This window comes from Massilia sp. YIM B02763 (genome assembly GCF_030412015.1).
Classification (GTDB): domain Bacteria; phylum Pseudomonadota; class Gammaproteobacteria; order Burkholderiales; family Burkholderiaceae_D; genus Telluria.
The window spans coordinates 56,100-112,815 of record NZ_JASNRD010000018.1; the positions used below are offsets into that span (position 1 = coordinate 56,100).

The window sequence follows — 56,716 nt, forward strand, 5'->3', positions numbered from 1 at the left end:
CGCTGCGGCAGGCGCCCATCGCCAGGGCGGCATCAATGGGCCATCAGCGCCTTCACGTGGGCCGCGCAGCCGCCGGCCAGCCCGGCGCCGCTGTAGCCGCCTTCCAGCACCGAAACGATGCGGCCGCCGCAGGCCGCGTCGGCGACCGCCATCACGCGTTCGGTAATCCAGCGGAAGTCCTCGTCTTCCAGCGCCATCTGCGCCAGCGGATCGAGACGGTGCGCATCGAAGCCGGCCGACACCAGGATCAGTTCGGGGCCGAACGCATGCAGCGCGGGCAGCAGCGCCTCCTCCACGCGCGCGCGGAACAGGGCCGATGCGCAGCCGGGCGGCAAGGGCACGTTGACGATGTTGCCGCCGCTGCCCCGTTCCGTCGCCGCGCCGGTGCCCGGATACAGCGGCGACTGGTGGGTCGAGCCGAAGAACAGTTCGGGGCGGTGATGGAAGGCCGCCTGCGTGCCGTTGCCATGATGGACATCGAAGTCGACGACGGCGACGCGCGCCAGGCCGTGCCCTTCCAGCGCGTGCAGGGCGGCGACGGCGACCTGGTTGAAGATGCAGAACCCCATCGCCCGCCCAGGCTCCGCATGGTGGCCGCAGGGACGCGTGGCGCAGAAGACATTGCGCGCCTCGCCGGCCAGCACGGCGTCCACGCCAGCGCAGGCGGCGCCCACGCACGCCATCACGGCCTCCCACGAACCGGGCGACATCATCGTGTCCCCGCCATCCAGCATGACGAGGCCGGCTTGCGGCGCCAGTGCGGCGATCTCGTCGACATAGGCGGCGTCGTGCACGCGCAGCAGCTGTTCGCGCGTGCCCGGCGGCGCCTGGCGCCACTGCAGCTGCTCGAATCCGGGCCCGCGCAGCGCCGCCAGCACGGCATGCAGGCGCTGCGGCGACTCGGGGTGGGAAGGACCCGGCCGGTGCTCGAAGCACGCCGGGTGGGACAGTACCAGCGTTCCCATGGCGATCGCTTCAGTCCACCGCGCCGGCCGCGATCGGGTGGTTGGACATGCGCTCGATCGCCTGGCACAGCGCGGAATGATCCAGTTGCGCGAGCCCGTGCGCGGCGCAGGAATTCATCAGCTCCTGGACGACGGCCGTATTCGGCAGCGATACGCCCAGGCTCTTCGCGCCCTGCAGCGCCAGGTTCAGGTCCTTCTGGTGCAGCGCAATGCGAAAGCCCGGTGCGAACGTGCGCTTGACCATGCGCTCGCCATGCACCTCGAGGATGCGCGACGCGGCGAAGCCGCCCATCAGCGCCTCGCGCACCCTGGCCGGGTCGGCGCCCGCCTTCGACGCGAACAGCAACGCCTCCGACACCGCCTGGATCGTCAGCGCGACGATGATCTGGTTCGCCACCTTGGCCGTCTGGCCGTCGCCGTTGCCGCCCACCAGCGTGATGTTCTTGCCCATCATCCGGAACAGCGGCAGCACCCGCTCGAACGCTTCCTGCGATCCGCCCGCCATGATCGTCAGCGTGGCCGCCTTGGCGCCCACTTCGCCGCCCGACACGGGCGCATCGAGATAGTCGCAGTCGCGCTTGTTGATCCGCTTGGCGAATTCCTTGGTCGCCAGCGGAGAAATCGAACTCATGTCGACGACGATCTTGCCGGGGCTGAGCGCCGCGGCGACACCGTTCTCGCCGAACAGCACCTCCTCCACCTGCGGCGTGTCCGGCACCATGACGATGACGATGTCGGCGCGCTTGGCGACCTCGCCCGCATTCGTGCACACGGTGGCGCCGCCCTCCACCAGCGCCAGCGGCGGGTTCTTCACGTCGTGCAGGTACAGCTTGCAGCCGCCCGCCTGCAGGTGGCCGGCCATGGGGCCGCCCATGATGCCCAGGCCGATGAATCCTACTTTGGTCATGATGGTCTCCTTTTCTTGTCGAGAATTACTGCGCCAGGATTAATGCGCAACGCTCGCTTCGCCATGACTGGTCAGGGCGCCGTGCCGGGCCAGCCAGTCCAGGCCGTCGTAGGTCGTGGTGCGCGGCTTGTATTCGCAACCGATCCAGCCCGTGTAGCCGAGGCGGTCCAGGCGGTCGAACAGGTAGCGGTAATTGATCTCCCCGGTGCCGGGTTCGTTGCGGCCCGGGTTGTCGGCCAGCTGGATGTGGCGGATCATCGGCAGGTTGGCGGACATGGTGGCGGCCAGTTCTCCCTCCATGCGCTGCATGTGGTAGATGTCGTACTGCAGGAACAGGTTGTCCGATCCCGTCTCGGCGATCAGGTCCAGCGCCTGGCGCGTGCCGTGCAGGAAGAAGCCGGGGATGTCGAAGGTGTTGATCGGCTCGACCAGCAGCGCGATGCCCTCGTCCTTCAGACGGCGCGCCGCGAACGCCAGGTTCGCCACCAGCACGTCGTGGGCCCGGGCCCGCTCGACGCCCGGCGGCACGATGCCGGCCAGGCAGTTCAGCTGCTTTACGCCCAGCGCCTTGGCATAGGCGATCGCGCTCGCCACGCCCTGCTCGAACTCGCCGCGCCGGCCCGGGTGGCAAGCGATGCCGCGCTCGCCGCCGGCCCAGTCGCCGGCCGGCAGGTTGTGCAGCACCAGCTCCAGGCCGTGCGCATCGAGCCGCTCGGCGATCTGCGCGGCCGGGTAGGCGTAGGGGAACAGGAACTCGACACCCCCGAAGCCCGCTTGCGCGGCCTTCTCGAAACGGTCGAGGAAATCGAATTCGGTAAACAGCATCGTCAGGTTGGCGGCCAGTTTCATGTCGTCGTCCTCATTCCACGGTCAGCACGTCGTTGAATTCGTTGAGCGCGTCGATCTCCGTGCCCATCGCGATGTTCGTCACCCGCTCGAGGATGACCTCGACCACCACGGGCACCTGATACTGGCGCATCAGTTCGCGGGCACGCTCGAAGGCGGGCACGATGTCGTCGGGCCGGAACACGCGGATCGCCTTGCAACCCAGTCCTTCGACGACGGCCACGTGGTCGACGCCGTATCCCTCCAGCTCGGGCGCGTTGACGTTCTCGAACGACAGCTGCACGCAATAATCCATCTCGAAGCCGCGCTGCGCCTGGCGGATCAGGCCAAGGTAGGCGTTATTCACCAGCACGTGGATATAGGGCAGCTTGAACTGCGCGGCCACGGCGAGCTCCTCGATCAGGAACTGGAAATCGTAGTCGCCGGAGATGGCGACGATGTCCGCATCCGGGTCGGCCACGCGCACGCCCAGCGCGGCGGGAATCGTCCAGCCCAGCGGGCCCGCCTGGCCGCAGTTGATCCAGTGGCGCGGATGGTGCACGCGCAGGAACTGCGCGGCCGCGATCTGGGACAGGCCGATCGACGCCACGTAGCGCACGTCGCGCCCGAAGTAGGCGTTCATCTCGTGGTACACGCGCAAGGGGTGCACGGGCACGCTCTCGTAGTCGCTCCTGCGCAGCAGCGTGCGCTTGCGCTCCTGGCAGGCGTGCAGCCAGTCGGAACGGTCGGCCAGGCGCCCGTCCGCCTTCCATTCGCGCGCCACTTCCAGCAGCAGGGCCAGCGCCGCCTTCGCATCGGACACGATGCCGAAGTCCGGGCCGAACACGCGACCGATCTGCGTGGGCTCGATGTCGATGTGGACGAATTTCCGGTCCTTCGTGAACACGTCGACGCTGCCCGTGTGGCGGTTGGCCCAGCGGTTGCCGATGCCCAGCACGAAGTCGGACGCCAGCAGCGTCGCATTGCCGTAGCGGTGGCTCGTCTGCAGGCCCGCCATGCCGGCCATCTGCGGATGGTCGTCGGGGATGGTTCCCCATCCCATCAGCGTCGGGATCACGGGCACGCCGGTGAGCTCCGCGAATTCGACCAGCAGCGCGGACGCGTCGGCATTGATGATGCCGCCGCCCGCCGTCAGCACGGGCCGGGCCGACTCGTTCATCATCCGCAGCGCCTTCTCGATTTGGGCGCGCGTCGCCGCCGGTTTATAGGCCGGCAGCGGAGCATAGGTCTCGGCGTCGAACTCGATCTGCGCCAGCTGCACGTCCAGCGGCAGGTCGATCAGCACGGGGCCGGGCCGGCTCGAGCGCATCAGGTAGAACGCCTGCTGAAACACCTGCGGCACCAGCGCCGGCTCGCGCACGGTGACGGCCCACTTGGTCACGGGCCGCGCGATCGACTCGATGTCGACGGCCTGGAAGTCTTCCTTGTACAGGCGGGCGCGCGGCGCCTGGCCCGTGATGCACAGGATCGGCACCGAGTCGGCCTGCGCCGCGTACAGGCCCGTGATCATGTCGGTGCCGGCCGGGCCCGACGTGCCGATGCACACGCCGATATTCCCGGCGGCGGCGCGCGTGAATCCTTCCGCCATGTGCGAGGCGCCCTCGACGTGGCGGGCCAGGATGTGGCGGATGCTGTCGCGCTTGCGCAACGCGGCGTACAGCGGATTGATCGCCGCGCCCGGCACGCCGAACGCCACGTGCACGCCTTCCTTTTCCATCACCAGCACTGCTGCTTCTGCTGCGGTCATCTTGGCCATCATTCCTCCGGCGGGATGGTTGTGCGAATCGATGAGCCCATGCTAGGACGGGGCGGCGCGTTTGATAAGGCCACAAAAAATCCGTGTATTCGATACCTGGGGTATGGAATACTGGGCACTCATCGGGACGGTTCCACTGAGACAGGCGCCTATGGACAAGATCAAGGAGATGACCGCCTTCGTCGACGCCGTCGACCAAGGCAGCCTGGCGCGCGCGGCGCTGGCCCAGCACGTCACGCCCGTGATGCTGGGACGCCGCATCGACGCGCTGGAGCGCAGGCTGGGCGTGAAGCTGCTGCACCGGACCACGCGCCACCTCACGCTGACGGAAGCGGGAACGCTATTCCTGGAACATTGCCGCAAGCTGCTGTCGGACCTGGACCTGGCCGAGACCATCGTCTCCGAAGGACGCGGCGAGGCGAGCGGCCACCTGATCGTGTCGGCACCGGCCGCATTCGGGCGGCTGCACGTGGCGCCGCATGCGCCGCCCTTCCTGGCCGCGCATCCGAAGGTGCGCATCTCGTTCAACCTCACCGACCAGGTCGTGGACCTCGTGCGCGAAGGCTACGAGCTCGGCATCCGCATCGGCGGCGCGCTCGATCCGAGTTCCGTCGCGGTACGCCTCGCGTCGAACCGCCGCGTCGTGTGCGGCACGCCCGCCTACTTCGCGCGCTGCGGCGTCCCGCGCACGCTGGACGACCTGGCGCAGCACAACTGCCTCGCCTTCAACCTGCAGGGCGGACAGCAGCGCGGCTGGTATTTTCAAAAGGACGGCAAGCCCGTCACCATCAAGGTCGGCGGCAACCTCGATTGCAACGACGGCGAACTGCTGCACCGCTGGGTAAGCGAGGGACTGGGCCTGGCATGGCGCTCGACCTGGGAGATCCAGGCCCAGCTGGCGGCAGGGGAATTGATGACGGTGCTGGACGACTACGCGCTGCCCGACTACGACATCATGGCCGTCTACATGCAGCAGCGGCACCTGCCGGCGCGCGTGCGCGCCTTCATCGATACCTTGAAGGCGACCTATGCGCAGCCGGGGTACTGGACTCGAAGCACCCCTTAGTCCGTAGGATGGGCGCGGCCGGCGCAGGCACCACGTGCCCACCGAACGTCAAATCACCCGCTCGGCGCGCAGCGCCGCGATCTGCAGCGGCGTATAGCCCAGCTGCGACAGCACCTCGTCCGTGTGTTCTCCCAGCAGCGGCGAGCGGCGCACCTCGGTCGGGCTGTCGGACAGCTTGATCGGATTGCCCACCGTGAGATAGCTGCCCCGTTCCGGATGCTCGACCTCGACGATGGTGCCGGTGGCGCGCAGCGACGGTTCCTCGGCGATCTCCTTCATCGACAGGATCGGGCCGCAAGGGATGTCGTACTGGTTCAGCACATCCATCACGTCGAACTTGGTGTGCTGCTTCGTCCACTCCTCGACCGTGGCGAAGATCTCCATCAGGCGCGGCAGGCGCGCGCGCGGCGTGGCGAAGTCCGGGTGCGCAATCCACTCCTCGCGCCCGATCACCTTGCAGATCGCCGGCCACACGGCCGCCTGCGCGATGAAATAGATGTAGGCGTTGGGATCGTCTTCCCAGCCCCGGCACTTGAGGATCCAGCCCGGCTGGCCGCCGCCGGACGCGTTGCCGGCGCGCGGCACGGACGTGCCGAAGCTGCCTTCCGGGTATTGTGGATATTCCTCCATCACGCCCGTGCGTTCGAGGCGCTGCTGGTCGCGCAGCTTGACGCGGCACAGGTTCAGCACGGCATCCTGCATCGCCGTCAGCACGCGCTGGCCGCGGCCCGTGCTCGTGCGCTGGTACAGCGCGGTAACGATGCCCAGGGCGAGATGCAGGCCGCTGCCGCTGTCGCCGATCTGGGCGCCCGTCACCACGGGCGGGCCGTCGTCGAAGCCGGTGGTGGAGGCGGAGCCGCCCGTGCACTGGGCGACGTTCTCGTACACCTTGCAGTGTTCGTAGGGGCCGGGGCCGAAACCCTTCACGGAGGCGACGATCATGCGCGGGTTCAGCTGCTGGATGCGCTCCCAGGTAAAGCCCATGCGGTCCAGCGCGCCCGGCGCGAAGTTCTCGACCAGCACGTCGCAGTCGCGGATCAGCGTCTCCAGCACCTCCTTGCCGGCCGGGTGCTTGGCGTCGAGCGTGATCGAGCGCTTGTTGTGGTTGAGCATCGTGAAGTACAGGCTGTCCACGCCGGGAATGTCGCGCAGTTGGGCGCGCGTGGCGTCGCCCTCGCCGGCGCGCTCGACCTTGATGACGTCGGCGCCGAACCAGGCCAGCAGCTGGGTACACGTGGGGCCCGACTGGACGTGGGTGAAATCGAGAACGCGAACGCCTTCCAGTGCCTTGCTCATGCCCGTCTCCTCGGATGTTTTATGCGTACTCGGCAGCGGGGCGCGCCGGTGCCGGGCCATCTTATCGAAACAATCACGAATCACCACTTGACCGCGATCAAGATTTACAAAATGCGGATCAGATCAGAACAGGGTTTCCAGCGCGCCGGACGCGCTGCCGTCGTAGCCGGGCAAGCCGTCCAGCACGGTGCGGAAGGCGGCGCTCTCCAGCGCCGCGCGCACGGCGGCCAGCAGCGGCGTGGCCAGGGCCGTCTTGTCGCAGGCGAGGAAGTAGCGTTCGCGGCAGACGGGGATGAAGTCGAGGTCGAAGCGCCGCGCCGCCGTCTCCACGCCGAAGCTGACGTCGGCCATGCCACTCGCCACGTAGGCCGCCACCGCCGCATGCGTGAATTCGGCGCTGTCGAAGCCGGCGATGCGCGATGGGTCGAGCGCGCGGTCGGCCAGCAGCAGTTCCAGCAGCACGCGGGTGCCGGAACCATGCTGGCGGTTGACGAAGCGCAGGTCGGGACGCACGAGGTCGTCCAGCCCCGCTACCCCCTTCGGATTGCCCCTTCCGACGAACAGGCCCTGCTGGCGGCAGGCCAAGTGCAGGAAGGCGTGGCGCGCCGGGTCCAGCCACTGGCGATGCGCGGCGACGGCAGCCGGTTCGAACTGGCCGACGGGCAGGTGGAAGCCGGCCAGGTCGCACTCGCCCCTGGCCAGCGCCGCCACGGCTTCCGTGCTGCTGCGGTACTTGATGTCGACCGTGACGCCGCCCTCGCCCAGCTGCGTGACGAGGGCCGCCACCGCGAAGCCGTGCGAGGCGGTCAGGCGCAGCACCTGGGCATCGGCGGCCAGCACACGCGCCAGTTCCTGCTGCAGTTCGGACGCCAGGCTGTCCAGCAGGGGACTCAGGCGGGCGCTGATGCGGCGGTCGGCCCAGATCAGTTTTTCCGCCAGCGGCGACAGCAGCGTGCCCTGGCCGCGCACCTTGTGCACCAGGCGCGCGCCGAACTGCTCGCCGAACTGCTCCAGCAAACCCCAGGCGTGGCGGTAGGACATGCCGCAGGCCGCCGCGGCCTTGCTGATGCTGCCGGTCTCGCTCACGGCCGTCAGCAAGGCCAGGAGCGCAGGCAGGGCGACGGGCGTGCCGCGGGCATCGCGCAGGATCCAGTCGGGGCGGATATCGACCTTCAGCATATGCAAATCATTTCCTATTGATTCAACATTTTGCGGGTGCTAGGCTGGATTTATAACACCAAACCGGGCCGGCATATGTTCGACCGAACATGAGCGGGCTTCAAAGGAGACACGATGAACGCACAGCCTGCCCCCGCCGCCGGCGGTTTCACCATCGATATCACCAGTCACCTCGCCGCCATCCTCGACGAGCACGACACGCGCCAGGACCAGCTGCTGCCCGTGCTGCACGCGCTGCAGGACCGCATCGGCTTCGTTCCGCCCGATGCCGTGCCGGCCATCGCCGAACACTTCAACCTGTCGCGCGCCGAAGTCCACGGCGTGATCACGTTCTACCACCACTTCAGGAGCAGCGCGCCGGCGCGCCGCACGGTGCAGCTGTGCCGCGCCGAAGCCTGCCAGAGCATGGGCGCCGACCGCCTGCTGGCGCATGCGCAGCAGGCGCTCGGTTGCGGCCTGCACGAACACAGCGCCGACGGCGCCTTCGCGCTGGAGCCCGTGTACTGCCTGGGCCTGTGCGCCAGCTCGCCCGCCATGAGCATCAACGGCGTGCCCTTCGCCCGCGTGACGCCGGCGCGCTTCGACCGGCTGGTCGCGGACGCCGGCACCCAATCCACCACCCAAGCCGCCACGGAGGCCGCATGAGCACGCGCATCTACGTTCCCTGCGATTCCGCCGCGCTGGCGGTCGGTGCCGACGACGTCGCCGCCACCGTCGCGGCCGAGGCGGCGCGGCGCGGCGTCGACGTCGAGATCGTCCGCAACGGCACGCGCGGCCTGCTGTGGCTGGAACCGCTGGTCGAGATCGACACGCCGGCCGGCCGCATCGGCTTCGGTCCCCTCGATGCCGCCGACGTGCCCGCCCTGTTCGACGCCGGCTTCCACACGGGCGTGGGCGACCATCCGCTGTGCCTCGGCCTCGTCGAAGACATCCCCTACCTGGCGCGCCAGCAGCGCCTGACGTTTTCCCGCATCGGCATCACCGACCCGCTGTCGCTGGACGACTACGAAGCCCACGGCGGCTTTCGCGGCCTGCGCAACGCCTTGCTGATGGCGCCGTCCGAGATCGTGGCCGCCGTCACCAGCTCCGGCCTGCGCGGACGCGGCGGCGCCGCCTTCCCCACGGGGATCAAGTGGAACACGGTGCTCAAGGCTCCGGGCACGGAAAAATACATCGTCTGCAATGCCGACGAGGGCGATTCCGGCACCTTCGCCGACCGCATCGTGATGGAGAGCGATCCGTACATGCTGGTCGAGGGCATGACGATCGCCGGCATCGCCGTGGGCGCCACGCGCGGCTACATCTACGTGCGCAGCGAATACCCGCATGCGATGGCGCGCCTGGAAGCGGCCATCGACAAGGCACGCCAGGCGGGTTTCCTGGGCCGCAGCCTGCTCAGCACGGGCCGCACCTTCGAGCTCGAGGTGCGCAAGGGCGCCGGCGCCTACATCTGCGGCGAGGAGACGGCGCTGCTGGAAAGCCTGGAGGGAAAACGCGGCATCGTGCGCGCCAAGCCGCCGCTGCCCGCGCTGGCCGGCCTGTTCGGCAAGCCCACCGTGATCAACAACGTGCTGTCGCTGGCCGCCGTGCCCCTGATCCTCGACAAGGGCGCCCAGTACTACCAGGACTACGGCATGGGCCGCTCGCGCGGCACGCTGCCCGTGCAGCTGGCCGGGAACATCAAGCACGGCGGCCTGATCGAGCTGGCGTTCGGTGTCACGCTGCGCGAGATCCTGTACCACTTCGGCGGCGGCAGCGCCTCGGGCCGTCCCATCAAGGCCGTGCAGGTGGGCGGTCCGCTCGGCGCCTACCTGCCGGAATCGCAGTGGGACACGCCGCTCGACTACGAAGCGTTCGCCGCGCTGTGGGCGGTGCTGGGCCACGGCGGCATCGTCGTGCACGACGACAGCGCGGATCTGGCGCAGCTGGCGCGCTACGCGATGGAATTCTGCGCCGCCGAATCCTGCGGCAAGTGCACGCCTTGCCGCATCGGTTCCACGCGCGGCGTGGAAGTCATCGACAAGATCCGCGCCGGCCACCAGCGCGCGCAACAGGTCGTGCTGCTGCGCGACTTGTGCGACACGATGCTGAACGGTTCGCTGTGCGCGATGGGCGGCATGACACCGTACCCGGTCCTGTCCGCGCTGAACCACTTCCCCCAAGACTTCGGCCAGCCTGGCGCAGACCAGCAAGCCGCCTGAGGAGACGACGATGATCGAAACCATACTGACCCGCGACCTGGGCACGCCGCCGCCCGCGTTCGTGGAAGCCGCCACCGAATTCGTCACGCTCACCATCGACGACCGCCAGGTGACCGTCCCGCTGGGTACATCCGTGATGCGCGCCGCCGCCCTCTCGGACATCAACATCCCGAAGCTGTGCGCCACCGACAGCCTGGAACCGTTCGGCTCCTGCCGCCTGTGCCTCGTCGAGATCGAGGGCCGGCGCGGCTATCCCGCCTCCTGCACGACGCCGGCCGAACAAGGCATGGTCGTGCGCACGCAATCGCCCAAGCTGCAGCAGCTGCGCAAGGGGGTGATGGAGCTGTACATCTCCGACCACCCGCTCGACTGCCTGACCTGCCCGGCGAACGGCAATTGCGAGTTGCAGGACATGGCCGGCGTGACGGGCCTGCGCGAAGTACGCTACGGCTACGAGGGCGAGAACCACCTGAAGCTCGCGAAGGACGAATCGAACCCCTACTTCACCTTCGATTCCTCGAAGTGCATCGTGTGCAACCGCTGCGTGCGCGCCTGCGAGGAAACGCAGGGCACGTTCGCACTGACGATTTCCGGGCGCGGCTTCGACTCGCGCGTCTCGGCCGGCCAGAACCAACCGTTCATGGAATCGGAATGCGTGTCCTGCGGCGCCTGCGTGCAGGCCTGCCCGACCGCCACGCTGCAGGAAAAGACCGTCATCATGCTGGGCCAGGCCGAGCACAAGGTGACGACCACCTGCGCCTATTGCGGCGTCGGTTGCTCGCTGACGGCGGAAATGAAGGGCAGCGAAGTGGTGCGCATGGTGCCCGCCAAGGACGGCAAGGCCAATGAAGGCCATGCCTGCGTGAAGGGCCGCTTCGCCTGGGGCTATGCCACGCACAAGGACCGCATCCTGAAGCCCATGATCCGCGCGAAGATCACGGACCCGTGGAAGGAGGTCAGCTGGGACGAGGCGCTCGACTACGCCGCCTCCGAGTTCAAGCGCATCCAGGCGAAGTACGGCCGCGACGCCATCGGCGGCATCGTCTCCTCGCGCTGCACCAACGAGGAAGGCTACCTGGTGCAGAAACTCGTGCGCGCCGCGTTCGGCAACAACAACGTCGACACCTGCGCCCGCGTGTGCCACTCGCCCACCGGCTACGGCCTGAAGCAGACGCTGGGCGAATCGGCCGGCACGCAGAGCTTCAAGTCGATCGAGCACTGCGACGTGGTGATGGTCATCGGCGCCAACCCCACCGACGGCCACCCCGTGTTCGGTTCGCGCATGAAGAAACGATTGCGCCAGGGCGCGAAGCTGATCGTCGTCGACCCGCGCCGCATCGACCTGATCAAGTCGCCGCACGTGCGCGCCGACGTCCACCTGCAGCTGCGGCCCGGCACCAACGTGGCGCTGCTGTCCGCGCTGGCCCACGTGATCGTCACGGAAGGCTTGCTGGCGGAACGCTTCATCGCCGAACGCTGCGAGGAACGGGCGTTTGCTCAATGGCGCGATTTCGTCGCGCGGCCGGAACAATCGCCGGAAGCGACCGAGGACGTCACCGGCGTGCCGGCGCGGCTGGTGCGCGAAGCGGCGCGCCTGTACGCGACGGGTGGCAATGCCGCGATCTTCTACGGCCTGGGCGTCACGGAACATGCGCAGGGTTCCACTGCGGTGATGGCCATCGCCAACCTGGCGATGGCGACGGGGAACGTGGGACGCGAAGGCGTGGGCGTGAACCCGCTGCGCGGCCAGAACAACGTGCAGGGCTCGTGCGATATCGGCTCCTTTCCGCACGAGCTGCCGGGCTACCGCCACGTGTCCGACGGCACCGTGCGCGGCCTGTTCGAGCAGGCCTGGGGCGTGCCCCTGCAGGCGGAACCGGGCCTGCGCATCCCGAACATGTTCGAGGCCGCGCTGGACGGCAGCTTCCTGGGCCTGTACTGCCAGGGCGAAGACATCGTGCAGTCCGACCCGAACACGCAGCACGTGACGGCCGCCCTGCAGGCGATGGAATGCGTGGTGGTGCAGGACATCTTCCTGAACGAGACGGCCAAGTTCGCCCATGTGCTGCTGCCCGGCTCCTCGTTCCTGGAAAAGGACGGCACCTTCACCAATGCCGAGCGGCGCATCTCGCGCGTGCGCAAGGTGATGCCGCCGCGCGCCGGCTATGCCGACTGGGAAGTGACGGTGGCGCTGTCGAACCGCCTGGGCTACCCGATGCACTACACGCATCCGTCCCAGATCATGGACGAGATCGCCCTTCTGACGCCCACCTTCGCTGGCGTCAGCTACCGGCGGCTCGATGAACTGGGCAGCATCCAGTGGCCCTGCAACGACGCCGCACCGGAAGGCACGCCGACGATGCACATCGACGCATTCGTGCGCGGCAAGGGCCGCTTCATCATCACCCAGTACGTGGGCACGTCGGAAAAGGTGACGCGCAAGTATCCGTTGATCCTGACCACGGGCCGCATCCTGTCGCAGTACAACGTGGGGGCGCAGACGCGGCGCACGGAGAACGTGCGCTGGCATGCGGAGGACCGCCTCGAGATCCATCCGCACGATGCGCAGGAGCGCGGCATCAAGGAAGACGACTGGGTCGGCATCGAAAGCCGCGCCGGCGCCACGGTGCTGCGCGCGCTCGTCACGGAACGGATGCAGCCGGGCGTCGTCTACACGACCTTCCACTTCCCGGAATCGGGCGCCAACGTGATCACGACGGAGAATTCGGACTGGGCCACCAACTGCCCCGAGTACAAGGTGACGGCGGTGCAGGTGATGCCGGTGCAGCAGCCGTCCGAATGGCAGCAGCAGTACCGGCGCTTCAACGACACCCAGCTGCAGCTGGCCGATGCCAACGTCACGGCGTGAAAGGACGACGATGAATATCGACCACCTGGTCACGATGGCCAACCAGATCGGCACCTTCTTCGCGTCCTTCCCGGACCGCGAGGAAGCGCATGCGGGCATCGCCACCCACCTGGAACGCTACTGGGCGCCGCGCATGCGCGTGAAGCTGTACGAGCATGTGGACAGCACGCGCGGGCTCGGGCTCGATCCGATCGTGCTGTCGGCGATCGCGGTGCAGCGCGGGCTGCACGAACTGCCGGTCGCGGAGAATACCTCGGTGCCGAAAGACGAGGATACGGGAGGGGATGCCGGATGAAAAAATGGTGGGCATGTGATGCCCACCATGTATGACGTGAAACCTCGGCTGCTTACGCGGCGACGCCCGCCTCGTGCGCCTGCTGGTCCGCGTGGTACGAGGAACGCACCATCGCGCCCACGGCCGCGTGCACGAAGCCCATCTCGTAGGCCTTTTCCTCGAACATCTTGAACGTGTCCGGGTGCACGTAGCGGCGCACTGGCAGGTGCGAGTTCGACGGGGCCAGGTACTGGCCGATGGTCAGCATGTCGATGTCGTGCGCGCGCATGTCGCGCATGACCTCCAGGATTTCCTCGTCGGTCTCGCCCAGGCCGACCATCAGGCCGGACTTGGTGACGGCGTTCGGGTACTTGGCCTTGAAGTCGCGCAGCAGCACCAGCGAGTGCTGGTAGTCGGCGCCCGGGCGTGCTTCCTTGTACAGGCGCGGTACGGTTTCCAGGTTGTGGTTCATCACGTCCGGCAAGCCGTCGGCGAAGATGTTCAGCGCCTTTTCCAGGCGGCCGCGGAAGTCCGGCACCAGCACTTCGATCTTGGTGTTCGGCGACAGCGCGCGGGTCTTCTGGATGCACTCGACGAAGTGGCCGGCGCCGCCGTCGCGCAGGTCGTCGCGGTCCACCGAGGTGATCACGACGTAGGACAGGCGCAGGTCGGCGATGGTCTTGGCCAGGTTGCCCGGCTCGTTGACGTCGAGCGGGTCCGGGCGGCCGTGGCCGACGTCGCAGAACGGGCAGCGGCGGGTGCACTTGTCGCCCATGATCATGAAGGTCGCGGTGCCCTTGCCGAAGCATTCGCCGATGTTCGGGCAGCTGGCTTCCTCGCACACGGTCACCAGGTTGTTGGCGCGCAGGATGTCCTTGATCTCGTAGAAGCGCGACGAGGCGGTGGCGGCCTTCACGCGGATCCAGTCCGGCTTCTTGAGACGCTCATGCTGCTCGATCGGCACGATCTTGATCGGGATGCGCGACGTCTTGCTCGCGCCCTTCTGCTTTTCGCTGGCGTTGTAGGCTGCTGCTGCGGCGGTGCCGGTATCGATTTCGGAAGTCATATGGCTCTCTGCCCCGGTGGGCTTCAGTTGGGCTATCAGTTTGCGTCGATCGTTGCGGGCTGCGCCTCGGACGGCGCCGTCGAAAGATGGTGGACCAGCGCGCGCGCCAGCGCCTGCTGCACGTCGGCCAGCGGCGCTTCGACGCCCATGGTGCGCATGTCCACCGTGGCCAGCCCGGAATAGCCGCACGGGTTGATCCACGTGAAAGGAGACAGGTCCATCGCGACGTTCAGCGACACGCCGTGGTAGGTGCAGCCGTTGCCGCGCACCTTCAGGCCCAGCGCGGCGATCTTGGCGCCCGCATGGCCGCGGGACTGCGGTCCCTTGGCGATATAGATGCCGGGTGCGCCTTCGACACGTTCACCTTCCAGATTATACGCCGCCAGCACGTCGATGACCGCCTGCTCGATCTTGTTCACGAACTGGCGCGCGTACAGCTTGCCGCCCGGCTTGTTGCGGCGCAGGTCCATCAGCAGGTAAATCACGACCTGGCCGGGGCCGTGGTACGTGACTTCGCCGCCGCGGTCGGTCTGCACGACGGGCACGGCATGGGCCGGCACGCCGGGACCGGACAGCAGATGGCCGCGGTCGGCGCCCAGGCCCAGCGTGAACACGGGCGGATGCTCGACGATCCACAGTTCGTCGGGCGTGTCGGGGGTGCGCGCATCGGTAAAGAGGCGCATCTCGGCGAAGACGGGTTCGTAGTCGGCGCGGCCAAGCTCGCGGATGACCGGAGCGGCGGGACGGTTCGCTTGCATGAGGTATGGTCGGGGGCTGGTGTGCCCCGTCATTATAAGCCAGCCTGATGGCCTGCGCTGCAAGGCCCCGGCGGGCGGGGGCTTGCAGGCCCTGGATACAACGTTTACAGGACGATCTTGACCATCGGGTGGCCCGACAGTTCGCGGTAAATGTTGTCGAGCTGCTCACGGCTGGTGGCGCGCACCGTCAGCGTCAGGCCGATGTAGTTGCCGTTCGACGAAGGGCGCATCTCGACCTTGCCCGCGTGGAAAGTCGGGTCGTGGGCGACCACCACGTCGACGATGGTGGCGGCGAACTCGTCGTGCGTCGCGCCCATCACCTTGATGGGGAAGTCGCTGGGGTATTCGATGAGGGATTCTTTCCGGTCCATGGCCGCTCCTGTGTCAAAAATGCATTATTAGCCCGGCCCACATGGGCGAGGCCGACATTATCCTGCAAACGACGTAGGGTGGACAGCTTCGCCGTCCACGCGTTCCACGGCAGAAAGACCGTTGCGGCAATGCACCGCCGCTCGAACGCGTGGACAGCAGAGCTGTCCACCCTACGCATTTCTCCACGTATATGGGAACGCTTTCCCCGGTTTCAACGTTCCTGCTGGTGCCGGCCGCGGTTGTCCGTGTGCGCACGGCCGCCGTCGCCGCGGGGCGGCGGCGCGGGTGCCACGGCCTGTGCAGGCGGCGGGCTCGGACGTGCCGCCGGGGCGGGTGCCGGCGCGGGCGCCGGCACGGGCGGCGCGGCACGCGCAGGGCCGCCGAAGTCGCCGCGGTGCGGACGGTCGGGGCGCGGTTCCGGCCGCGATTCAGGACGCGGTTCTGGCCGGAATTCGGGACGCGATTCGGGCCGCGATTCGGGCCGCTCGAACCGCGGCACCGGCTGCGCGGCCTGCGGCGGGGCTGAAACGGCGGCCACGGGAACCGACGGCGGCGCCGTCTGGATCGAGGCCGGACGGTTGGGGCGCGGCTCGCCCATGCGGTCGCCACGGTCGCCGCGGTTGAACCGGTCCGGCCGGCCGTCGCCATCCGTGTCGCGGCGCCAGCCCGGACGGTTCTGCCACTGTTCCGGCACGCCCTGCTGCGGCGTCGGGCCGATGCCGTTCAGCGGCTGCGGACCGCCGGGCGGCAAGGGCTGCGGCGACTGGCGCGGCGGCGGGCTGGTGATCGTCAGCGGCTGCGGCGACTGGTGCGGCGTCGGGCTGACGATGCCCTGCGGCCGGACCGGTGTTGCCGGCGCCACCAGGCCCGGCGCGGGCGCGGCGCCGCCGACCTGGGCGACCTGGCCCGGCCGCGGGCGGCCGACGAAGCCGTCGCGGCCATCGACGCCATCGCGGTCGTTGCTGCTGGTCTCGATGACGCCACGGCCGCGGTGCGGCCGGCCGTCGACCTGCACATCCGGGCGTGGATCGGGACGGACATCGGGACGCATGCCCGGACGGATATCAGGACGGAAATCAGGACGGAAATCGGGACGCCCGTCGGGGCGCGACGGCCGCGGCGGCCGGTTCGGCGGCGCCGGCGGCGCGCCGGCCGGGGCGTTGTGCACCAGTATCGGCGGCACGGTGGCGATGGGTGCGCGCGGTACGTTGACGCGGCCCGGACGGCCGAACTGCTCGCGCGGCACGACGGTCAAGCCGGGCGGGCGGTAGTCGCGCGGACGGCGCGGATCGGGGCGCACGTGCGCATTCCACCATGCCGTGCGCGCGGCCGAGGCGCGCCAGCTCGGCACGAAGCGGTCGTGCGGCGTGAGCGGGTACCAGCCCGAGGCCGGATGGCGGTTGCGGTCGCGGAACGCGACGTTCCAGCCGGCGCCGCCGACCCAGCCGACCAGCGCGGGCGCCCACACGGGGCGCTCGTGGCGCGGTCCGCGGCGTCCCGGCGCCCAGGCCCAGCGGTTGCGCACCTGCACCCAGCGGCCGTAGTGGAACGGCGCATAGCCCCAGGGCGCATTGTCGACCCAGGTCCAGCCCCAGGGGTCGAGCCAGGTCCAGCTGCCGTCGCGGTACGGCACCCAGGTCGAGGCCACGGTCGGGGTCCACAGGGGGCCGTAGTCCTCGCTGGTGCTCCAGCTGCCGTAGCGGTCCAGGTCTTCGTAGCCCGTCATCTCGGGAGTGACGTAGCGTGCGGACGCCGCGTTGTCCTGCAGCCGGTCGCGCGCCGCGGCCCAGTCGTCGAAGCCGTCGCGCACGGCGGCCAGCGTGCGCACGTCGATGTCGCCCAGCTCGGCGCGGCGGCCGGCGCGCACCGTCAGCTGCGAACCGCCCGCCTCGACCTGGGCGGCGCCGTCGAACACGGTCACGAAGCTGGTGTCGCGCACGCGCTCGGCGTCCACGCGCAGGCGGCCGGGCTGGTCCAGGCGGATGCGCGCCTGCGGGGTCTCGAGTTCGAAGCCCTGCACGACGTCCGCATTGACCACGCGGATGCTGGCGCTGCCGTGGTGCAGGCGCAGGCGCATGGTGTAGTCGTCGAGCTGCAGCACCTCGAGCGAAGAGTCGCCGTCCAGGCGGATCGAGGTCGAGCCCACCTGCACCTCGGTGCGCCCGTTGGCCGCCGTGGCCAGCATGCTGCCCGTGGTGACGGGCCAGTTGATCTGGGCGGCGGACAATTCGGCGCCGACCTCGCTGCCGACGCTCACCTGGCCCTGGATGACGGCAAGGCGGCCGACCCGCGCCGGCGGCTCGGCATTGGAGGATGCGTCGATCGTCTCGGCGTAGTCGTCGTCGGAAGCGGTCGACACGGTCGACTGGGCAGTGGCAGGCGCGACGGCCAGGGCCGACAAGGTGGCGAGGGCCAGCAGCGTCGCCGCTTTCCTCATGGGGTGGTGGGGCATCGTTCTCTCCAGTCTCCGCACTGCATGATCGTGGGTGTCGTAGGACGCAGGCCGTCTACCTGATTACAACGCACGAGCGTGCGTACAGACTACACGCGTTACAAAACGTTGCGAAATACGGAACAGCGGCTACGTGACGCCGGATGCGTCAGGCCGCATGCCCGCGCTTGACGAAGAACAGCAGGCTGCCCATCACCATCAGCACGGCGCCGAAGAAACGGTTCTGGATTATCACGGCACGCGCGTCGCGGAACCAGCGCTGCATCGACGAGGCCAGGAAGGCATAGCCGTGCATGACGGTGGTGTCGATGGTGACCATGGTCGCGCCCAGGATCGCGAGCTGCGGCAGCACCGGCGCGTCCTTCGAGATGAATTGCGGCAGCACGGCGACCATGAAGATGATGCCCTTCGGATTGGTGGCGTTGGTGAGGAAGCCGGTCATCACGCGCCGGCCGAACGACGGGTGCGCGGCCATGCCCGAGGTCGACACGCTGGGGCCTTCCGCCTTGGCGCGCCACTGGCCGATGCCGAGCCAGATCAGGTACAGGGCGCCCACGGTCTTGACGACCGTGAAGGCCAGTTCCGACGCCATCAGCAGGGAGCCGACGCCGGCGCCGGCGATCACCAGCACGAGGATCAGGCCCAGTTGCAATCCCAGCACGGTGGCGCTGGCCTTCTTCAATCCGTAGGCCAGGCCGTGCGACATCGACAGCACGGCGCCCGAACCGGGAGAAATGGCGATCAGGATGCCGGCGATGACGAAGCCGATCCAGGTAGCGAAAGTCATGCTGGCAGGGGAATAAGGAATTCGGGGAAAGGGAAATGCGGGCATGGCACGCAGCACCCGGCGACGCCGGTGGCTGCGGCCAGCCGCAGGCACTGCTTACTTCTTCTTCGGATTGACGGCGCCCTTCAGGGTCGCGCCGGCAGCGAAGCGCGGCGTCTTCGACGCAGCGATCTTGATCACTTCGCCGGTTGCCGGGTTGCGGCCCTTGCGAGCAGCGCGCTTGGTGACCGAGAACGTGCCGAAGCCGGTGATGCCGACCGTGTCGCCTTTTTTCAGGCGCTCGGTGATGATGTCGATGATGGTGTTCACTGCATCGTTCGCAGCGGCGCCCGACATCTCGGTACGCTTCGCAAATTCAGCGATCAGTTCGCCTTTTTTCATAAATCCTCCGGGTTGAAAGAGCCGGAAGATTAGCATAATTAATTGCCATATGTAATCCAAATACAAGGCCCGGCGCGCCGTAGGCCCTGTACTGGCGGGGTTTGTGCGATCTGGCCGCCGTCGAACCCCGGATCCGCGCGGTGTCAGGCCGCCGACGGCACCGTTTCCGCACCGCCCAGGCGCAGGCGCAGGGCGGCGTTGATCAGGGTCTGGTAGCCGGTGCCCGTGCGTTCGGCGCGCGAACGGAACTCGTCCAGCACTTCGTCGTCGAGGTAGATCGTGATACGGGTCTTGCGCTTGGGCGGACGCGCACGGCGGCGCGGCGCGGTCGGCAGGTCGAACTTGGCGAGGTCGGCGATGTTGCTGGACATGGGCATCTCTCCTTCAGGTCTGGGAAAGGCTGCTGCACCGCAGCCGATGTTGGCAATATACGTATGCGCGCGCGCTCGTGCCCGCGAAAAGCGACGGGATGCAGTTTTCCGGGGTTGAAACGCAAATAAGAGGAATGAGCAGCCCCGGGCGCGCCCGAAGCGTGTGCAGCGGCGGGCGCCGCCTCGGTTAAGATGTGGTCAACTTGATATTTGTTTAGGAGTGGTACATGGCTGCAGGAAGCTTGCTCGCGCTGATCGACGATATCGCCAGCGTCCTCGACGACGTCGCCCTGATGAGCAAGGTGGCGGCCAAGAAGACGGCCGGCGTGCTCGGCGATGACCTGGCGCTGAACGCCCAGCAGGTGACAGGCGTGAACGCCGACCGCGAATTGCCCGTCGTCTGGTCGGTCGCCAAGGGCTCGCTGCGCAACAAGGCGATCCTGGTGCCGGCGGCGCTGGCCATTTCCGCTTTCCTGCCGCAGGCGATCACGCCCCTCCTGATGATCGGCGGCGCCTTCCTGTGCTTCGAGGGCTTCGAGAAGCTGGCGCACAAATTCCTGCACAGCGACGCGGAAGATGCGGCCCACGAAGAGGAACTCGCCGCCGCGCTGGCCGCAGGCAGCGACATGCGGACGGTGGAGCAGGACAAGATCAAGGGCGCCGTGCGCACCGACTTCATCCTGTCGGCCGAGATCATCGTGATCGCGCTGGGCGTGGTCAACGAGCAGAACACCTCGTTCGGCGCCCAGGTCGCCGCCCTCGTCGCGGTGGCGCTCGCGATGACGGTCGGCGTGTATGGCATCGTGGCCCTGATCGTCAAGATCGACGACGCCGGCCTGTACCTGAGCAGGAAGGCCAGCGGCTTCGCCCGGGGGATCGGCCGCATGCTGCTGGCGGCCGCCCCGCGCCTCATGAAGACCCTGTCGGTGGTGGGCACGGCGGCCATGTTCATGGTCGGCGGCGGCATCATCGGCCATGCGGTCGAGCCGCTGCACCACCTGGCGGAAAGCGCGGCGCACGCGGTGGCCGGCGTGCCCGTCGTCGGCGGCCTGCTGGCGGCCGTGGCGCCGACCGTCGTCGATGCCGTCGCCGGCGTCGTGATCGGCGCCGTCGTGCTGGCCGTGGTCACGCTGGTACAGCGCCTGCGCGGACGCAAGGCCGATCACTAAGTACTATCCACAACTCCCGTTTCCACGGCCGGGCATGCGCACCCGGCTGGTGCAGTTCCCCGTCCTTTCCCTCCCGCACGCACCGCCGTGCGGCATACCTTCCCGATACCGCACCACGGCGAACGACCGCCCGTCATACTTGCTGTTGCACATTTACATCCATACAAATTGAATGGATTGACAACAGGAATACGGTCCAGTCAGTATCAATACGGGCTTGCCACCATACGAGCCCATGGACAGCGCGGCGCACCGACCGGTAACGCCGCGGCAGCGTCCGCATCTCGCCGCCGCCGGCAACGCTGGAGGAGGCGCCCGACCAGGGAACAGGAGAACGCCGTATCGCATGCATGCCGGCCGGTTTCCCACGGCCAGGCGCCAGACCAGAATAAGGACAAGAGATGCAACAACGATTTGCGCCGGAAAAAACCGTACTCGCCGTCTCCATCGCCGCCCTGTTCGGCGCGATGGTCCCCGCCCAGGCCCAGGACACGGGCGCCGCCGAAGGCAACGCCGCCACCGTGGTCGTCACCGGTACCCGCGTGGCCAACCGCACCGCCCTCGACACCGCCTCCCCCGTCGACATCATCTCGGCCGACACGCTGAAGACCACCGGTTCCACGGAGCTGAACCAGGCGCTATCCGTCGCCCTGCCCTCGCTGAACTTCCCGCGCCCGGCGCTTACCGACGGCACGGACACGATCCGCCCGGCCACCCTGCGCGGCATGGCGCCGGACCAGAGCCTCGTGCTGGTCAACTCGAAGCGCCGGCACGCCTCCTCGCTGGTCAACCTGAACGGCAGCATCGGCCGCGGTTCGGCCGCCGTCGACCTGAACACGATCCCGTCCGCCATCGTCAAGAACATCGAGGTGCTGCGCGACGGCGCCGCCGCCCAGTACGGCTCGGACGCCATCTCGGGCGTCGTCAACGTGCGCCTGCGTACGGACCGCGACGGGGGCGAAGGCACCTTCACCTTCGGCGAGCGCAAGACCGAATACGACCTGTGGAACGACATTGCGCCGGCCGGCGCCACCTGGAGCGGACCGAACTCGCGCAAGCGCACCGACGGCCAGACCAAGACGGCCAGCGTCTGGAAAGGCCTGCCTTGGGGCGAGACGGGCTTTGTCACCATCGCGGCCGAATACAAGGACCAGCAGCACACGGAGCGCAGCGGCTACGACATGCGCCAGCAGTACGCCAAAGTGAACGGCGCCTTCGATCCGCGCGAGCTGACCATCAACCGCTTCAACGCCTGGTACGGCGACCCGGAAATGCAGCAGAAGACCGTGTTCGTCAACGCCGGCAACACCCTGGCCAACGGCGTCAAGGTCTACGGCTGGTCCAGCTACCAGCTGCGCGATGCCGAATCGGCCGGCTACTTCCGCCTGCCGCAGGATGCGCGCAACGTGCCGTCGATCTACCCGGACGGCTTCCTGCCGATCATCGCTCCCACCGTCGAGGACTTCAGCGCCGCCGCCGGCGCCAGCTGGACGATGGGAGAATGGGACCTGGACACCTCGCTCGTCTACGGCAAGAACCGGATGGACTACTCGATCGAGCACACGCTCAACGCCTCGATCGGACCCACGAGCAAGACCCAGTTCGACGCGGGCGGCTTCTCGTACAACCAGCTCGTCTACAACCTGACCGGCGTGCGCAAGTTCGACGTCAAGGGCCTGGCCTCGCCACTGAACCTCGCGATCGGCACCGAGGCGCGCCGCGAAGGCTACGAGATGCATGCGGGCGAACCGGACTCCTACCGTTCCGGCGGACGGCTCCTGGCCAACGGCACGCCGGCGGCGCCGGGCGCCCAGGTGTTCCCGGGCTTCCGTCCGTCCAACAACGTCAGCGCTTCGCGCACGGCGATCGGCGTGTTCGCCGACCTCGAGGCGAACGTCACCGACGCCTTCCTGGCCTCGGCGGCGGTGCGCGGCGAGCACTACAACGACTACGGCAGCAGCCTGGCCGGCAAGCTCTCGGGCCGCTACGACTTCAACAAGAACTTCGCGCTGCGCGGCTCGGTGCAGAACGGCTTCCGCGCGCCGTCGCTGCAGCAGCAGTACTTCACGTCGACGTCGACCAACTTCATCAACGGCGTCCCGTACGAGATCACGACCTTCAAGCCGAACGACCCGGTCGCCGTGGCGCTGGGCGCCAAGGAATTGAAGGCCGAGAAGTCGACCAACTTCTCGCTGGGCGCCGTGATGCGCTTCGCCCCGCTGAGCATCACCGTCGACGCCTACCGCATCAATATGCGCGACCGCATCGTGCTGTCCGAGAACCTGACCTCGACGGCGGTGCGCAACTATATCGTGGGCCAGGGCTTTGCCGGCGTGGGCGGCGGCCGCTTCTTCATCAACGGCGTGAACACCCGCACCGAAGGCGTGGACGTCGTCGCGAGCCTGCCGTGGAACGCGGGCGCCGCCGGGCGCTTCGACTTCACGCTGGCCGGCAACTTCAACCACACCGACGTGACGAAGGTACCGACCACGGCGCAGCTGGCCGCATTGAATCCCGCGCCGGTGCTGTTCGACCGCGTGAACGTGCTGACGCTGGAAAAAGGCCAGCCGAAGAACAAGGTCACGGCCAGCATGAACTGGAAGCTGGCGCAATGGGGCCTGACGGCGCGCGCCACCCGCTACGGCGAAGTGCTGGCCCCGGGCACCACGGCCGCCTTCGACTACGAACTGTCGGCCAGGACGATCGTCGACCTGGAAGCGCGCTTCGCCGCCACGCCCAAGCTGACGCTGGCCCTGGGCGCGGACAACGTCTTCGACAAGTACTCGGAAACGCTGCCGCCGTCGCTGAACACGACGGGCAACACGCCGTTCTCGAACTACACGCCGTTCGGCAACAACGGGCGCTACGTGTACGCGCGCGCGACGTACGCGTTCTAAGCCAACACGTCGTCCCTGCGAAGGCAGGGACCCAATTTCGCATGCGTCGTCGCAATGCAAACAACATTGGGTCCCTGCCTTCGCAGGGACGACGTTCATGCTTTTCCGTTTAAAATTCCTGTTTCGCCTCTCAACAGGAAGCCCCATGTCCCGCATCCGCCGCCACCTCGGCCTCGCCCTCCTCCTCGCATCGAGCACCGCCTTCTCCGCCACGCCCGCCTGGGTTGCGCGTAGCGACGCCTATACGCAGCCGGTCCTGAAGGACACGGGCAAGTACGTGCCCGAGGATGCCACCGAGCTGGGCGACGAGAGCTTCGACACGGCGGTGGTCGACCTCAAGCCGCGCTACTACGAGCGCGAGCTGGGCGACACGGAAAAGCGCCTGAAGGCGCTGCGCGTCCAGCGTGCGCGCGAACAGGATCCGAAGGTGCGCCAGGACCTCGACATCCTGATCGATTCGCGCGAAAAGAAAATCGCCACCATGAAGCTCGAGCACCAGTACCTGCTGAACTACATGAACGTGGGCGAACTCGTGTACGGCGGCCTGCGCGCCCTGCTCGACCCGCGCAACAAGCCGGAGCGACAGAAGCTGGCGCTGGTGCGCCTGAAGCGCTACGCCGGCAAGGAAGCGGGCTATACGCCCATCGCCCTGCTTGCGAAGGCGCGCGGCGAGGAACGCCTGGCCGACCGCAAGCTGATCGGCCCCTACGTGGGCGAGGTCGAGGAAGGCCTGAACAACAACGCCACCTACATGGATGGCATCGAGGAGCTGTTCAAGAAGGCCGGCGTGGCCGGCTGGGAAGCGGATTTCGCCGCATTGAAAAGCCAGGTGGCCGACTACGACGCCTGGGTGAAGGAGCACATCGTGCCGCGCGCGCGCAAGGAAGTGCGCCTGCCGGAAGCGCTGTACGTGAACCGCCTGGCCAACGTCGGTGTCGACATCGCGCCGGAACAGATGATCGAGCGCGCCGGCTTCGATTTCCAGGAAGTGCGCGACGAGATGCAGGTGGTGGCCAACGGCATCGCCGCGGACAGGAAGATGCTCACGTCCGACTACCGCGACGTGCTGCGCGAACTGAAGAAGACGTCGATTCCCGCCGACCAGCTGCTGCCCTACTACCGCGAGCGCCTGAAGGACATCGAGGGCATGATCCGCGCCCACGGCCTGGTCACGCTGCCGGAACGCGACGCGAACATCCGCGTGGCCACCGCCGCCGAGGCGGCGCGTTCGCCGGCCCCGTTCATGAGCCCCCCGCGCCTGATCGGCAACACGGGAGAATACGGCGAATTCGTGATCCCGCTGGCGAACCCGAACGCGAAGTCGAAGGACAAGATGAACGACTTCGACTTCACCGCCATGGCGTGGACGCTGGCCGCGCACGAGGCGCGTCCCGGCCACGAGCTGCAATTCGCCTCCATGGTCGAGCAAGGCATGTCGGTGGCGCGCGCCAGCTTCGCCTTCAACAGCACCAACGTCGAAGGCTGGGGCCTGTATTCCGAGGCGCTGATCCTGCCCTACATGCCGCCGGAAGGCCAGCTGGTGTCGCTGCAGGCGCGCCTGCTGCGCATGGCGCGCGCCCTGCTCGACCCGCAGATCAACCTGGGCCGCATGACGCCGCAGCAGGCCAAGGATTTCCTGATGCAGGAAGTGGTGCTGTCCGAGCCGTTCGCGCAATCGGAAGTCGACCGCTATTCCTACCGCAGCCCGGGCCAGGCCACGTCCTATTACTACGGCTACGTGAAACTGCGCTCGCTCAAGACGCTGGCCGAGATCGCACTGGGCAAGGATTTCGACCTGAAAGCGTTCAACGACTTCGTGATCGCCCAGGGCATCCTGCCGCCGGCACTGCTGAAGCAGGCTGTACTGGAAGATTTCATTCCGGCGCAGAAAGCCCGCGTGGCGGCCAAATAACGGGCTGCGCTATCCTGCGCCACGTGCGCGGGGAACCCGGTAAGGTTGTTCCATCTTTTCCGATCTTATGGAGGTTCTCATGCGCAAGATGATCCTGATGGCCATCGCTGGTTTCCTGTGGAAAAAATTCCAGTCGAAAGGCGGCTTCAAGCAGACCTATAGCAACCAGCAGATGCGCCGCTACTGAGCGGTAGTGTACCGATACCATGCCCGCCGCCCGGCGGGCATTTTTCGTTGGAGGACATGATGCGTGCTTACCAGATCCTGCCCGGCAAGGGCGTCGACGCGCTGCACAGCGTGGCATATCCGAACCGCGAGCCGGGCGCCGGCGAAGTGCGCGTGCGCGTGCACGCCGTCTCGCTCAACTACCGCGACCTGATGGTGGCCAGGGGCGACTACCTGGTCAGCGTCGACGACCCCATCATCCCCTGCTCCGACGGCGCCGGCGAAGTGATCGCCACGGGGCCGGGCGTGACGTCGCTGCAGGCCGGCGACCGCGTGACGGCGTCGTTCTTCCCGTACTGGGAAGACGGCCGCACGGGGTCGGAGAAGGTACGCCTGGCGCTGGGCGGCAATATCGACGGCATGCTGGCCGAGGAAGTGGTGCTGGACGAACGGGCGCTCGTGAAGATTCCCGCGTCGATGAGCTTCGTCGACGCCTGCACCCTGCCCTGCGCCGGCGTGACGGCGTGGAACGCCATCTTCGAATCGAGCAACGCCATCCGCCCCGGCGACACCGTGCTGCTGCTGGGAACGGGCGGCGTATCCGTGCTGGGCCTGCAGCTGGCGCGGGCGGCGGGGCTGAACACCATCATCACCTCGTCCAGCGACGAGAAGCTGGAGCGGGCGCGCGACCTCGGTGCCCACCACACGATCAACTACCGCAGCTTTCCCGAATGGCAGGAAGAAGTGCTGCGCGTGACGCATGGCGTCGGTGCCCACGTGGTGCTCGAAGTGGGCGGACAGGGCACCGTCAACCGCTCGGTGGCGGCGGCGGCGATGGGCGGCAGCGTGGCCGTCATTGGCGGCGTCAGCGGCTTCGGCGGCGAAGTGAATCCGGGCGCCCTGCTGATGGGCGCCAAGCGCCTGGTCGGCATCTATGTCGGCAGCCGCGCGATGCTGGAAAAGGTCGCGGGCTTCGCCGCCACGGCGGGCGTGCAGCCGGTGGTCGACCGCGTATTCGACTTCGACCATGCGCCGGACGCCTACCGCTACATGGAATCCGGCGCCCATTTCGGCAAGGTCGTCGTCGTCGTCACGTAAACGAATGGTGGGGTGATTGATGCCGCTCTGGCATCAATCACCCCACCAGATCCATCAGCGGCGCTCGAGCTTGATCAGTTCGATCTCGAACAGCTTCGGCCACAACTTGCCCGTGACGTACAGGTGCTTGCCCTTCGGTTCGTAGGCGATGCCGTTCAGGACCGCGTCGACGTTGCTGGTGCCGCGCTTGTCCGGCGGCAGCAGGCCGGTCAGGTCGATCCAGCCGACCACGTTGCCGCTCGCCGGGTCGATGCGCGCGATGACGTCGGTGCCCCAGACGTTGGCGTACAACTGGCCGTCGACCACTTCCAGCTCGTTCAGCTGCGGCACCGGCTTGCCTTCCGCATTCACGCGGATGCGGCGCTTTTCTTCCAGCGTCCTGGGGTCGAGCACGCGGATCTCCGGCGTACCGTCGCTCATGTAGACGACGTTCGCGTCGCTGGCCAGGCCCCAGCCTTCTCCCTTGTAGTTGAAGCGGCTCTTGAGCGCGAACGTCTTCGCGTCGTAGACGAAGCCGACGTTCGACTGCCAGGTCAGGCCGACGATGGTGTCGCCCACGGCCGTCGACCCTTCGCCGAAGTACTCGGGCGCCAGGTCCTTCTTCTGCAGCACCTTGCCGGTCTTGAGGTCGACGCGGCGCAGCGAGGACTGGCCCTTCTGGCCGGTGCTCTCGTACAGGTGGCCGTCCTTGAAGAACAGGCCTTGCGTGAAGGCTTGCGGATCGTGCGGGTAGGTGTTCTTGACAACGAAGCCGTAGATGGGAATGGCGGCCTGCGCCTGCGGCATGAAGAAGGCGGACAGGGACAGCGCGGCGGCCAGCGGGAAGAAGGCGAGTTTGTTCATGGTTTTCCACGTTCGGGAGCCGGACTAGCATACCAGCAACCCGTCGCGCTTGCCTCAGCCTTGCGGCCCGGCCTGCCCCTGCACGATGGCGGCGATGGCGCCGCGCACGAAGCCGAGCACCGGGTCGTGCTCGCGGCGGCGGTGCCACAGCAGGCCGATGTCCATGCCCAGCTCGTCGATGTCGAGCGGCGCCACCACCATGTCCGGCATGTCGCGGTAGATGCCGCTGTAGATGCGCGGCTGCAGCGACACGACCGGCATCGTCGCCAGCAGGCGCGCGGTGGCGAGCTGGCTGTCGGACAGGGCGATCACGTTGCGCTGCAGGCCGCGCGCGGCGATCACCTCGTCGACGATGGAATCCTCCTCGCCGCGCCAGCCCAGCGCCACCTGCGGATAGCGCACGGCCGCGTCCAGGGTCATCGGCCCGTCCGGCCGGACCTGGCTGCGCGCGTACACGGCGTCGAAGCCGCAGCGCACCAGATGCTGCATGCCGTGCCAGTCGCGCTGGCCCGGTTCCGGCACCCACAGCGCCAGGTCGACATCCTCGGCATCGATGGCGGCCGGCAGTTCGTTGCGGCTGAACTGGCGCGACCACAGGCGCAGCCCCGGCGCGACGGCGTTCGCGCGCTGCATCAGCGGCGGCAGCAGCATCGCTTCCAGGCCGGCGATCAAGCCCAGCTTGACGGTCGCGCGCACCTGGGCGAGGTCGACCTGCTCGCGCGCGAACAGGAAGCCGTGCGCCTGTTCCAGCCAGTCGTGCACGCGCGGTCCCAGTTCCAGCGCCAGCGCACTGGGCTCCATGCGGTTGCCGGCGCGGACGAACAGCGGATCGCCCAGCGCCTCGCGCAATCGCGCCAGCGCATGGCTCATCGCCGGCTGGCCGATGAACAGCCGGGCGGCCGCGCGACCCACGTGGCGCTCGGCCATCAGGGCGTCGAAGGCGACCAGCAGGTTCAGGTCGATGCGGCGGAAATCCGCATGGCGCAGCGGCAGCGCGTCCACGGCCTCACGCCCCTTCCTGCTGCGCCAGCTCCCGTACCAGCGTGGCCACCAGCTCGGCGGCCGGCATGGCCCGCGCCAGCGCGAACGCCTGGCCGGCCCAGTTGACGGAATAATCCTGGTTGCCGTTCTTCGCGGCGGCCGCGTTCAGCGCCTTGGCCGCGTCGTAGGCGATCGGGTAGTCCGGCACGGGCGGCCGGGAGGCCGCGCCGACGTCGGAAAACTGGCGGTTGACCAGGCCGCGCGCGGGCCGGCCGGAAATGGCGTCGGTGACGGCGGTGATGTTCGTGTCGCCGGCCGCGAGCAGGGCGCGGTGGTGGCTCGTGGCCGAGGATTCGGGGCAGGGGATGAAGGCGGTGCCCAGCTGCGCGCCCTCGGCGCCCAGGCGCAGCGCCGCGGCGATGCCGGCGCCGTTCATGATGCCGCCGGCGGCCACCACCGGAATGCGCACCGCCTGCGCCACCAGCGGCAGCAGGGCGAAGGTGCCGATGGCGGCGTCGCCGTTCTCCGGATCGAAGGTGCCGCGGTGGCCGCCCGCCTCGTATCCCTGGGTGACGACGACGTCGATGCCCGCTTCCTCGACCTGGCGCGCCTCCCACGGCGTGGTGGCGCTGGCCAGCAGCACGATGCCGGCATCCTGCAGCGCGCGGATGCGGTGCGCGTCGGGCAGGCCGAAGTGGAAGCTGACCGAGGGCGGGCGCAGTTCCAGGAACAATTCCAGCATCGCGTCGTCGTCGACGAAGGTGTTGTAGATGGTGCTCAACGTGGCCGGCGGCGCCGCGCCGAAGGCGGCAAAGTGCGGGGCGAGCCAGTCCAGCCAGGCCGCTTCGCGCGCCGGATCGGGCACGGCGGGGCGGTGGCAGAACACGTTGACGCTGAACGGCCGGTCGGTCAGGCGCCGCAACGCGTCGATGGCGCTGCGCGCCTGGGCGGCGCTGCCGTGGCCGACGGCGATCGCGCCCAGGCCGCCCGCATTCGAGACGGCGGCGGCCAGCGCCGGCGTCGAGACGCCCGCCATCGGCGCCGAGATGATGGGATGGGCGATGCGCAGCAGGGACAGCAGGTCCGGTTTCATGACGGCCTCCAGCGTTGTTGGCGATCCGGAAAGTATAGCGAAACCTTCCAGTCCCTTCCGAACGATCAGTTGGCAGGAAGGGCATACTGCGCGACAGTCATCGTATTCCGATTTGCGCTAGCATGCGTGTTATTGCTTGGACATGTTGCCTCCATGTCATGAAGCCGCATTGGAATACGAAAGGACTTGTGATGGACAGTATCGACCTCGAAGTGCTGCAAGCCTGCGCCGCCTGGCTGCGCGCCGGCCACGCGTGCGAGTACGTGACGGTGGTGCGCACCTGGGGATCGAGCCCCCGCCCGGTGGGAGCGACGATGGCGATCCGCGCCGACGGCCAGGTGGTCGGATCGGTCTCGGGCGGCTGCATCGAGGACGACCTGATCGCCGCCGTGCGCGAGAAGGGCATCGTGCGCACCGCGCCCGAGGTGCTCACCTACGGCATCTCGGCCGACGAGGCGCACCGCTTCGGCCTGCCCTGCGGCGGCACGATCCAGCTGGTGGTCGAGCCGCTCGGCGCGCACAGCCGCATGGACGAGCTGCTGGCGCTGGCCCAGCGCCGCGTGCTGACGCGGCGCACGCTGGACCTGGACAGCGGCGCCGTCGCACTGTCGGAAGGCGTGGCCGACGAGCCCCTGCGCCTGGAAGACCGCCGCCTGGTCAGCATCCACGGACCGCGCCTGCGCCTGCTCGTCATCGGCGCCGGCCAGCTGTCGCAGTTCCTGGCCCAGATCGCGGTGGGCCTGGAATACCAGGTGACGGTGTGCGATCCGCGCGAGGAATACCGCGGCAGCTGGAGCCTGCCGGGCGTGCGCGTCGTGCACACGATGCCGGACGACGAGGTGCTGTCCATGCGCCTGGACAACCGCAGCGCCGTGGTGGCGCTGACCCACGATCCGAAACTGGACGACATGGCGCTGATGGAAGCGCTCAAGACCGACGCCTTCTACGTCGGCGCGATCGGCTCGCGCGCGAACAATGCGCGCCGGCGCGAACGCCTGCGCGAACTGGAGCTGACCGAGGAACAGATCGGCAAGCTGCACGGCCCGATCGGCCTGTACATCGGCAGCAAGACCCCGTACGAGATCGCCGTCTCGATCCTGGCCGAGCTCACCGCCGTCAAGAACGGCGTGGCGCTGCCCGCGCAGATGTCGGTCGAAGGCGGCAAGGCGCTGGCGGCGCAGGCGGCCGACGATCTGCCTGCGGCGCTGGCGGCCTGACGCCGTCCGCACGATGCATCGGAAACGACTTTACCAACGACGACAGAAAGAGAGTTTGCATGAAAACCTGGATCACGCTGGCTGCGACGCTGGCACTGGCGGGCACCGCCCAGAGCGCGCTCGCCCAGGCCGACCTGGCCAAGGCAAAGAACTGCATGGCCTGCCACAACGTATCGACCAAGGTGGTCGGCCCGGCCTTCAAGGACGTGGCGGCCAAGTACGCCAAGGATGCCGACGCGGCGACGCGCCTGGCGCAAAAAATCCAGAAGGGCAGCCAGGGCGCCTGGGGTCCGGTGCCGATGCCGCCGAACCCGCAGGTGAGCGACGCGGAAGCCCAGTCCCTGGCCAAGTGGGTCCTGGCGCAGAAATGACGCCGGCGGGACGGCGCCACCGCCGCGCCGTCCCGCAATCCCCGGTTACGCGGCACGCACCAGCAGCGCCGCCAGCACCAGCATCGTCAGGCCCGTGAAGGTCTCGATCGCGCGCCACACCTTCGGACGCGCCAGTACGAAGGCGCAGCGCCGCGCCGCCAGTCCCAGTCCCGAAAACCACAGCAGCGACGCCGTCATCGCGCCCGCCGCGAACGACGTCCGGTGGTCCTGCGCCAGGCTGCTGCCGACGGCGCCCAGCAGCACCACCGTATCCAAATAGACGTGCGGATTCAATAGCGACAGCGCCAGCACCAGGCCCAGCGCCCTGGAGGCGCTGCCCGGCTGCGCAGCCGCTTCATCATCGTCCGCCACGCCGTTCTCCTGGCCGCGCCAGGCCGACCTCAGGCAGCGCAGGCCGTACCACAGCAGGAAGGCGGCGCCGCCCCAACGTGCGGCCATCATCACGCGCGGCGAGGATTCGACCAGGGCGCCGAAGCCGGACATGCCCAGCGCGATCAGGGTCACGTCGATGAGGATGCAGGCCGCCACCGTCGGCAGCACGTGGCGGCCGCGCACGGCCGTGCGGATCACATGGGCGTTCTGGGCGCCGATCGGCATGATCAGGCTGGCGCCCAGGCCGAGGCCCTGCAGGAAGATAGATGGGGAAAACATCGTGGCTCCGTATCGTCGGGACCCCAGCATGCCTTCCACGGATCGCCACATCAATTATATTAATGAAATCTAATCTTCATTAAGCCCGGCTAATCCATGCACATCGATCCCCGCCGCAGCGAGGCCTTCATTGCCACCGTCGACAGCGGCAGCCTGGAGGGGGCGGCGGCGCGCCTGAACGTGACGCCGTCCGCCATCTCGCAGCGCATCGCCGCGCTCGAGCAGGACCTGGGCACGCCGCTGCTGGTGCGTGCCCGTCCGTGCCGCCCGACAGCGCCCGGCATGCGCCTGCTGCAGTTCCTGCGCCGGCGCGCCTTGCTGGAACAGGAATTCTTTGCCGGGCAGGCCGAGGATGCCGGCCCGGCGCGCGTCGCGCTGGCCGTCAACAACGACAGCCTGGCGACCTGGCTGCTGCCCGTGCTGGCGCCGGTGCTGCTCGATGAAGGCCTGCTGGTCGAGTTCGTGCTGGACAACCAGGGCCATACCTTCGCGCTGCTGGAACAGGGAAGGGCGCTGGCCTGCGTCTCCGGCGAGACGGAACCGATGCGCGGCTGCACCGTGGAGCCGCTGGGCGCGATGCGCTACCGCATGGTCGGTTCGCCCGGCTTTGCCGCGCGCTGGTTTCCCGGCGGGATGACGCGCGAGGCGGCGCGGCGCGCGCCGGTGATGGTGTTCGACCGCAAGGACACGCTGCAGACGGTCTTCCTGCTGCGGCATTTCGGCCTGCCGGAAGGCGCCTATCCCTTCCACTACGTGCCGTCCAGCGACCCGTACGTGCAGGCGATCCGGCTCGGCCTGGGCTATGGCCTGCTGCCGCTCGAGCAATGCGCGGACATGCTGGCGTCCGGCGCCCTGGTCGACCTGGCGCCCGGCCTGTCCGTCGACGTGCCGCTGTACTGGCACGCCTGGCGCATCCAGCCGCCACGGCTGGAACGCATGGGCGCGGCCCTCGTCAGGGGCGCGCGTGCCGTGCTGCTGCCCTTGCCCGGCCCCGGATACGATAACGGCGATCTATCTATCCGCGGATAGACATCGATACAATACGGACAACGTCGGCCGCAAGGCCGTCCGCCATCCGCGTGGCATGCCTGGAGGAGGCATCGATGATCTGGGGTATCGAATTCTCGTCGGAGAAATTCCTGCCGACGCTGCCGGAGGATTGCCAGCTCGATTCCGGCCGCTACGGTTTCGAGCTGGCATTGTGGCTGGCGCAGGCGCTGAACCGGCAGGGCATCGTCACCGGCTATCCGAGCGGCGAGGAGTGGGCCTGGTTCCTGGACTACGAACCGTCGGAGGAACTGAGCCTGGCGATCTGCTGCGCCAGCTGCTGCGGCGCCAGGGCCGGCTATGACGGCCGGCCGATCGGCTGGTCGATCTCGATCCACGACCGGCGCCGCATGAACCAGCGCGTGCGCAACCTCGCGCACCATGCCGAGCTGGAAGCGCTGGGGCAGCGCATCGTCGCCCTGCTGCGCGCCGAGCAGATCGAGCCGGTGCAGGTGCGCGGCTAGGCTTGGACGGCCGGGTGGCCGACGTAGAAATTTGTTACAAGAAATTGTCCGCCCGTTCGTTTCCTGGTGCGTTAACTCACCAGGCGCCGACGGGAGGCGCATGACCACCAAGGAGAAGAATTACATGAAACGCCTGCTTGCCGCCGCTGCCGTACTGGCCACGCTCGCCAACACCGCCTTCGCCGGCGAAATGACCATTTTTGCCGACAGCAATTTCCGCGGCAACCGCGTGACGCTGGAGCGCGACGCCCGCAACCTGTCCGATTTCGGCTTCAACGACCGCATCTCGAGCGTCGTGATCCGCTACGGCACCTGGCAGCTGTGCCAGGACGCGAACTTCCGCGGCCGCTGCGCCGAGCTGGGTCCGGGCGAATACCGCCAGCTGCCGTTCAACGATTCCGTGTCGTCGATCCGCGAAATCTCGCGCGGCGGCCCGGGCCGTGGTCCGGGCTGGGATCGCGACGACCGCGACGACCGTGGCCACGGCCGTGGCGGCTGGGACCGCGGCGAGCGCGATGATCGCCGCGGCGGCCCGGACGTCATCCTGTTCCAGGACCGCGACTTCCGCGGCCCCGACATGGCCCTCGAACGCGATGCGCGCAACCTGACCGACTACGGCTTCAACGACCGCGTCAGCTCCATCGTCATCCGCGAAGGCCGCTGGGAATTCTGCGAGGACGCCGACTTCCGCGGCCGCTGCGAAGTGTTCGGCCCCGGCCGCTACCCGATGGTCGACATGAACGACCGCATCTCCTCGGCGCGCCGCGTGCGCTGATCGTTCGGGATCAGATCGTTCGGGGTCAGAGCACATTATTTCCAGCATTCGGGGTCAGAGCACTTTTTGTGGAAAGAGCTTGGCGGCATGTTCTACGGCGTGTATCGCTTACAGCAAGGAGCCGTCCCCAAGCGCCTGCGTTGTTTGGTGGCACGGGGCAATTTCCAATAAAAGTGCTCTGACCCCGAATTTTTTCGAGAATGTGCTCTGACCCCAAATTTCCAAAAACCGGGCTCTGACCCCGGCTCTGACCCCGGTTTGGGCCAGGTCAGGCGAGCAGGGCGACGCCCTTGACTTGTGCCCAGACCCGGCGGCCGGGGGCGATGCCGAGCTCGCGGCGCGAGCGCTCGGTGNGGCCAGGTCAGGCGAGCAGGGCGACGCCCTTGACTTGTGCCCAGACCCGGCGGCCGGGGGCGATGCCGAGCTCGCGGCGCGAGCGCTCGGTGATACGGGCCAGCAGGGGCGACGCGCCCACCCGCAGCTGCACCAGCACGTGGCCGGGCGTGTCGGTCGCCGCCACCGCCGTCACCACGGCCGGCAGCACGTTGACGATGCTGCTGGCCTGCGGGCGTTCCAGCGCCAGGCTGACGTCGCGCGCATGGATGCGGCAGCGCAGGCGGGTGCCCGGCGCTTCGCGGTGCCCGCCGACGTACAGCGTGCCGCCGGCGAAGTCCAGGCGCGACAGGTGATCTTCCTCGTGGCCGGCCAGGACGGTGTCGAGCACGACGCCGGCATCGTCGGCGAAGGCCGCCGGCAGGTCGACCCGGGCCAGCGTCTCGCCCAGGGGGCCGCTCGCCACGACCTTTCCCTCGTCCAGCAGCACCAGGTGGTCGGCCAGGCGCGCCACTTCGTCGGGCGCGTGGCTGACGTAGACGATCGGGATCGCCAGCTCGTCGTGCAGGCGTTCCAGGTAGGGCAGGATTTCCTGCTTGCGGCGCAGGTCGAGGGCGGCCAGCGGTTCGTCCATCAGCAGCAGGCGCGGCGACGCCAGCAGGGCGCGCGCGATCGCCACGCGCTGGCGCTCGCCGCCGGACAGGCCGGCCGGACGCCGCGCCAGCAGATGGCCGATGCCCAGCAGCTCGGCCACCGGCCCGATCTCGAAGCGGCGTGCCGATGCCGGCACGCGCTTGCGCCCGAAATCGAGGTTGGCGCGCACGTCCAGGTGGGCGAACAGGCTCGCTTCCTGGAACACATAGCCGAGCGGACGCCGGTGCACGGGCACGAAGATGCCCTTGGCATCGTCCTGCCATACCTCGTCGCCCAGCGCGACATGGCCGCCGGGCGCCCGTTCCAGGCCCGCGATGGCGCGCAGGATCGTCGTCTTGCCGGAACCGGAATGGCCGAACAGGGCGCTGATGCCCCGTTGCGGCAAGGCCAGGTCGACGTCGAGCAGGAAGCCGCCGCGGTCGAGGCGGATGCGGGCGCGGATCCCTTCCATCAACGTTGTCCTTTCACGGCGTGCGGATGGAAGGTGTACAGCGCCAGCAGCACCAGGAAGGCGAAGACCAGCATGCCGCCGGCCAGCCAGTGCGCCTGCGCGTATTCGAGCGCTTCCACGTGGTCGTAGATCTGCACGGAGACGACGCGCGTCTTTTCCGGGATGTTCCCGCCGATCATCAGCACGACGCCGAATTCTCCGACAGTGTGCGCAAAACCCAGCACGGCCGCCGTGAGGAAGCCGGGACGCGCCAGCGGCACCGCCACCGACCAGAACGCATCCCAGGGGCTCGCATGCAGCGTCGCCGCCGCTTCCAGCGGACGGTCGCCGACGGCCTCGAACGCGTTCTGCAGCGGCTGCACGACGAAGGGCATCGAGTACAGCAGCGATGCGATGACGAGGCCGGGGAAGGTGAACGGCAGCAGGCCCAGGCCCAGCGCCTGCGTGGCCTGGCCGATGGCGCCGTTCGGTCCCAGCAGCAGCAGCAGGTAGAAGCCGATCACGGTCGGCGGCAGCACCAGCGGCAGGGCGACCACGGCGCCGACCACGTGGCGCAGGCGCGAGCGGGTGCGCGCCAGCCACCAGGCGATCGGGGTGCCGATCGCCAGCAGCAGGACGGTCACGCAGGTGGCCAGCTTGAGCGTCAGCCAGACGGCGGCGGCGTCGGCGGAATCGATCATCGGGCAGCGATCATTGGAGCAGCGAACGTCACAGCGCGTAGCCGAAGCTGCGGATGATGCCCCTGGCCTTGTCCGACTTCAGGTAGGTTTCCAGCGCCCTGGCGGCCGCGTTGCCGGCGCCTTTCGCCAGGATCACGGCATCCTGGCGGATCGGGCTGTGCAGGTTGTCCGGCACGATCCAGCCGGAGCCCGAGGTGAACTTGCCGTCCTTCCAGACCTGCGACAGGGCGACGAAGCCGAGCTCCGCATTGCCCGTGGCGGCGAACTGGTGCGTCTGGCCGATATTCTCTCCCTGCACGATCTTCGGCTGCACCTTCGCCGTCAGTTTCAGCTTGTCCAGCGTCTCGGTCGCGGCCAGGCCGTACGGGGCCGTCTTCGGATTGGCGATGGCCAGGTGCGCATAGTTGCCGGTTGCCAGCACCTTGCCCTGGGCATCGACGTAGCCGTCCTTGCTCGACCACAGCACCAGCTTGCCGGTGGCGTAGGTGAAGCGCGAGCCGGCGACGGTCTTGCCTTCCTTGTCCAGCCTGGCCGGGGTCTCGTCGTCGGCCGCCAGCAACACCTCGAACGGGGCGCCGTTGTTGATCTGGGCGTAGAACTTGCCGGTGGCGCCGAAGGCCAGCACGGCCTTGTGGCCCGTGTCCTTCTCGAACTCGGCCGCGATTTGCTTCATCGGCTCGGTGAAGTTGGCGGCGACGGCGACCTGGACCTCCGCGGCATGGGCAGCGGCGCAACCGATCATGGCCAGCAGGACGGCAAGACGTTTCATCGAATTCTCCATGGAAAAGCGCTATACGGCGGAGTATATAACGAAAAATTAGCGAAGGTGCAATCCCCTGCCGTTGGGGTTATGCTCTCGCTTCGACACTAGTGGGAGATCGCAATGGATGAGGACAGCACGGCGTTCGGGCTGCAGGGTTCGGTCTGGATGACGGTGGGCGGCGAAAAGTTCGGCGGCGCCGGACGGATCGACCTGCTGGCGCAGATCGCGGCCACCGGCTCGATCAGCCAGGCCGCCAAGGCGATCAGGATGAGCTACAAGGCCGCCTGGGACGCCGTCGACGCCATGAACAACCTGGCCGGCGAACCGCTGGTGGAACGGCTGACGGGCGGCAAGGGCGGCGGCGGCACGCGGCTGACGGCGCGCGGCGAACAGCTGGTCCGGAATTTCCAGGCGGTCGAACACATCCATCGCCAGTTCGTCGAGCAACTCGACCGGCAGTCGGCCGCCATCGCCGACGATTTCAACCTGTTCCGGAGGCTGACCATGAAGACCAGCGCACGCAACCAGTTCTTCGGCACCGTCGCCCGCGTCAAGGCCGGCGCCGTCAACGACGAGATCGAACTCGACATCGCCGGCGGCCACAAGATCGTCGCCATCGTCACCCGCGACAGCACCGAAAGCCTGGGCCTGAAGGTAGGCGCGCAAGCCTTCGCCCTCGTGAAATCGTCGTCGGTGATCCTCCTGACCGATGCCGAAGGCGCGCGCTTCTCGGCCCGCAACAGCCTGCAGGGCACCGTGGCGCGCCTGGTGCCGGGCGCCGTCAACACCGAGGTCGTGATCGACCTGGCGGGCGGCGGCAGCATCGCCGCCATCATCACCAATGCCAGCGCCGAGGCGCTGGAACTGCGCGAAGGTTCCACGGCCACCGCCCTGTTCAAGGCATCGAGCGTGATCGTCGGGGTTCCCGGTTAACGATATAAACGGTATAAAAAAACGTCGTCCCCGCGCAGGCGGGAACGACGTTCGGCTGGCGTGGCCGCGGTCAGAACTTGTAGCGCGCGCCCAGCATGTAGCGGCGGCCGCCCGTGGTCACGGTCAGCACCTGCTCCTTGGTGCGGCCATGCGTGCGCATGGTCTCGTCGTTCAGGTTGATGCCCTCGAACGACAGGCTCAGGTTCTTGGTGAGGTTGTAGCCGATGCTCAGGTCGACCTGGCCGTACGGCTCGACGTAGCGCGGGTTCGGCTGGTTGTTGTCCGCCACCGAGGCGAGGAACTCGTCGCGCCAGTTGTAGGCGAGACGCACGGACCACTTGCTGTCCTCGTAGATGCCGACCAGGTTGGCCGAATCCGACAGGCCCACCAGCGCGAACTGGTTCGCCGTCCCCATGTTGTCGAACTTCAGGTCGGAATTGACCCAGGTGTAGTTCGCCTGCACGCCGAAGCCGCTGTTGCCGAAGAAGTGCTGCCAGTTCACCTCGGCGCCCTTCAGCTTGGCCTTCTTCTCGTTCACGTAGGTCGTGAGCAGGTAAGGCAGCGCCGGATCGCCCGCGATGCCGCTGATGGTGCCCAGCGCATTGCCCGCCTCGTTGTTGCCGGTATAGGTGACGCCCGGCTGGCCGTTGAAGTTACGCAGGATGTAGTTGCGCATGCACGTGGTATCGGTGGCCACGCAACCCGCCGCGACCGCCGCGTTCCAGTACTTGCCGCCGACCGGCGTCGTGGCCGTGGCCGACGGTTCGTTGACCACCACCTGGCCCGCGTAGTTGTCGAGGTCCTTGTGGAACAGGCCCAGCGACAGCATGCTCTGCTTGGTGTAGTACCACTCGGCCGACAGGTCCAGGTTCTTCGACTTGACCGGTTCCAGCGCAGGGTTGCCGCGGTTGCCCGTGACGCCGCGCACCGAGGCCGTGGTGCCGATGCTGGTACCGCCCTCGATCTGGTCGTAGCGCGGGCGGCCGATCGACACGCCGTAGCTGGCGCGCACCTTCAGGTCGTCGCGCACGTCCATGTCCCAGTCCACGGTCGGCAGGAAGTTCTTGTAGCTGCCGGTCTGGGTCTGGTAAGTGGTCGCGCCGAACACCAGCGGCAGCTCGTTCTGCGAGATCCAGTTCAGCTGCGTCGGCACCTTGGCCAGGCCGGTCGAGGCGACGTCGGTCTTCTCGTAGCGGAAGCCCACGCCCGTGTGCATCGGCATCGCCGTATCCCAGTCGGTGTTGAACTGCAGGTACAGCGACTTGGTCTTCTCGATGGTGGTGCGGTCGAACTGCGGATCCGACAGGCTCGGGGTGTAGCCGGCCTTGTCTCCGGTGAGGGCGATGGCGGCGTCGCGCACCTTGCTGAAGTCGAAGGTGTGGATCTGGTTGAACAGGTTCGGGTTGCCCGAGCCGCCCAGCTTGTCGAAGTACTGGCGCAGCGAATCGGCCTGCCACAGGCCCTGGTCGTAGCCGCCGTTGGCCGCCGTGGCGGTGCCTGACCAGGTGTCGCGCTGGACCTGCTGGAACTTCGAATGGTTGTTGTTCTTGACGTAGCCGAGGCCGAAGTTCAGGTTCGAGCGCTCCATCAGCTTCAGGTTGCCGCCGACCTGGGCCTGGTCGATCTTCATCTTGTTGATGCCGTCCTGGAACCAGGAACCGCTGACCTGGTGCGGCGCGCGCACGAAGTCGGCGCCCTGGATCGACAGGACCGGCATCTCGCTGCTGAAGTCCAGCGCCGAGGTGCCGCGGCTGAAGCTGACGGTGGCGAGGTCGTTGTTCGAGCCGTACGGGCTGTCCGACTTGGCTTCCGCGGTCGAGTGGTGCGCGTCGAAGGTGAACTTCAGCGACGGCGAGGCCTTCCACTGGGCGTTGAAGCCGATCGAGTTGTTGTTCGAGACGGTGGCGAAGTCGCCGCCGTTCATCGCGATGTCCTGGTTGCTGACGCGCTCCTCGTAGTAGATCGGCGTGGCGACCGGGCCCTTGCTGAAGGTGCTCGACTGGACCGTGGTGTCGTGGTTGAACCAGGCCGACAGCTCGTGGTAATTGGTCTGCACCTTGTTCTGCGAATAGGTGTAGTCCAGCGTCGTGGTCAGGTCCTTGTTGGGGCGGAACTGCAGCGTGAGCTGGCCGTTGGTGCGCTGGCGCTTGGAGCCGCGCATGAAGTAGGAGATGTTCTGCGGCGTCAAGTAGATGTCGTTGGCGCCCGGCGGATTCGTCACGCCCGCATAGCCCGGTGTGCCCGGCTGCGGGATCGCGCCGCTCGACGTGTCGCCCATGCGGAACGGACCGAGCCAGCCGTTGGTGACGGATGCCTGGTTCACGCCCAGGTTGCGTTCCTGGTAGCTGCCGCTGACGGCCAGGCCGAACATGCCGTTGCCGAAGGTGGTGCTGTAGATGCCCGAGATTTCCGGCGTGTAGGAGCGCTTGGCCTTGTCCGCTTCCGGCAGGTTGTCGTTCGAGCTGTCGTACACGGCCTTCACGCCCACGCTGGCCGTGTTGCCCAGGTCGAAGGGTCGCGCCGTCATGATGTTGATGGTGGCGCCGATGCCGCCCGGCGGCGTGTCGGCGCGCGCGCTCTTGTACACCTGGATCTGCTGCACCGACTCGGATGCCAGGTTGGAAAAGTCGAAGGCGCGGCCGGCCTGGTCGCCCAGGCTCGCCGTCGGCATCTGGCGGCCGTTCAGCAGCACCATGTTCAGGTCCGGGCCGACGCCGCGCACGGTGACGTTGGCGCCTTCGCCGCGGTTGCGGTCGATCGATACGCCGGAGATGCGCTGCAGCGACTCGGCCAGGTTCGTGTCCGGGAATTTGCCGATGTCGTCGGCCACGATGCCGTCGACGATACCGTCCGAATTGCGCTTCAGGTTCAGCGTGGACTGCAGGCTGGCGCGGATGCCCGTCACGATCACCGTGTTGGCGGCGGTCGGCGGGGCATTCGAGACGGCCGGGCTGGGCGGCGCATTGACGGTGGCGTCGGCGGATGGCGGATTCGCTTCCTGGGCGTGGCCGGATGCCGACAGCGCGGCGCAGGCGCCGGCCACGGCGAGGGAAATCAAGCGATGCCTGGTGTGCAGGCGTGATGGGGCATGCCCCTTGGTGGTGTACAGCACAATGTCTCCTCTCTCTACGGAAAGTAACGCCGCGCCCGTTCTGCGACGGCGTTGGCGGTGGTGATGCGTGCTACGGCTGAATTGCTACCGATGTCTTGCTACGAAATTCACCTGCGTCCCCCTGGTTTTTGTGGTGGGACGACGTTCATTCATGCCGCATTGCGCGTGCTGGGCGATTGCGGCGGGTGACCTTTTGCGTCATCTGATTTAACGAACGTACTTATTGCAGAGTATGCAAAAGAAAGTATTTGGTCAATTCAATGAACAAACTAAGTTGCAGGGATCCGACTGCGTTCCGACCGCCGGATCGCGCTGCGCGACATAGAGAAGAAATCGATTTCATAAACAAATCAAGGACTTCACGCGTCCGGCCGTGCAACTGCTGGGCGATAAAAAGCGTTGCGCGCCCCCTGTTGCGTGGCGCGGTGTTGTTGCATAATCATCACAACTCCCTCTCCCATACCCCCATGCCCGTCACCGGTGACCAGCAGCTTCTGAAACAACTGAATCGGATGGCGCTGGTACGCCAGGTCGGCAGCCAGCCCGGCCTGTCGCGCGCGGCGCTGGCGGACGTGCTGCAGTTGACCAAGTCCACCGTCAGCATGCTGGTGCGCGAACTGATGGACGAAGGCTGGCTGCTGGAAAGCGAATTGCTGGTCACGGGCGAGGTCGGGCGGCGCGCGACGCCGCTGCACCTGGACCCGCGCCGCCTGGCCCTGCTGGGCGCCGACGTGGGCGTCGACGAAGCGCGCGTGGTGGCCGTCGACCTGCTGGGCAAGGTGCTCGACACGCGCATCGTCAGCTACGACGACGCCACCGATCCGGCATCGTGCCTGCGCCTGGTGGCGCTGGCCCTCGTGCGGCTGGCGAAACGGCTGGACCGTCCCGCCGCGGCGGACGGCGGCATCGATGGCGGCCCGCGCCGCGTGCTGGGCGTGGGCATGGGACTGCACGGCGCCGTGGACGAGGCGCTGGGCGTGCTGCGCCATGCGCCGCACCTGGGCTGGCGCAACGTCGACGTGGCCGCGCAGGTAGGCGCCCATTTCGCCGGTTCGCCGCTGGCGGAGCTGCCGCTGTACATGCAGAACGAGGCGAACGTGGCGGCCCTGGGCGAATTCGAATTCGCCGACCAGGCTTCGGCCGATCCGCTGATCTACCTGTCGATCGGCTACGGCGTCGGTGCCGGCGTGCTGGTAAACGACCGCCTGCTCACGGGCCTGCGCGGCTTCGGCGGCGAAGTCGGCCACGCCGTCCTGCAGGCCGACGGCCCGCCGTGCTCGTGCGGACGGCGCGGCTGCGCCGATGCCCTGATCGGCCTGGCCGCGCTGCTGCAGGGCGAACGTCCCAGCCATCCGGCGCTCGAGCGATTGTTCGCGCGCGTCGCCGACGGCGAAAGCGGCACCTGCGCGGCGGTCGACGCGGCCGGGCGCCAGCTCGGCATCCTGCTCAACAACCTCTGGGCCGGCTTCGATCCGATGGCGATCGTCATCGGCGGTCCCGCGCTGCAGCTCGGCAGCGCCTTTACGGCGCCCGCGCGCCGGGTACTGGCCGACTACGCCGATGCGGCCCTGCTGGCGCCGCCGGCGATCCGCACCTCGCACTTCGGCGCGCAGGCCGTCGCCATCGGCGCCGCCGCGCTGGTGCGCTACCGCGTCACGCGTCCGCTCGACGTGCAGAGCATGGAGCGCAGCGCCGGCCGCCGCGACATGGCCGGAGCCTTGCATGGCATGATGGGGGCATGATCCCCCCGGGTATTCCAGCTTGCGCGCGATGACCGATTTCCTGCCCACCGAATGCGACATCGTGATGGAGGGCGGCGTCACCTCCGGCGTCGTCTATCCCTCCTTCGTGGCCAGGCTGGCCACGCGCTTCACGCTGCGCTCGATCGGCGGGGCCAGCGTAGGATCGGTGGCCGCCACCGCGGCGGCGGCGGCCCAGTACAAGCGCAACCGCGTGCGCAAGGCAGGCCGGGGCCGCGACGACGGCTTCGCCATCCTGGCCGGCGTGCCGCGCCGCCTGCGCGCGTCCGTGAACGGCCACACGCGCCTGTTCTCGCTGTTCCAGCCCTGCGCCGACCTGGCCCCGCATTTCCGCGTGCTGGCGGCGGCGCTGAACACGACCAGGCCGCGCGCCGCCGCCTGCGTCCTGGCCGGCCTGCTGCGCCATTTCCCGCTCGGTTCCGTGGCGGGCGCCGGCCTGTGGGCGCTGGGCTTCGTCGTCAGCGCCGGCCTGCTCGGCGGTCACTGGCCGGCATCGATCGCGGGCGGCATCGCCAGCAGCCTGTGGTTCGGCCTGTGCGTGCTGGCCGGCGCGACGGTCGGCGCCGTGCTGCACGCCGCGCTGTCGGCCTGGCGCGGGCTGCGCGCCAACCGCTGCGGCATCTGTCCGGGCCTGCGCACCCGCCCCGGCAACCCGCCCGCGTTGACCGAATGGCTGCATGCGCTAATTCAGGAAATCGCCGGCCTGCCGGAAGACGCCCCGCTGACCTTCGGCCAGCTGCGCACATCCGAGCCGCCGATCGAACTGGCCCTCATGACCACGGGCCTGTCCGAACTGCGCGCGCACCGCCTGCCGCATTCGGGCGCCGACCTGGTGTTCCGGGCGTTGGAAATGGCGGCCCTGTTCCCGCCGGCCGTCGTCGACGCCATGAAGGCGGGCGCGCGCCGCACCAGGCACGGCGAGCGCACGACGCAGCTGCTGGCCGACCTGAACGCGGCGGGCGAGGACTATTACTTCATGCCTGCCGCCGACGACCTGCCGGTGATCGTCGCCGCGCGCATGAGCCTGAGCTTTCCCGTGCTGATGCAGGCCGTGCCCCTTTACCGCCTGCGCGTGCTGCCGGCGAGCGGCAACGGCGTGGAACTGCTGCGTGTCTGGTTCTCCGACGGCGGCCTGACCAGCAACTTCCCGATCCACTTCTTCGACGCCATCCTGCCGACCCGTCCGACCTTCGGCGTGACGCTGCAGGCCGACCTGGAAGAGGGCGCGCCGTTCGAGCGCCGCGTGACCCTGCCGACCAACAACAGCGACGGCGTCACGCCGGCCTGGCTCCCCGTCGACGGCGCGGACGGCAAGCCGGACCTGGCGCGCTTTACCGCCGCCATCGTCGGCACCATCCGCGGCTGGCGCGACGAGGCGCTGAAACGCACGCCCGGCTACCGCGACCGCGTCGTGCTGATCCGCCATACGCGCAAGGAAGGAGGCCTGAACCTCGACATGCGGCGCGACGCCATCGCGACCATGAGCCGCAGCGGCAGCGCGGCGGCACGGCGGGTCGTCGCGCGCTTCCTGGACGAAGACCGCCAGAAGAACGGCTGGCTGAACCATCGCTGGGTACGCATGCGCAGCAGCGCCGCCGTCCTGCAGGACACGCTGGCCCCGCTGGGCGATGCCTGGCACGATGCGCGCCTGGTGCCATCCTATGAAGCGCTGTGGCTGGCCGAGGGCGCCGATGCGCTGCCGGCCTACCAGCTGAGCAAAAGGAACCGCAGCGTGGGCTACGCGCTGTGGCAGCGCATCGTCACGCTGCCGGAGCAGCTGGCGCCGGCGGACCTGTCGGCCCATGCGCCCAAGCCGCAGCCGGAACTGGCGATTGCGCCCAAGTTGAGCTGATCCCAGGGCGCCGCTGGTTGGAGGCGCCGGCCGGCAGCGTGCATACGTTTGCAGCGGCGCACCATGCGGCCCCGAGGTTCAGGAAAAGGCACCGCCCGACTGCAGCAAGGCTGCGCTGCGCCGGTACGGGTCTTCGTTGCTGATGCACAGCACCGGGCCCTCTTCGTCCAGCGCGTAATGCGATGCCACCGCCAGCGCCGTGATGAAGGGCACCGCCGCGCTGGCGCCGCAGGCTTCGCCAACACGGATGGCGTCGTCGACCTCGTCCAGCTGCGGCATCGATCCCACCATGAATCCCATCAGCTCGATCACGCGGCTGGAGCGGTGGCCGGTGTCGGCGACGATGCGCGTCACGGCGCCGTCGCCGTTGCCGTGGCGGGCCAGCGCGCGCTCGGCCGCTTCGCCGAGGGCGCTGGCGTCGGCGCGCCGGGTTTCGTCGGCCGAGATCGCGCGGCGGGATTCGTGCAAGGGTTCCAGCAGGGCGAAACGGGCATCGCCGATCGCAGCGACCTGGTCCAGGTCCGCCAGCAGCAAACCGGCCGCGCCTTCGCCCGGGATCCGCCCCTGGGGGTGCGTGGAGGTGAACAGGGAGCCATCGGCCGACCAGCGTGCGACGGTACTGTCGCCGATGTGGGACGCGCAGGCCATGACCAGTGCAATGACGGACGCGATGCCGGGGGCGTCGCCTGCCGCCGCATCGCGGGCCAGGCCGTCGAGCAGCACGGAAGGGATGGCGGCGGGCAGTCCCGGCGCGGCTTCCGCGGCGCATGCGACGTGGGCGGCCGGCCAGCCGCAGCGCTCGACCAGGTGCTCGAACCACATGGCGGCGGCCTGGCGCTGGTCCGGCGACCAGTCGGGCGGCAGCAGGGGAGCCAGGCGCAGCAAGGGCGGCTTGCCGTCGGCGGGCAGCAGCTGCGCTACGGCGCGCGCCATGAGTTCCTCGACGACGGCGCTGCCCAGCACCAGCGCGCGCCATTGCTCGTCGACGAAGCCGGCGTCGGCCATGCCGTGGTGCGCCAGCCAGTGGGCGATGTCCTCCTGCAGCGCCTCGTCCCTGGCGTCCGGGCTGCGCACGCTCATGATGGGAAAGCCGTCGTCGTCGACCAGTTCCGGATCGAGGTCGGCGCGCGCCTTGCCGGCCGCCAGCGTGGCGGCCAGTTCCTCGGGCGAGACGCCGTGCGCGGACCGCACCGCCGCGGCCAGGATCGCGAGCGTCGCGGCCTGCGGCGCCGCGGCTGCGTTGTCCTGGACGGATGCCTGGCGGACCAGGGTGGCGGGCGCCGCTGGCCGCGCCGTACGTTGGTCCAGCAAACGGAAGCCGACGAAAAAGGCCAGCACCAGCAGCGACGGTACGCCGAGCAGGTAGAGCGCCAGTTCGCCGCCGGCGGGCGCGCTGCGGTTCAAGCGCCACCAGGTGATGGCGCCGGCCCAGCAGGCGAAAAAGATGCAGCCGGCCAGCAGCGAGCCCTTGAGCCAGTCGGGCAGCGGGCGGCTTGCGCCGATGGCGACGGAATCGGTGGTGTCGGTAGTCGTCGACATGGCAGCCTCGCTAGATGTTGTCGATGGTGGCTTGCTGGCCCGCGATGGGCGTCGCGCCGCAGGCCGTCTTGTCGCCGAGCCGGATCAATGGTCCTGCCATCGTGCGTCTCCTTGTTGTCGATGCCGTGCGGGCTCACGCCGCAACCGCCAGCAGTTCCAGCTTCAATTCCTTCATCCCCGATGGGACGTAGATCGAGATCGATTGCGCCTGCAGCATGCGTTCGACCATGTGGCCCTTGGCGTCGAGCATGAAGTAGCAGGTGTCGGGGCGCACCGGTACGGCGGCGGGCAGTTGGGGCGCGTACTGGAGGCGCACGCCGGGCAGGGCGGACAGCACGCATTTCTCGACATCGTCGGGCGCGCCCACCTTGAAGCGCAGCGGCACCATGTCGACCAGTTCCAGCGCCGGCATGTCGGCCGAGACGGCGATATAGAAGGTGGTCTTGTCGTCGATCTTGCCCGAATCGAGCATGCCGTGATGGTAGGAGGGACGCACTTCGCTCAGTGCGATGGCGAAGTACTTCGAGGAGATGACGGTATCCAGCAGTTCGCGCACGATCTGGTTCAGCTTGAGGAACGATGGACCTGGATCGGCGTGTTGATAGGTCGGCAGGTCGGAGAGCGTCCAGCTCTTGGAAAAGGTCATCAGCGCACCGGCCACGTTGAGCAACTGCTCGTACAGGCGCTCCGGATGCAGGTTGGGATGGTTGACGTAGTGCGCCAGCGTGGCGCAGGCGGAGCTGGCCGTGTGCAGCAGCCAGAACGAGGACATGTCGCCGGAACGGAATTCGATCACGTTGCGGCTCGGCTCGCGCTGGTGCCCGACCAGCGCGCCCACCTTGGCGTGCAAGGCGTCGAGCAGGCGCCGCAATTGCAGGAGCAGCGTCGGCGCCGCGCCGATCGCGAGGCTCGGTGCCACGAAGCCCTCGTCCAGCTCGAAGCCGCCGGATGCAGAACGCCGGACGCGCAGCAGAGGAAAGTGGATATACGGATCGCGCGGTTCATGCTCGGCAACGAGCCGCACCGTCTTCCTGAGGTAGGACAGCTGGGCCGGTGCTGCCTGCGTGTACAGGTCGGGTGTTTCCTCGTTCGATTGCACGAAGCGGGCCGTGTTCACGGCCTGGCCGGGCTGGGCGAAATTGCCGCTGAACGGTTTCAGGCCGGGCAGGGCGGCGTAGTAGGTGATGGCCTGGGGCGACGCTTGCTGCTGTTGGCCCTGCTGGCCGAGGTCGATGATATCGGGCAAGTCGTCCATGCCCGGCGCATCGACCAGTTCGCCATCCTGGAAGCGCAAGGCAAGGTCGAGGATGCGCAGCACACCGCTCGCCAGCGCATCGCGGTCGACCTGCAGGCGCTCCACGCCCCAGGCATACGGATGCACGACATGGATGCTGCGGTGCAGGCGATGTTCGTGGTACTGGTCCTGGCGCTGGAAATGCTGGGGTCGCAACAACAAGCCTTCACCCCACAGTACTTTGCTGCTCATACACTTGCCTCCTGTCGGTGCGCAAGATCCATTGAGTGTTTGATCGAAAGTAACCAAACAACCATAGCGCGCCGCGCGTGCTTGTGGCTCTTAATCACATGCACTCTTGCTGCTGCTCAAAATCCAGCGTAGGCCGCGACCAACGAACTGTTTTTTCGTGCGGGGCTATGTAAAGATGCCGGTTGGCATCAGCATCGGACCGACACACTGGACCGCCATACCGGCCAGTCACAGCGTTCATGAAGGAGAGACGATGAAGGGTTTTACGCCTGGATTGATCGACCGCTTGCTGGGCACGCCGATGCGCGGTCCGGGCGGCCCCAGCATGATGCGCATGTCGGCGGACGATTTGAAGGACGCGGTCGCACGCGACCTCGAAGCCCTGCTCAATACGCGCTCGACGATCCAGGAAGATGCGCTGACGGCGTATCCGGAATGCAGCCGCTCGATCGTCACCTATGGTCTGAACGACTTCGCCGACCGTTCGCTGTCCAGTCCTTCCGACCGCGCCCATATCTGCGCCTGCCTGGAGCGCGTCATCGCACAGCACGAGCCGCGCCTGCGCAATGTCAAAGCCTTGCTCGAAATGCGCGAGGACAGCGTGAACCGCCTGCGCTTTTCGATCACCGCGCTGCTGGTCGCCAATGCATCGCAGGAACCAGTCAACTTCGATGCGGTCCTGCAGCCGTCGACGCTCCAGTACAGCATCAGCAAGCCGGTCCGTGCCGCGCTGGCGGCGACTGCCACGGCGTCGCTGCCGACGGGAGCCTGAGCTTGGAACAATTGCTGCCGTACTATGAGCGGGAGCTGGCCTGGCTGCGCCGCAACCTGCGCGATTTCGCCGAACGCTATCCGAAGATCGCAGGGCGCCTCCTGATCAGCGGGGAAGTCTGCGAAGACCCGCACATCGAGCGCATGATCGAGTCGTTCGCCCTGCTCAACGCGCGCATTGCCAAGCGCCTCGACGACGACTATCCCGAATTCACGGAAGCCCTGTTCGAGGTACTGTACCCGCACTACCTGCGGCCTTTTCCTTCCTGCTCGATCGCCCGCTTCGACATGGCGGCCGCCGCCAGCCAGCAGACGGGCGCCAGCACGATCGCCCGCGGCACCGAGCTGACCACGCGTCCCGTGCGCGGCGCGGCCTGCATCTTCCGCACCGTGTATCCGGTCGCGGTGGCGCCGCTGGCCCTTGCCGATGCGACCTTCGCGTCCATCATCCGCGCGCCGGAAGCGGTACGCCTGCCCGAAGGCGCCGTCGCCGGCATCAGCCTGCGCATCGCCGCCACCGCGGAGCAGGCGACGCCCGCCACGCTTGGCCTGCCGCGCCTGCGCCTCTTCATCGATGGCGAACCATCGTTCTGCGCCGCCCTGCGCGATGCCCTGTTCATGCGTCCCGTGGCGGCCTATGCCGAAGCAAACCAGGACGGACGCTGGGCAAGGCTGGACGCCATCCCCGTACTGGCTGCCGGCTTCGACGATGCGGAAGCCCTGTTCGACTTCCCCGAGCGCTCGCATCCGGCCTACCGGCTGCTTACCGAGTACTTCTGCTTTCCCGAGAAATTCAACTTCTTCGACATCGACCTGGCGGCGCTGGCGCAGGCGGTGCCGCACGGCAGCCGGACGATTACCCTGCACCTGGCCTTGAGCGGCATCCGTTCGGACTCGAACACGGCGCGCATGCTGGAGACCCTGACGACCAACAACGTCCTGCTCGGCTGCACGCCCGTCATCAATTTGTTCCGCCAGCGCGGCGAACCGATCCGGCTGACCCATACGAGCGCCAGCTACCCCGTCCTGGCCGATGCGCGCCGCGCCTTCGCCTACGAAGTACATGCGATCGACGCCGTCAACCTCGTGCGCCAGACGCCGCAGGGAGAAACGATCGTCGCCTTCCGTCCGTTCTACTCGCTCGAGCATGCGCAAACGCCGGAGCAGGACGGCCATTACTGGGTGATGCAGCGCGACGAGACGCTGGCCGAAAAGAGTCCCGGCTTCGAAACCCAGATCGCCATCGTCGACATCGACTTCGACCCGGCCGCGGTCGAGACGCAGACGCTGAACATCGAACTGACCTGCACCAACCGCGACCTGCCGGCGATGCTCCCGTACGGCCAGCGCGGCGGCGACCTGTTCCTCGAAGGCGGCTCCAGCGTGCGGGCCATCAGCTTCCTGCGCAAGCCCAGCGCGTCGCTGCGTTTCGAGAGCGGACGCGGCGCCCACTGGCGCCTGATCTCGCACCTGTCGCTCAACCACCTGTCGCTCGCCGCCGGCGGCGTGGCGGCCTTCCGCGAGATGCTGGCGCTGTACGACTTGCCGCGCTCGCCGTCGTCGCAGCGCCAGATCGGCGGCATTGCGGCGATCGCGCACAAGGCATGCAGCGCCTGGCTGCCTGGCAATCCGTTCGCCTGCCTCGTACGCGGCGTGGAGGTACGCCTGACCATCGACGAAGAAGCCTTCGTCGGCAGCGGCATCCACGTGTTCGCCCACGTCGTCGAACGCTTTCTTGCGCTGTACGTGCATGCCAACAGCTTCACTCGCCTGGTCATCGTATCGAAAAAAACGGGAGAGGAGTTACTGTCATGTTTGCCAAGAAGCGGCGATTTGAGCCTGCTGTAATCGAGCGACTGTTCAGGGAACCTTATCGCTTCGAGTACTTCCACGCGGTGCGCGTGCTGGAAATCTGGCTCAAGCGCCACGGCCTGGCGCGCCAGGGCCGCCAGGCCGACCTGCTGCGCTTCCAGAACACGACCTCGCTCGCCTTTCCCTCCAGCCAGGTGGCCGCCGTCCAGGCCGAACCGCGCGGCATTGCGCCCGACGCGGCGGCGCTCGGGGAAGCGCTGCGATCGGCCACGCTGGAATACGTGCGCATCACGCCCGCCTTCATGGGCCTGCTGGGCGGGAACGGCGTGCTGCCGGCGCATTACACCGAGCGCATCGCGGGCCACCAGCAGCAACAGGCCGACGACGGTCCGCGTGCCTTCCTCGACACGTTTTCGAATCGTTCGCTGGGCCTGTTCTACGAAGCCTGGCGCAAATACCGGCTGGCGCTGAAATACCAGCTCGACGGCAAGGACGGTTTCCTGCCCTTGCTGCTCAGCCTGTCCGGACTCGGTCCTCCCTCGCTGCGCGCGCGCCTGCAGGGCAAGGAAGACGGCGAAGTCCTGGACGAATCGATCGGGTACTTCGCGGCCGCGCTGCGGCACCGGCCCGCATCCGCCGCGCAGATCGCGCGCGTCCTGTCGGCCTACTTCGGCCAGCCGATCGCCGCCGAACAATTCATCGGGCACTGGTACGACGTGCCGCCGCAACAACAGACCACGCTGGGCAACCCGAACGCCGTGCTGGGCGCCGGTGCCATGGCCGGCGGGCGCGTCTGGCAGCGCGACCTGCGCCTGCGCCTGGTGGTCGGCCCGCTCGACGGTCCGCGCTTCGATGCCTTCCTGCCCGGAGGACTGGCGGCCCGTGCCCTGAAGAGCATGCTGTCGCTGTTTACCGGCGTGGCGCTCGAATACGAGGTCGAACTCGTTCTGCTCGGCACCGCCGTGCGCGGCACGGTACTTCCGCAGGGGGAGGGCGAACAGGGCGCGAAACGCCTCGGCTGGGATGCCTACCTGGTCACCGAGGCGCAGACGCGCGACCGCAACGACGTGTGCTACCAGCTCGATTTTTCCTGAACGGCGCCGCACCCGTCTCAGCAATCGACGGCGCACGGATCGTCGAACAGGCCGCGCCCATGCCAGCGCGGACGCGCAGGATCCGCGCCCTGCGCCACGGCCCTGGCCGCATGCGCCGGCCTCAGGCGGCGCAGCACGGCCGGGAAGGCCCGGCAATAGGTCGACGCGATGCCGGCCAGGCGTGCCAGCTGGCGGTATTCGACCGCATGCCCAGGCGGCACCGCATCGAGCACGCGCACCACGCGCTCGCGCCAGTCGTCGGACCAGGCGGGCAACAGGCGGCCGAGATCGCGCACGCGGTCGCCGGGACGGATCTCGCCGCCGGCGAGGACGCGTGCCAGCACGCCGCGCCGCGTCCCGAGCGCACGCGCCAGGCCGCGCCGCTGCAGATCCAGCCTGCCGCAGGCTTCGCACTGGAACATCAGGCGCAACAGCACGTCGCGGCCCACCTGCAGCACGGTGCCGGAAGCCAGATGCGCGGTGTCGATGTCGAGCAGCAGGTTCTCGCGCAGCGCATGCGCGGGCAGGTCCAGGTCCGCATAGGCCGCGCGGCCGGCCAGCAGCAGCTGGCGCGGCGACAGCGGGTCGGCATGGACGTCGCCGTCCAGGCCATGCGCGGCCAGCGCCAGTACGCGCTCGCTGCGCTGCGGAAGGAGGTTGCGGGCCGGACGAATGGCCAGGGCGTCGATCGAGGCGATATGCATGCGGGTCGTTTCGATGATGGGAAGAGGCTGCCTGTAGCGTTGGTCAAGCGAACTCGCCGGAAGTTCGGTCGCACATGTTGATCGCATCGATAACGCGACAATTCGATTTCATCGACATTGCAGACTGATTCCGCGACGATTTCACGGGAGGCCGCATGAAACCGCATCCCCGGATATTCCTCTGGTTCATGGTGCTGCTGCTCGCCGCGTGCGGCCACGACCACGACGACACCCAGGCCGAGCGCGCCCACGTCAGCATCGTCGAGCACACGCCCGGATCGACGCCCTTCATCCGCACGCTCGTCCTGGGCATGGAGCGTGCCGAGGACCTGGCCCGCATCTCGTACACCATCACGCCGAAGCCCGGCACCCACTCGAAACCCGTCGCCGTCGCCTACGAGCGCGCCTGGCTCGATCGCAGGAACGCCTACGTGGCCGCCTCCCGCCGCCTGTCGCTGCCCGTGTTCGGCCTGTATGCCAACCACACCAACATCGTGGCCGTCGACATCGCGTTCGCCGACGGCTCCGTGCACCACGCGCAGGTGACGATGGAAACCCCGGCCCACACGGCGGCCGATGCATTCTACGGCACGCCGACGATCCGTACCGCGCGCACCGGCGCGCCGCTGCCCGGCCTCGATTTCATCGAGATCCACAGTGCCGTGACCACGCCCGTCGTCATCGACAGCGACGGCAACCTGCGCTGGGTGGCCACCGGCCTCTACAACTCCCTGTCCACCCTGTTCAGCGCCAACGGCTTCTTCGTCGGCAGTCCGGACGCGCCCCTCCTGTACCGCATGGAGCTGGACGGCGCACTGTCCTCCACGCCGCTGGCCGCGCCGACCTTCACCAACTTCCATCACGACCTCGTCGTCGGCAAGAACGGCTTGCTGGCCGAAGTGGATGCGCTCGACAACGGCGTGGCGAACCTCGAGGCCATCCTGGCCGAACTGAGTCCGTCCGGGCAGGTACTCAAGCAGTGGAACATGGCGCAGATCTTCCGCGACGCCATGCTGGCCGGTGGCGACGACCCGTCCAATTTCGTGCGCGACGGCCTCGACTGGTTCCACATGAATTCCGCGATCTACAGCCGTGCCGACGATGCGCTGTACGTCTCCAGCCGCGAGAACTTCGTCGTCAAGCTGGACTACGAGACGGGCCGCATCCTCTGGCTGCTCGGCGACACCAGCAAGCACTGGTACACCTACCCGTCACTGCGCGCGCTGGCCCTGCGCACCATCGGCGGCAACCCGCCGGTAGGCCAGCATTCGCTGTCGCTCGATGCCGACGGCAAGCTGCTGCTCTTCAATAACGGCTCGGCCAGCTTCAACCATCCGGCAGGGACACCGGCAGGCGTGACGATCCCCTATAGCGCGCCGGTCAAGTATGCGATCGACGATAGCAAGCGCACGGCGACGGCAACATGGACGTTCGAGCATGACCGCAACATCTTCTCCGACATCTGCAGCAGCGTGTTCGATACGGGCAGCGCGACCTACCTGGTCACGTATTCCGTGACCGAATCGCGCACGCATGCACGCCTGGTGGGGCTCGACCAAGCCGGCAACGTCGCCTTCGACTTCGACTACCCGACCACCAACTGCTCCACGGCCTTCCTGGCGAAACCGTTCCCGTTCGACGCCCTCTCCCTCGAGTGAGGAAGCCACCGGTCCCTCTGGAGGATCAGGCAAAAACCTTCCAGCATCCGGCAACGGCAGGACCATCCTGCGCCGGATACTGGGTGCTCCTTCAACGCACATCGGGAGCACACCATGAACAACGATACCAACAACAACGCCAACGACGGCGCAAGCAAGATTGCCATCGTCACCGGCGCCAGCCGCGGTCTTGGTCGCAACACCGCGCTGCACATCGCCCGTCGCGGCGGCGACGTCATCGTCACCTACCAGCAACGGACGGACGATGCCGAAGCGGTGGTGGCGGAGATCCGCGCGCTGGGCCGCAAGGCGCTTGCCCTGAGGCTGGATATCGGCGACACGGCCGGTTTCCCGCTGTTCGTGGAAAACGTGCGTGCCGGCCTGCGCGACGTCTGGCAGCGCGACCGCTTCGACCACCTCGTCAACAATGCCGGCCATGGCGACATGGCCCTGATCGAGGAGACCACCGAAGCGCAGTTCGACAAGCTGGTCGACGTCCACTTCAAGGGCGTGTTCTTCCTGACGCAGGCCCTGCTGCCCCTGCTGGCGGATGGCGGCCGGATCGTCAATCTGTCCACAGGCCTCACCCGCGTCTCGTATCCGGGATTTGCCGCCTATTCCGCGGTCAAGGGAGCGGTGGAAGTGCTGAGCGTCTACCTGGCGAAGGAACTGGGCAAGCGCGGCATTGCCGTCAACACGGTGGCGCCGGGTGCGATCGAGACCGATTTCCTCGGCGGCGCCGTGCGCGACATGCCCGACCTGAACCGGGCGTTCGCCGACATGACGACACTGGGACGCGTCGGCATGCCCGACGACATCGGTCCGATGATCGCCAACCTGTTGAAAGAGGATAACCGCTGGATCAATGCCCAGCGCATCGAGGTCTCCGGGGGCCAGACCATCTGACGCCGGTGGATCGACCGTTGATGCCGTATCAGGCCGCCGCGTGCATGCGGCTGTACGCGGCCGCGACCTCGCGCACGGGCGGCATCCCGAACATGCGCCCGTACTCGCGCGTAAATTGCTGCACGCTTTCGTAGCCGACCGTGAATGCCGCGTTGCTGGCATTCACGCCGTCGGCCAGCATCAGGCGGCGCGCCTCGATCAGGCGCAGCTGCTTCTGGAACTGCAGCGGCGACAACGACGTCACGGCGCGGAAGTGCTGGTGGAAGGCGGAGGGGCTCATGCCCGCCACCGCGGCCAGCCGCTCGACCGGCAGGCGCTGCGCATACTCGGCGCGCAGCAGCGCCACGGCACGCGCGATGCGGCGCACGCGGCTGTCGGGCAAACCCAGCCGGCGGATCGCCGCGCCATGGCGCCCGGCCAGCAGCCAATAGTGGAACTCGCGCACGAGCGATCCCTGCAGTACCGGCAGCGAGGCCGGCCGCTCGAGCAGGCGCATCAGGCGCAGCGCGGCATCGGCAACGTGGCTGTCCGTCGTCTCGATCTTCACGGGCGTGTCGTCGCCCTGCGCGATCGCCGCCATCTCCGTCGCCAGCTCGGCGATGACGGCCGGATCGAGGTCCATCACCAGCGAATAATAGGGCGCGGCCAGGCTCGCTTCCACGATCTGGCTCACCGTGGGCACGTCGGCCGTGATCAAGAGCGAATCGCCGGCGCGGAAGGTGAACGATTGCTGGCCCATGGTGACGTGCTTGGCACCCTGCAGGACCAGGCACACGAGGGGACGCGGGATCTGGTAGCTCAGTTCGGTACGCGCCGTCGCACGGATGGCGGTAAGCCCGGTGATCGGGGTGCGGGCGGCGCCGTCGGCACCGGCATGAACGTCCGCATGATGGCGGACTGCATCGAGGAGGGAAGTGTCCATGCGGTCCATGGTAATCCCCCTCCATGCGCAAGGAAACTGCCAGGAACGGAAATGGGAGGATCAGGCAAAAAGCGGAGAGATTCCGGCCAACGGGACGAACGTCCCGGTGGCAGATGCCGTGACGGCAATCCCGACGTCAAACGGACGGCGCCGGTAAGCCGGTCGCCGTCCGTCGGGGTTGGCGGCTGCGGGGAACGCCGCAACCGCCGGGGACTGCGGATCAGTGCACGGCAACCGCGGCAGCCGGAGCGGCTGCGGCGACCTGGGCGTCCTTGGCGTCCTGGGCAACCGGCGCAGGCAGGGCTGCGGCGGGCACGGTCGCCGTGGCGGCGATCTCGGCAGGCGTTGCCTTGCCGGCGGCGTCCAGCGTGAACGCCTTCAGGCCCAGGTTGCTGCTGCTGTACTGGCGGATCTGGTTGGCGTACACGGCGTCGCCGTTCAGCTTGCGGCCATAGGACGGCACGATCTCCTTCATCTTGGCCTGCCATGCCGGCGTCTTGAGCTGGTCGCGGAATGCCGACTTCTCGAGCACCTTCATCATGATCGGGGCAGCCGTCGACGCACCCGGCGACGCGCCCAGCAGCGCGGTCATCGAACCGTCGGCGGAGGCGACCACTTCGGTACCGAACTGCAGGATGCCGCCCTTCTTCGGATCGTCCTTGATGACCTGCACGCGCTGGCCGGCGTTCTGCAGGGTCCAGTCTTCCATCTTGGCGTTCGGCAGGTAGTCGCGCAAGGTGGCCAGGCGCTCTTCCGGGGTCAGCATCACCTGCTGGACGAGGTACTTGGTCAGCGGGATATTGTCCCAGCCAGCCTGCACCATCGGACGGACGTTACCGGTATTCACGGCAGCCGGCATGTCGATCCAGGAACCGTTCTTGAGGTACTTGGTCGAGAAGGTCGCGAACGGGCCGAAGAGCAGCGCCTGCTTGCCATTGATGATACGGGTGTCGAGGTGTGGGACCGACATCGGCGGCGAGCCGACCGAGGCCTTGCCGTACACCTTCGCCCAGTGCTGCTTGATGACTTCCTGGTT

47 protein-coding genes and 2 pseudogenes (1 of these 49 running past the window's edge) are annotated in these 56,716 nt (G+C 67.9%); 22 read left to right on the top strand and 27 right to left on the bottom strand.

The window, feature by feature from the left end; genetic code table 11:
• Positions 1-32: 32 nt before the first annotated feature.
• The 4 genes and pseudogenes from QPK32_RS20235 to gcl all read right to left on the bottom strand — a co-directional run bounded on the left by QPK32_RS20235 (position 33) and on the right by gcl (position 4,474).
• Positions 33-965 carry a histone deacetylase family protein gene (locus QPK32_RS20235; protein WP_290414600.1) on the bottom strand — a complete coding sequence of 311 codons (933 nt, stop codon included), beginning with the start codon at positions 963-965 and terminating at the stop codon, positions 33-35.
• Between the two features lie 10 nt (positions 966-975).
• Positions 976-1,896, bottom strand: a pseudogene (locus QPK32_RS20240) (2-hydroxy-3-oxopropionate reductase); the annotation flags it as partial.
• A 15-nt stretch (positions 1,897-1,911) separates the two neighbouring features.
• Complete coding sequence (gene hyi / locus QPK32_RS20245; RefSeq protein WP_290414601.1) at positions 1,912-2,721, bottom strand: hydroxypyruvate isomerase; 810 nt, start codon at positions 2,719-2,721, stop codon at positions 1,912-1,914.
• Positions 2,722-2,731: 10 nt separating this feature from the next.
• Positions 2,732-4,474, bottom strand: coding sequence for a glyoxylate carboligase (gene gcl, locus QPK32_RS20250; protein ID WP_290414602.1), 1,743 nt, complete (start codon positions 4,472-4,474; stop codon positions 2,732-2,734).
• Between the two features lie 151 nt (positions 4,475-4,625).
• On the opposite strand from gcl, the gene QPK32_RS20255 reads away from it, so the two are divergent.
• Positions 4,626-5,540: a LysR family transcriptional regulator gene (locus QPK32_RS20255; protein WP_290414603.1), complete on the top strand. Its 915-nt coding sequence runs from the start codon at positions 4,626-4,628 to the stop codon at positions 5,538-5,540.
• 48 nt (positions 5,541-5,588) lie between these two features.
• Here QPK32_RS20255 and frc read toward each other — a convergent pair whose 3' ends face one another.
• Both frc and QPK32_RS20265 read right to left on the bottom strand, forming a co-directional pair.
• Positions 5,589-6,836 (bottom strand): formyl-CoA transferase, encoded by a 1,248-nt coding sequence (gene frc, locus QPK32_RS20260; protein ID WP_290414604.1) that lies wholly within the window; start codon positions 6,834-6,836, stop codon positions 5,589-5,591.
• 123 nt (positions 6,837-6,959) lie between these two features.
• Positions 6,960-8,015 carry a substrate-binding domain-containing protein gene (locus QPK32_RS20265; protein ID WP_290414605.1) on the bottom strand — a complete coding sequence of 352 codons (1,056 nt, stop codon included), beginning with the start codon at positions 8,013-8,015 and terminating at the stop codon, positions 6,960-6,962.
• A 114-nt stretch (positions 8,016-8,129) separates the two neighbouring features.
• On the opposite strand from QPK32_RS20265, the gene QPK32_RS20270 reads away from it, so the two are divergent.
• The 4 genes from QPK32_RS20270 to QPK32_RS20285 are packed head-to-tail and all read left to right on the top strand — an operon-like array spanning position 8,130 to position 13,380.
• A complete protein-coding gene (locus QPK32_RS20270) occupies positions 8,130-8,660 on the top strand; it encodes a formate dehydrogenase subunit gamma (protein WP_290414606.1) in 531 nt (176 codons plus the stop codon).
• Positions 8,657-10,216, top strand: coding sequence for an NADH-quinone oxidoreductase subunit NuoF (locus tag QPK32_RS20275; RefSeq protein WP_290414607.1), 1,560 nt, complete (start codon positions 8,657-8,659; stop codon positions 10,214-10,216). Before QPK32_RS20270 ends, QPK32_RS20275 begins: the two co-directional genes overlap by 4 nt.
• A gap of 10 nt (positions 10,217-10,226) precedes the next feature.
• On the top strand, positions 10,227-13,085 hold the full coding sequence (gene fdhF / locus QPK32_RS20280) for a formate dehydrogenase subunit alpha (protein ID WP_290414608.1): 2,859 nt from the start codon (positions 10,227-10,229) through the stop codon (positions 13,083-13,085).
• A gap of 10 nt (positions 13,086-13,095) precedes the next feature.
• On the top strand, positions 13,096-13,380 hold the full coding sequence (locus tag QPK32_RS20285; RefSeq protein WP_290414609.1) for a formate dehydrogenase subunit delta: 285 nt from the start codon (positions 13,096-13,098) through the stop codon (positions 13,378-13,380).
• Positions 13,381-13,432: 52 nt separating this feature from the next.
• Here the strand turns inward: QPK32_RS20285 and lipA are convergent, their stop codons facing one another.
• The 7 genes from lipA to QPK32_RS20320 form a co-directional block, all read right to left on the bottom strand.
• Complete coding sequence (gene lipA / locus QPK32_RS20290) at positions 13,433-14,425, bottom strand: lipoyl synthase (protein ID WP_290414610.1); 993 nt, start codon at positions 14,423-14,425, stop codon at positions 13,433-13,435.
• A gap of 35 nt (positions 14,426-14,460) precedes the next feature.
• Positions 14,461-15,183, bottom strand: a complete 723-nt coding sequence (gene lipB / locus QPK32_RS20295) for a lipoyl(octanoyl) transferase LipB (protein WP_290414611.1) — start codon at positions 15,181-15,183, stop codon at positions 14,461-14,463.
• Between the two features lie 104 nt (positions 15,184-15,287).
• Entirely contained in the window at positions 15,288-15,554 is a 267-nt protein-coding gene (locus QPK32_RS20300; protein ID WP_290414612.1) for a DUF493 family protein, read from the bottom strand.
• Between the two features lie 212 nt (positions 15,555-15,766).
• Entirely contained in the window at positions 15,767-18,007 is a 2,241-nt protein-coding gene (locus QPK32_RS20305; RefSeq protein WP_290414613.1) for a DUF6600 domain-containing protein, read from the bottom strand.
• 148 nt (positions 18,008-18,155) lie between these two features.
• Entirely contained in the window at positions 18,156-18,794 is a 639-nt protein-coding gene (locus QPK32_RS20310) for a LysE family transporter (protein WP_290414614.1), read from the bottom strand.
• A gap of 96 nt (positions 18,795-18,890) precedes the next feature.
• Positions 18,891-19,175: an HU family DNA-binding protein gene (locus QPK32_RS20315; protein WP_290414615.1), complete on the bottom strand. Its 285-nt coding sequence runs from the start codon at positions 19,173-19,175 to the stop codon at positions 18,891-18,893.
• Positions 19,176-19,318: 143 nt separating this feature from the next.
• Complete coding sequence (locus QPK32_RS20320) at positions 19,319-19,546, bottom strand: BrnA antitoxin family protein (RefSeq protein WP_290414616.1); 228 nt, start codon at positions 19,544-19,546, stop codon at positions 19,319-19,321.
• 227 nt (positions 19,547-19,773) lie between these two features.
• On the opposite strand from QPK32_RS20320, the gene QPK32_RS20325 reads away from it, so the two are divergent.
• The 4 genes from QPK32_RS20325 to QPK32_RS20340 all read left to right on the top strand — a co-directional run bounded on the left by QPK32_RS20325 (position 19,774) and on the right by QPK32_RS20340 (position 26,787).
• On the top strand, positions 19,774-20,715 hold the full coding sequence (locus QPK32_RS20325; protein ID WP_290414617.1) for a DUF808 domain-containing protein: 942 nt from the start codon (positions 19,774-19,776) through the stop codon (positions 20,713-20,715).
• Positions 20,716-21,116: 401 nt separating this feature from the next.
• Positions 21,117-23,612 carry a TonB-dependent siderophore receptor gene (locus QPK32_RS20330; protein WP_290414618.1) on the top strand — a complete coding sequence of 832 codons (2,496 nt, stop codon included), beginning with the start codon at positions 21,117-21,119 and terminating at the stop codon, positions 23,610-23,612.
• A gap of 145 nt (positions 23,613-23,757) precedes the next feature.
• Positions 23,758-25,524 (top strand): DUF885 domain-containing protein, encoded by a 1,767-nt coding sequence (locus QPK32_RS20335; RefSeq protein WP_290414619.1) that lies wholly within the window; start codon positions 23,758-23,760, stop codon positions 25,522-25,524.
• 246 nt (positions 25,525-25,770) lie between these two features.
• Positions 25,771-26,787 carry an NAD(P)-dependent alcohol dehydrogenase gene (locus QPK32_RS20340; RefSeq protein ID WP_290414660.1) on the top strand — a complete coding sequence of 339 codons (1,017 nt, stop codon included), beginning with the start codon at positions 25,771-25,773 and terminating at the stop codon, positions 26,785-26,787.
• Positions 26,788-26,841: 54 nt separating this feature from the next.
• Here QPK32_RS20340 and QPK32_RS20345 read toward each other — a convergent pair whose 3' ends face one another.
• Genes QPK32_RS20345 through QPK32_RS20355 form a run of 3 tightly spaced genes read right to left on the bottom strand, consistent with a single transcriptional unit; the run spans position 26,842 to position 29,704 of the window.
• The gene (locus QPK32_RS20345) at positions 26,842-27,630 is read right to left on the bottom strand and encodes a glutaminyl-peptide cyclotransferase (protein WP_290414620.1); all 789 of its coding nucleotides are present in this window, start codon (positions 27,628-27,630) and stop codon (positions 26,842-26,844) included.
• Positions 27,631-27,684: 54 nt separating this feature from the next.
• Positions 27,685-28,632 carry a LysR family transcriptional regulator gene (locus QPK32_RS20350; protein WP_290414621.1) on the bottom strand — a complete coding sequence of 316 codons (948 nt, stop codon included), beginning with the start codon at positions 28,630-28,632 and terminating at the stop codon, positions 27,685-27,687.
• A 4-nt stretch (positions 28,633-28,636) separates the two neighbouring features.
• Complete coding sequence (locus QPK32_RS20355) at positions 28,637-29,704, bottom strand: nitronate monooxygenase family protein (protein ID WP_290414622.1); 1,068 nt, start codon at positions 29,702-29,704, stop codon at positions 28,637-28,639.
• Between the two features lie 191 nt (positions 29,705-29,895).
• Between QPK32_RS20355 and QPK32_RS20360 the strand changes: the two genes are divergently transcribed.
• Positions 29,896-30,921, top strand: a complete 1,026-nt coding sequence (locus tag QPK32_RS20360; protein WP_290414623.1) for an XdhC family protein — start codon at positions 29,896-29,898, stop codon at positions 30,919-30,921.
• 59 nt (positions 30,922-30,980) lie between these two features.
• Entirely contained in the window at positions 30,981-31,292 is a 312-nt protein-coding gene (locus tag QPK32_RS20365; RefSeq protein ID WP_290414624.1) for a c-type cytochrome, read from the top strand.
• A 45-nt stretch (positions 31,293-31,337) separates the two neighbouring features.
• Here QPK32_RS20365 and QPK32_RS20370 read toward each other — a convergent pair whose 3' ends face one another.
• Positions 31,338-31,964 carry a LysE/ArgO family amino acid transporter gene (locus QPK32_RS20370; RefSeq protein ID WP_290414625.1) on the bottom strand — a complete coding sequence of 209 codons (627 nt, stop codon included), beginning with the start codon at positions 31,962-31,964 and terminating at the stop codon, positions 31,338-31,340.
• 96 nt (positions 31,965-32,060) lie between these two features.
• On the opposite strand from QPK32_RS20370, the gene QPK32_RS20375 reads away from it, so the two are divergent.
• From QPK32_RS20375 to QPK32_RS20385, 3 genes are all read left to right on the top strand, one after another.
• Positions 32,061-32,993: a LysR family transcriptional regulator ArgP gene (locus tag QPK32_RS20375; RefSeq protein WP_290414626.1), complete on the top strand. Its 933-nt coding sequence runs from the start codon at positions 32,061-32,063 to the stop codon at positions 32,991-32,993.
• 74 nt (positions 32,994-33,067) lie between these two features.
• A complete protein-coding gene (locus QPK32_RS20380; protein WP_290414627.1) occupies positions 33,068-33,475 on the top strand; it encodes a hypothetical protein in 408 nt (135 codons plus the stop codon).
• Positions 33,476-33,599: 124 nt separating this feature from the next.
• Positions 33,600-34,250: a beta/gamma crystallin-related protein gene (locus QPK32_RS20385; protein ID WP_290414628.1), complete on the top strand. Its 651-nt coding sequence runs from the start codon at positions 33,600-33,602 to the stop codon at positions 34,248-34,250.
• 268 nt (positions 34,251-34,518) lie between these two features.
• Here the strand turns inward: QPK32_RS20385 and QPK32_RS26740 are convergent.
• From QPK32_RS26740 to modA, 4 genes and pseudogenes are all read right to left on the bottom strand, one after another.
• Positions 34,519-34,593: pseudogene (locus tag QPK32_RS26740) on the bottom strand (hypothetical protein); the annotation flags it as partial.
• An 18-nt stretch (positions 34,594-34,611) separates the two neighbouring features.
• Positions 34,612-35,688, bottom strand: coding sequence for a molybdenum ABC transporter ATP-binding protein (gene modC / locus QPK32_RS20390; protein ID WP_290414629.1), 1,077 nt, complete (start codon positions 35,686-35,688; stop codon positions 34,612-34,614).
• Positions 35,688-36,368 carry a molybdate ABC transporter permease subunit gene (modB, locus tag QPK32_RS20395; RefSeq protein ID WP_290414630.1) on the bottom strand — a complete coding sequence of 227 codons (681 nt, stop codon included), beginning with the start codon at positions 36,366-36,368 and terminating at the stop codon, positions 35,688-35,690. The genes modC and modB overlap by 1 nt, the downstream gene beginning before the upstream one ends.
• A 28-nt stretch (positions 36,369-36,396) precedes the next feature.
• A complete protein-coding gene (gene modA / locus QPK32_RS20400) occupies positions 36,397-37,137 on the bottom strand; it encodes a molybdate ABC transporter substrate-binding protein (protein WP_290414631.1) in 741 nt (246 codons plus the stop codon).
• 114 nt (positions 37,138-37,251) lie between these two features.
• Here modA and QPK32_RS20405 point away from each other — a divergent pair, with 114 nt between their 5' ends.
• Positions 37,252-38,064 (top strand): TOBE domain-containing protein, encoded by an 813-nt coding sequence (locus QPK32_RS20405; protein WP_290414632.1) that lies wholly within the window; start codon positions 37,252-37,254, stop codon positions 38,062-38,064.
• Positions 38,065-38,134: 70 nt separating this feature from the next.
• Here QPK32_RS20405 and QPK32_RS20410 read toward each other — a convergent pair whose 3' ends face one another.
• Entirely contained in the window at positions 38,135-41,122 is a 2,988-nt protein-coding gene (locus QPK32_RS20410) for a TonB-dependent receptor (RefSeq protein ID WP_290414633.1), read from the bottom strand.
• Positions 41,123-41,643: 521 nt separating this feature from the next.
• Here QPK32_RS20410 and QPK32_RS20415 point away from each other — a divergent pair.
• A complete protein-coding gene (locus QPK32_RS20415; RefSeq protein ID WP_290414634.1) occupies positions 41,644-42,918 on the top strand; it encodes an ROK family transcriptional regulator in 1,275 nt (424 codons plus the stop codon).
• A 28-nt stretch (positions 42,919-42,946) separates the two neighbouring features.
• Positions 42,947-44,788, top strand: a complete 1,842-nt coding sequence (locus QPK32_RS20420) for a patatin-like phospholipase family protein (protein ID WP_290414635.1) — start codon at positions 42,947-42,949, stop codon at positions 44,786-44,788.
• A 78-nt stretch (positions 44,789-44,866) separates the two neighbouring features.
• Here QPK32_RS20420 and QPK32_RS20425 read toward each other — a convergent pair whose 3' ends face one another.
• Both QPK32_RS20425 and tssK read right to left on the bottom strand, forming a co-directional pair.
• A complete protein-coding gene (locus QPK32_RS20425) occupies positions 44,867-46,327 on the bottom strand; it encodes a hypothetical protein (RefSeq protein ID WP_290414636.1) in 1,461 nt (486 codons plus the stop codon).
• 133 nt (positions 46,328-46,460) lie between these two features.
• Positions 46,461-47,813 carry a type VI secretion system baseplate subunit TssK gene (gene tssK, locus QPK32_RS20430; RefSeq protein WP_290414637.1) on the bottom strand — a complete coding sequence of 451 codons (1,353 nt, stop codon included), beginning with the start codon at positions 47,811-47,813 and terminating at the stop codon, positions 46,461-46,463.
• 253 nt (positions 47,814-48,066) lie between these two features.
• Here tssK and tssE point away from each other — a divergent pair, with 253 nt between their 5' ends.
• From tssE to tssG, 3 genes are read left to right on the top strand one after another with little or no spacing between them, the layout of a single operon-like run.
• The gene (gene tssE / locus QPK32_RS20435) at positions 48,067-48,585 is read left to right on the top strand and encodes a type VI secretion system baseplate subunit TssE (RefSeq protein ID WP_290414638.1); all 519 of its coding nucleotides are present in this window, start codon (positions 48,067-48,069) and stop codon (positions 48,583-48,585) included.
• A gap of 2 nt (positions 48,586-48,587) precedes the next feature.
• On the top strand, positions 48,588-50,432 hold the full coding sequence (tssF, locus tag QPK32_RS20440) for a type VI secretion system baseplate subunit TssF (protein ID WP_290414639.1): 1,845 nt from the start codon (positions 48,588-48,590) through the stop codon (positions 50,430-50,432).
• Positions 50,396-51,490 carry a type VI secretion system baseplate subunit TssG gene (gene tssG, locus QPK32_RS20445; protein ID WP_290414640.1) on the top strand — a complete coding sequence of 365 codons (1,095 nt, stop codon included), beginning with the start codon at positions 50,396-50,398 and terminating at the stop codon, positions 51,488-51,490. Before tssF ends, tssG begins: the two co-directional genes overlap by 37 nt.
• Before the next feature lie 17 nt (positions 51,491-51,507).
• Here the strand turns inward: tssG and QPK32_RS20450 are convergent, their stop codons facing one another.
• A complete protein-coding gene (locus QPK32_RS20450; protein WP_290414641.1) occupies positions 51,508-52,194 on the bottom strand; it encodes an MOSC domain-containing protein in 687 nt (228 codons plus the stop codon).
• Between the two features lie 155 nt (positions 52,195-52,349).
• On the opposite strand from QPK32_RS20450, the gene QPK32_RS20455 reads away from it, so the two are divergent.
• The gene (locus QPK32_RS20455; protein WP_290414642.1) at positions 52,350-53,852 is read left to right on the top strand and encodes an aryl-sulfate sulfotransferase; all 1,503 of its coding nucleotides are present in this window, start codon (positions 52,350-52,352) and stop codon (positions 53,850-53,852) included.
• A gap of 114 nt (positions 53,853-53,966) precedes the next feature.
• The gene (locus QPK32_RS20460; RefSeq protein WP_290414643.1) at positions 53,967-54,758 is read left to right on the top strand and encodes an SDR family NAD(P)-dependent oxidoreductase; all 792 of its coding nucleotides are present in this window, start codon (positions 53,967-53,969) and stop codon (positions 54,756-54,758) included.
• A 28-nt stretch (positions 54,759-54,786) separates the two neighbouring features.
• Here QPK32_RS20460 and QPK32_RS20465 read toward each other — a convergent pair whose 3' ends face one another.
• Positions 54,787-55,680, bottom strand: coding sequence for an AraC family transcriptional regulator (locus QPK32_RS20465; protein ID WP_290414644.1), 894 nt, complete (start codon positions 55,678-55,680; stop codon positions 54,787-54,789).
• Positions 55,681-55,900: 220 nt separating this feature from the next.
• Positions 55,901-56,716, bottom strand: partial view of a malate dehydrogenase (quinone) gene (gene mqo, locus QPK32_RS20470; RefSeq protein ID WP_290414645.1) — the final stretch only. Its footprint extends 885 nt past the window's final position; only the last 816 of its 1,701 coding nucleotides appear in the window; its start codon lies beyond the right edge, outside the window — the gene reads right to left on this strand; its stop codon occupies positions 55,901-55,903.

What these genes read in the sequence shown, in the direction of transcription:
- QPK32_RS20255 (WP_290414603.1), top strand. Translation starts at nt 4,626, where the DNA reads ATGGACAAGATCAAGGAGATGACCGCCTTCGTCGACGCCGTCGACCAA.
- QPK32_RS20380 (WP_290414627.1), top strand. Translation starts at nt 33,068, where the DNA reads ATGATCTGGGGTATCGAATTCTCGTCGGAGAAATTCCTGCCGACGCTG.
- QPK32_RS20235 (WP_290414600.1), bottom strand. Translation starts at nt 965, where the DNA reads ATGGGAACGCTGGTACTGTCCCACCCGGCGTGCTTCGAGCACCGGCCG.
- fdhF (WP_290414608.1), top strand. Translation starts at nt 10,227, where the DNA reads ATGATCGAAACCATACTGACCCGCGACCTGGGCACGCCGCCGCCCGCG.
- QPK32_RS20460 (WP_290414643.1), top strand. Translation starts at nt 53,967, where the DNA reads ATGAACAACGATACCAACAACAACGCCAACGACGGCGCAAGCAAGATT.
- QPK32_RS20415 (WP_290414634.1), top strand. Translation starts at nt 41,644, where the DNA reads ATGCCCGTCACCGGTGACCAGCAGCTTCTGAAACAACTGAATCGGATG.
- lipA (WP_290414610.1), bottom strand. Translation starts at nt 14,425, where the DNA reads ATGACTTCCGAAATCGATACCGGCACCGCCGCAGCAGCAGCCTACAAC.
- QPK32_RS20335 (WP_290414619.1), top strand. Translation starts at nt 23,758, where the DNA reads ATGTCCCGCATCCGCCGCCACCTCGGCCTCGCCCTCCTCCTCGCATCG.
- QPK32_RS20375 (WP_290414626.1), top strand. Translation starts at nt 32,061, where the DNA reads ATGCACATCGATCCCCGCCGCAGCGAGGCCTTCATTGCCACCGTCGAC.
- lipB (WP_290414611.1), bottom strand. Translation starts at nt 15,183, where the DNA reads ATGCAAGCGAACCGTCCCGCCGCTCCGGTCATCCGCGAGCTTGGCCGC.
- QPK32_RS20265 (WP_290414605.1), bottom strand. Translation starts at nt 8,015, where the DNA reads ATGCTGAAGGTCGATATCCGCCCCGACTGGATCCTGCGCGATGCCCGC.
- QPK32_RS20330 (WP_290414618.1), top strand. Translation starts at nt 21,117, where the DNA reads ATGCAACAACGATTTGCGCCGGAAAAAACCGTACTCGCCGTCTCCATC.
- frc (WP_290414604.1), bottom strand. Translation starts at nt 6,836, where the DNA reads ATGAGCAAGGCACTGGAAGGCGTTCGCGTTCTCGATTTCACCCACGTC.
- QPK32_RS20305 (WP_290414613.1), bottom strand. Translation starts at nt 18,007, where the DNA reads ATGCCCCACCACCCCATGAGGAAAGCGGCGACGCTGCTGGCCCTCGCC.
- QPK32_RS20450 (WP_290414641.1), bottom strand. Translation starts at nt 52,194, where the DNA reads ATGCATATCGCCTCGATCGACGCCCTGGCCATTCGTCCGGCCCGCAAC.
- QPK32_RS20300 (WP_290414612.1), bottom strand. Translation starts at nt 15,554, where the DNA reads ATGGACCGGAAAGAATCCCTCATCGAATACCCCAGCGACTTCCCCATC.
- QPK32_RS20425 (WP_290414636.1), bottom strand. Translation starts at nt 46,327, where the DNA reads ATGTCGACGACTACCGACACCACCGATTCCGTCGCCATCGGCGCAAGC.
- tssG (WP_290414640.1), top strand. Translation starts at nt 50,396, where the DNA reads ATGTTTGCCAAGAAGCGGCGATTTGAGCCTGCTGTAATCGAGCGACTG.
- QPK32_RS20275 (WP_290414607.1), top strand. Translation starts at nt 8,657, where the DNA reads ATGAGCACGCGCATCTACGTTCCCTGCGATTCCGCCGCGCTGGCGGTC.
- QPK32_RS20310 (WP_290414614.1), bottom strand. Translation starts at nt 18,794, where the DNA reads ATGACTTTCGCTACCTGGATCGGCTTCGTCATCGCCGGCATCCTGATC.
- QPK32_RS20465 (WP_290414644.1), bottom strand. Translation starts at nt 55,680, where the DNA reads ATGGACACTTCCCTCCTCGATGCAGTCCGCCATCATGCGGACGTTCAT.
- gcl (WP_290414602.1), bottom strand. Translation starts at nt 4,474, where the DNA reads ATGGCCAAGATGACCGCAGCAGAAGCAGCAGTGCTGGTGATGGAAAAG.
- modA (WP_290414631.1), bottom strand. Translation starts at nt 37,137, where the DNA reads ATGAAACGTCTTGCCGTCCTGCTGGCCATGATCGGTTGCGCCGCTGCC.
- tssK (WP_290414637.1), bottom strand. Translation starts at nt 47,813, where the DNA reads ATGAGCAGCAAAGTACTGTGGGGTGAAGGCTTGTTGTTGCGACCCCAG.
- QPK32_RS20315 (WP_290414615.1), bottom strand. Translation starts at nt 19,175, where the DNA reads ATGAAAAAAGGCGAACTGATCGCTGAATTTGCGAAGCGTACCGAGATG.
- QPK32_RS20285 (WP_290414609.1), top strand. Translation starts at nt 13,096, where the DNA reads ATGAATATCGACCACCTGGTCACGATGGCCAACCAGATCGGCACCTTC.
- QPK32_RS20325 (WP_290414617.1), top strand. Translation starts at nt 19,774, where the DNA reads ATGGCTGCAGGAAGCTTGCTCGCGCTGATCGACGATATCGCCAGCGTC.
- QPK32_RS20320 (WP_290414616.1), bottom strand. Translation starts at nt 19,546, where the DNA reads ATGTCCAGCAACATCGCCGACCTCGCCAAGTTCGACCTGCCGACCGCG.
- QPK32_RS20355 (WP_290414622.1), bottom strand. Translation starts at nt 29,704, where the DNA reads ATGAAACCGGACCTGCTGTCCCTGCTGCGCATCGCCCATCCCATCATC.
- QPK32_RS20370 (WP_290414625.1), bottom strand. Translation starts at nt 31,964, where the DNA reads ATGTTTTCCCCATCTATCTTCCTGCAGGGCCTCGGCCTGGGCGCCAGC.
- tssE (WP_290414638.1), top strand. Translation starts at nt 48,067, where the DNA reads ATGAAGGGTTTTACGCCTGGATTGATCGACCGCTTGCTGGGCACGCCG.
- modB (WP_290414630.1), bottom strand. Translation starts at nt 36,368, where the DNA reads ATGATCGATTCCGCCGACGCCGCCGCCGTCTGGCTGACGCTCAAGCTG.
- QPK32_RS20365 (WP_290414624.1), top strand. Translation starts at nt 30,981, where the DNA reads ATGAAAACCTGGATCACGCTGGCTGCGACGCTGGCACTGGCGGGCACC.
- QPK32_RS20340 (WP_290414660.1), top strand. Translation starts at nt 25,771, where the DNA reads ATGCGTGCTTACCAGATCCTGCCCGGCAAGGGCGTCGACGCGCTGCAC.
- hyi (WP_290414601.1), bottom strand. Translation starts at nt 2,721, where the DNA reads ATGAAACTGGCCGCCAACCTGACGATGCTGTTTACCGAATTCGATTTC.
- QPK32_RS20455 (WP_290414642.1), top strand. Translation starts at nt 52,350, where the DNA reads ATGAAACCGCATCCCCGGATATTCCTCTGGTTCATGGTGCTGCTGCTC.
- QPK32_RS20270 (WP_290414606.1), top strand. Translation starts at nt 8,130, where the DNA reads ATGAACGCACAGCCTGCCCCCGCCGCCGGCGGTTTCACCATCGATATC.
- QPK32_RS20405 (WP_290414632.1), top strand. Translation starts at nt 37,252, where the DNA reads ATGGATGAGGACAGCACGGCGTTCGGGCTGCAGGGTTCGGTCTGGATG.
- QPK32_RS20420 (WP_290414635.1), top strand. Translation starts at nt 42,947, where the DNA reads ATGACCGATTTCCTGCCCACCGAATGCGACATCGTGATGGAGGGCGGC.
- QPK32_RS20345 (WP_290414620.1), bottom strand. Translation starts at nt 27,630, where the DNA reads ATGAACAAACTCGCCTTCTTCCCGCTGGCCGCCGCGCTGTCCCTGTCC.
- modC (WP_290414629.1), bottom strand. Translation starts at nt 35,688, where the DNA reads ATGGAAGGGATCCGCGCCCGCATCCGCCTCGACCGCGGCGGCTTCCTG.
- QPK32_RS20360 (WP_290414623.1), top strand. Translation starts at nt 29,896, where the DNA reads ATGGACAGTATCGACCTCGAAGTGCTGCAAGCCTGCGCCGCCTGGCTG.
- QPK32_RS20385 (WP_290414628.1), top strand. Translation starts at nt 33,600, where the DNA reads ATGAAACGCCTGCTTGCCGCCGCTGCCGTACTGGCCACGCTCGCCAAC.